The sequence below is a fragment of the Pseudomonas sp. UBA4194 genome (assembly GCF_002379585.1).
Taxonomy (GTDB): domain Bacteria; phylum Pseudomonadota; class Gammaproteobacteria; order Pseudomonadales; family Pseudomonadaceae; genus Aquipseudomonas.
In genome coordinates this window covers 18099-75769 of record NZ_DFUE01000068.1, presented here as the reverse complement: position 1 = coordinate 75769, position 57671 = coordinate 18099, and the positions used below count along the sequence as shown (strand labels likewise).

At 60.6% G+C, this 57671-nt stretch carries 50 protein-coding genes and 2 pseudogenes (1 of these 52 only partly in view); 24 read left to right on the top strand and 28 right to left on the bottom strand.

Annotated features, from left to right (window positions below; translation table 11 throughout):
* On the bottom strand, window positions 1–194 hold the beginning of the coding sequence (gene leuC, locus B3397_RS16640; RefSeq protein WP_296252090.1) for a 3-isopropylmalate dehydratase large subunit. It extends 1240 nt beyond the left edge of the window; the window shows 194 of its 1434 coding nt (coding positions 1–194); it begins with the start codon at window positions 192–194; its stop codon lies beyond the left edge, outside the window.
* A 135-nt stretch (window positions 195–329) separates the two neighbouring features.
* Here leuC and B3397_RS16635 point away from each other — a divergent pair, with 135 nt between their 5' ends.
* Window positions 330–1214 carry a LysR family transcriptional regulator gene (locus tag B3397_RS16635; RefSeq protein WP_296252089.1) on the top strand — a complete coding sequence of 295 codons (885 nt, stop codon included), beginning with the start codon at window positions 330–332 and terminating at the stop codon, window positions 1212–1214.
* Window positions 1215–1282: 68 nt separating this feature from the next.
* A complete protein-coding gene (locus tag B3397_RS16630; RefSeq protein ID WP_296252087.1) occupies window positions 1283–3472 on the top strand; it encodes a putative bifunctional diguanylate cyclase/phosphodiesterase in 2190 nt (729 codons plus the stop codon).
* Between the two features lie 170 nt (window positions 3473–3642).
* Here the strand turns inward: B3397_RS16630 and B3397_RS16625 are convergent, their stop codons facing one another.
* Together B3397_RS16625 and ybaK are read right to left on the bottom strand one after the other, a co-directional pair.
* A complete protein-coding gene (locus tag B3397_RS16625; RefSeq protein WP_296252086.1) occupies window positions 3643–4431 on the bottom strand; it encodes a PhzF family phenazine biosynthesis protein in 789 nt (262 codons plus the stop codon).
* A gap of 80 nt (window positions 4432–4511) precedes the next feature.
* A complete protein-coding gene (ybaK, locus tag B3397_RS16620; RefSeq protein ID WP_296252085.1) occupies window positions 4512–4982 on the bottom strand; it encodes a Cys-tRNA(Pro) deacylase in 471 nt (156 codons plus the stop codon).
* 292 nt (window positions 4983–5274) lie between these two features.
* Here ybaK and B3397_RS16615 point away from each other — a divergent pair, with 292 nt between their 5' ends.
* From B3397_RS16615 to glpD, 4 genes are all read left to right on the top strand, one after another.
* Entirely contained in the window at window positions 5275–6117 is an 843-nt protein-coding gene (locus B3397_RS16615) for an MIP/aquaporin family protein (protein ID WP_296252083.1), read from the top strand.
* Between the two features lie 54 nt (window positions 6118–6171).
* Entirely contained in the window at window positions 6172–7677 is a 1506-nt protein-coding gene (glpK, locus tag B3397_RS16610) for a glycerol kinase GlpK (RefSeq protein ID WP_296252081.1), read from the top strand.
* A 167-nt stretch (window positions 7678–7844) separates the two neighbouring features.
* Window positions 7845–8600 carry a DeoR/GlpR family transcriptional regulator gene (locus tag B3397_RS16605; RefSeq protein WP_296252080.1) on the top strand — a complete coding sequence of 252 codons (756 nt, stop codon included), beginning with the start codon at window positions 7845–7847 and terminating at the stop codon, window positions 8598–8600.
* A 299-nt stretch (window positions 8601–8899) separates the two neighbouring features.
* Window positions 8900–10438, top strand: a complete 1539-nt coding sequence (glpD, locus tag B3397_RS16600; protein ID WP_296252078.1) for a glycerol-3-phosphate dehydrogenase — start codon at window positions 8900–8902, stop codon at window positions 10436–10438.
* A 71-nt stretch (window positions 10439–10509) separates the two neighbouring features.
* Here glpD and B3397_RS16595 read toward each other — a convergent pair whose 3' ends face one another.
* The 4 genes from B3397_RS16595 to B3397_RS16580 all read right to left on the bottom strand — a co-directional run bounded on the left by B3397_RS16595 (window position 10510) and on the right by B3397_RS16580 (window position 13834).
* Entirely contained in the window at window positions 10510–10638 is a 129-nt protein-coding gene (locus tag B3397_RS16595; RefSeq protein WP_296252075.1) for a PA1414 family protein, read from the bottom strand.
* 144 nt (window positions 10639–10782) lie between these two features.
* A complete protein-coding gene (locus tag B3397_RS16590; protein ID WP_296252072.1) occupies window positions 10783–11712 on the bottom strand; it encodes a DMT family transporter in 930 nt (309 codons plus the stop codon).
* 154 nt (window positions 11713–11866) lie between these two features.
* Complete coding sequence (locus tag B3397_RS16585; protein WP_296252070.1) at window positions 11867–12271, bottom strand: transcriptional regulator; 405 nt, start codon at window positions 12269–12271, stop codon at window positions 11867–11869.
* Window positions 12272–12487: 216 nt separating this feature from the next.
* Window positions 12488–13834, bottom strand: coding sequence for a DEAD/DEAH box helicase (locus B3397_RS16580; protein WP_296252067.1), 1347 nt, complete (start codon window positions 13832–13834; stop codon window positions 12488–12490).
* Between the two features lie 183 nt (window positions 13835–14017).
* Between B3397_RS16580 and B3397_RS16575 the strand changes: the two genes are divergently transcribed.
* Window positions 14018–15292 (top strand): mechanosensitive ion channel family protein, encoded by a 1275-nt coding sequence (locus tag B3397_RS16575; RefSeq protein WP_296252065.1) that lies wholly within the window; start codon window positions 14018–14020, stop codon window positions 15290–15292.
* Between the two features lie 727 nt (window positions 15293–16019).
* Here the strand turns inward: B3397_RS16575 and B3397_RS16570 are convergent.
* Window positions 16020–16898, bottom strand: coding sequence for an alpha/beta fold hydrolase (locus B3397_RS16570; RefSeq protein ID WP_296252063.1), 879 nt, complete (start codon window positions 16896–16898; stop codon window positions 16020–16022).
* Between the two features lie 92 nt (window positions 16899–16990).
* Window positions 16991–17773, bottom strand: coding sequence for an SDR family NAD(P)-dependent oxidoreductase (locus B3397_RS16565; RefSeq protein WP_296252061.1), 783 nt, complete (start codon window positions 17771–17773; stop codon window positions 16991–16993).
* Window positions 17774–17934: 161 nt separating this feature from the next.
* Between B3397_RS16565 and B3397_RS16560 the strand changes: the two genes are divergently transcribed.
* Window positions 17935–18678, top strand: coding sequence for an SDR family oxidoreductase (locus tag B3397_RS16560; protein WP_296252059.1), 744 nt, complete (start codon window positions 17935–17937; stop codon window positions 18676–18678).
* A gap of 57 nt (window positions 18679–18735) precedes the next feature.
* Here B3397_RS16560 and B3397_RS16555 read toward each other — a convergent pair whose 3' ends face one another.
* From B3397_RS16555 to B3397_RS16545, 3 genes and pseudogenes are all read right to left on the bottom strand, one after another.
* Window positions 18736–19554: an SDR family NAD(P)-dependent oxidoreductase gene (locus B3397_RS16555; RefSeq protein WP_296252057.1), complete on the bottom strand. Its 819-nt coding sequence runs from the start codon at window positions 19552–19554 to the stop codon at window positions 18736–18738.
* Window positions 19555–19576: 22 nt separating this feature from the next.
* Window positions 19577–20299, bottom strand: a complete 723-nt coding sequence (locus B3397_RS16550; RefSeq protein WP_296252056.1) for a haloacid dehalogenase type II — start codon at window positions 20297–20299, stop codon at window positions 19577–19579.
* 105 nt (window positions 20300–20404) lie between these two features.
* Window positions 20405–20560: pseudogene (locus tag B3397_RS16545) on the bottom strand (NAD(P)-dependent oxidoreductase); the annotation flags it as partial.
* Between the two features lie 256 nt (window positions 20561–20816).
* Here B3397_RS16545 and B3397_RS16540 point away from each other — a divergent pair.
* On the top strand, window positions 20817–21812 hold the full coding sequence (locus B3397_RS16540) for an aldo/keto reductase (protein WP_296252053.1): 996 nt from the start codon (window positions 20817–20819) through the stop codon (window positions 21810–21812).
* A 165-nt stretch (window positions 21813–21977) separates the two neighbouring features.
* Here the strand turns inward: B3397_RS16540 and B3397_RS16535 are convergent, their stop codons facing one another.
* Both B3397_RS16535 and B3397_RS16530 read right to left on the bottom strand, forming a co-directional pair.
* On the bottom strand, window positions 21978–23138 hold the full coding sequence (locus tag B3397_RS16535; protein ID WP_296252108.1) for an MFS transporter: 1161 nt from the start codon (window positions 23136–23138) through the stop codon (window positions 21978–21980).
* A gap of 187 nt (window positions 23139–23325) precedes the next feature.
* Window positions 23326–24186, bottom strand: a complete 861-nt coding sequence (locus B3397_RS16530; RefSeq protein ID WP_296252051.1) for an SDR family NAD(P)-dependent oxidoreductase — start codon at window positions 24184–24186, stop codon at window positions 23326–23328.
* A 158-nt stretch (window positions 24187–24344) separates the two neighbouring features.
* On the opposite strand from B3397_RS16530, the gene B3397_RS16525 reads away from it, so the two are divergent.
* On the top strand, window positions 24345–25265 hold the full coding sequence (locus B3397_RS16525) for a LysR family transcriptional regulator (protein WP_296252049.1): 921 nt from the start codon (window positions 24345–24347) through the stop codon (window positions 25263–25265).
* Between the two features lie 458 nt (window positions 25266–25723).
* Here the strand turns inward: B3397_RS16525 and B3397_RS16520 are convergent, their stop codons facing one another.
* The 3 genes from B3397_RS16520 to B3397_RS16510 form a co-directional block, all read right to left on the bottom strand.
* On the bottom strand, window positions 25724–26917 hold the full coding sequence (locus B3397_RS16520) for a sugar transporter (RefSeq protein ID WP_296252047.1): 1194 nt from the start codon (window positions 26915–26917) through the stop codon (window positions 25724–25726).
* Between the two features lie 210 nt (window positions 26918–27127).
* On the bottom strand, window positions 27128–27985 hold the full coding sequence (locus B3397_RS16515; protein ID WP_296252045.1) for a carboxylate/amino acid/amine transporter: 858 nt from the start codon (window positions 27983–27985) through the stop codon (window positions 27128–27130).
* A gap of 280 nt (window positions 27986–28265) precedes the next feature.
* On the bottom strand, window positions 28266–28583 hold the full coding sequence (locus tag B3397_RS16510) for a 3-phosphoglycerate kinase (protein WP_296252043.1): 318 nt from the start codon (window positions 28581–28583) through the stop codon (window positions 28266–28268).
* A 49-nt stretch (window positions 28584–28632) separates the two neighbouring features.
* Here B3397_RS16510 and B3397_RS16505 point away from each other — a divergent pair, with 49 nt between their 5' ends.
* From B3397_RS16505 to B3397_RS16490, 4 genes are read left to right on the top strand one after another with little or no spacing between them, the layout of a single operon-like run.
* The gene (locus tag B3397_RS16505) at window positions 28633–29556 is read left to right on the top strand and encodes a LysR family transcriptional regulator (protein ID WP_296252041.1); all 924 of its coding nucleotides are present in this window, start codon (window positions 28633–28635) and stop codon (window positions 29554–29556) included.
* Window positions 29557–29568: 12 nt separating this feature from the next.
* Window positions 29569–29820, top strand: a complete 252-nt coding sequence (locus B3397_RS16500; protein ID WP_296252038.1) for an alpha/beta fold hydrolase — start codon at window positions 29569–29571, stop codon at window positions 29818–29820.
* A 3-nt stretch (window positions 29821–29823) separates the two neighbouring features.
* On the top strand, window positions 29824–30387 hold the full coding sequence (locus tag B3397_RS16495) for a peptidylprolyl isomerase (RefSeq protein ID WP_296252037.1): 564 nt from the start codon (window positions 29824–29826) through the stop codon (window positions 30385–30387).
* Window positions 30388–30436: 49 nt separating this feature from the next.
* The gene (locus tag B3397_RS16490; protein WP_296252106.1) at window positions 30437–32266 is read left to right on the top strand and encodes an ABC transporter ATP-binding protein; all 1830 of its coding nucleotides are present in this window, start codon (window positions 30437–30439) and stop codon (window positions 32264–32266) included.
* A gap of 82 nt (window positions 32267–32348) precedes the next feature.
* Here B3397_RS16490 and B3397_RS16485 read toward each other — a convergent pair whose 3' ends face one another.
* Complete coding sequence (locus B3397_RS16485; protein ID WP_296252035.1) at window positions 32349–33473, bottom strand: GNAT family N-acetyltransferase; 1125 nt, start codon at window positions 33471–33473, stop codon at window positions 32349–32351.
* 276 nt (window positions 33474–33749) lie between these two features.
* Between B3397_RS16485 and B3397_RS16480 the strand changes: the two genes are divergently transcribed.
* Window positions 33750–35039: a putative porin gene (locus B3397_RS16480; protein WP_296252033.1), complete on the top strand. Its 1290-nt coding sequence runs from the start codon at window positions 33750–33752 to the stop codon at window positions 35037–35039.
* 109 nt (window positions 35040–35148) lie between these two features.
* Here the strand turns inward: B3397_RS16480 and B3397_RS16475 are convergent, their stop codons facing one another.
* From B3397_RS16475 to fadD2, 5 genes are all read right to left on the bottom strand, one after another.
* A complete protein-coding gene (locus tag B3397_RS16475; RefSeq protein WP_296252031.1) occupies window positions 35149–36270 on the bottom strand; it encodes a beta-ketoacyl-ACP synthase III in 1122 nt (373 codons plus the stop codon).
* A 146-nt stretch (window positions 36271–36416) separates the two neighbouring features.
* Entirely contained in the window at window positions 36417–40328 is a 3912-nt protein-coding gene (gene hrpA, locus B3397_RS16470; protein ID WP_296252029.1) for an ATP-dependent RNA helicase HrpA, read from the bottom strand.
* A gap of 137 nt (window positions 40329–40465) precedes the next feature.
* Window positions 40466–41569, bottom strand: coding sequence for a P1 family peptidase (locus tag B3397_RS16465; RefSeq protein WP_296252026.1), 1104 nt, complete (start codon window positions 41567–41569; stop codon window positions 40466–40468).
* Between the two features lie 159 nt (window positions 41570–41728).
* Entirely contained in the window at window positions 41729–43426 is a 1698-nt protein-coding gene (gene fadD1 / locus B3397_RS16460) for a long-chain-fatty-acid--CoA ligase FadD1 (protein WP_296252024.1), read from the bottom strand.
* 234 nt (window positions 43427–43660) lie between these two features.
* A complete protein-coding gene (gene fadD2 / locus B3397_RS16455) occupies window positions 43661–45349 on the bottom strand; it encodes a long-chain-fatty-acid--CoA ligase FadD2 (protein ID WP_296252022.1) in 1689 nt (562 codons plus the stop codon).
* Between the two features lie 194 nt (window positions 45350–45543).
* Here fadD2 and B3397_RS16450 point away from each other — a divergent pair, with 194 nt between their 5' ends.
* Window positions 45544–46458 carry an alpha/beta hydrolase gene (locus tag B3397_RS16450; protein ID WP_296252020.1) on the top strand — a complete coding sequence of 305 codons (915 nt, stop codon included), beginning with the start codon at window positions 45544–45546 and terminating at the stop codon, window positions 46456–46458.
* 38 nt (window positions 46459–46496) lie between these two features.
* A complete protein-coding gene (locus B3397_RS16445) occupies window positions 46497–46967 on the top strand; it encodes a MaoC family dehydratase (protein WP_296252018.1) in 471 nt (156 codons plus the stop codon).
* Between the two features lie 7 nt (window positions 46968–46974).
* Here the strand turns inward: B3397_RS16445 and B3397_RS16440 are convergent, their stop codons facing one another.
* Complete coding sequence (locus B3397_RS16440) at window positions 46975–47133, bottom strand: hypothetical protein (RefSeq protein ID WP_296252017.1); 159 nt, start codon at window positions 47131–47133, stop codon at window positions 46975–46977.
* 59 nt (window positions 47134–47192) lie between these two features.
* Window positions 47193–47525: an aspartate-semialdehyde dehydrogenase gene (locus B3397_RS16435; RefSeq protein WP_296252016.1), complete on the bottom strand. Its 333-nt coding sequence runs from the start codon at window positions 47523–47525 to the stop codon at window positions 47193–47195.
* A gap of 170 nt (window positions 47526–47695) precedes the next feature.
* On the opposite strand from B3397_RS16435, the gene metG reads away from it, so the two are divergent.
* The 4 genes and pseudogenes from metG to B3397_RS16415 all read left to right on the top strand — a co-directional run bounded on the left by metG (window position 47696) and on the right by B3397_RS16415 (window position 51603).
* Entirely contained in the window at window positions 47696–49735 is a 2040-nt protein-coding gene (gene metG, locus B3397_RS16430) for a methionine--tRNA ligase (RefSeq protein ID WP_296252014.1), read from the top strand.
* Between the two features lie 105 nt (window positions 49736–49840).
* Window positions 49841–50659, top strand: a pseudogene (locus B3397_RS16425) (RnfABCDGE type electron transport complex subunit B); the annotation flags it as partial.
* 22 nt (window positions 50660–50681) lie between these two features.
* On the top strand, window positions 50682–51320 hold the full coding sequence (nth, locus tag B3397_RS16420; protein WP_296252013.1) for an endonuclease III: 639 nt from the start codon (window positions 50682–50684) through the stop codon (window positions 51318–51320).
* Window positions 51321–51423: 103 nt separating this feature from the next.
* Window positions 51424–51603, top strand: coding sequence for a PA3496 family putative envelope integrity protein (locus B3397_RS16415; protein ID WP_296252011.1), 180 nt, complete (start codon window positions 51424–51426; stop codon window positions 51601–51603).
* Window positions 51604–51646: 43 nt separating this feature from the next.
* Here the strand turns inward: B3397_RS16415 and B3397_RS16410 are convergent, their stop codons facing one another.
* On the bottom strand, window positions 51647–52273 hold the full coding sequence (locus B3397_RS16410) for a response regulator transcription factor (protein ID WP_296252010.1): 627 nt from the start codon (window positions 52271–52273) through the stop codon (window positions 51647–51649).
* 464 nt (window positions 52274–52737) lie between these two features.
* Between B3397_RS16410 and B3397_RS16405 the strand changes: the two genes are divergently transcribed.
* Window positions 52738–53286 carry a hypothetical protein gene (locus B3397_RS16405; RefSeq protein WP_296252007.1) on the top strand — a complete coding sequence of 183 codons (549 nt, stop codon included), beginning with the start codon at window positions 52738–52740 and terminating at the stop codon, window positions 53284–53286.
* A gap of 52 nt (window positions 53287–53338) precedes the next feature.
* On the opposite strand, the gene B3397_RS16400 is transcribed toward B3397_RS16405, so the two are convergent.
* Window positions 53339–54556 (bottom strand): argininosuccinate synthase, encoded by a 1218-nt coding sequence (locus tag B3397_RS16400; RefSeq protein ID WP_296252005.1) that lies wholly within the window; start codon window positions 54554–54556, stop codon window positions 53339–53341.
* A gap of 187 nt (window positions 54557–54743) precedes the next feature.
* Entirely contained in the window at window positions 54744–55655 is a 912-nt protein-coding gene (locus tag B3397_RS16395; protein ID WP_296252003.1) for a flagellar protein MotY, read from the bottom strand.
* Between the two features lie 130 nt (window positions 55656–55785).
* Between B3397_RS16395 and pyrC the strand changes: the two genes are divergently transcribed.
* Together pyrC and rnt are read left to right on the top strand one after the other, a co-directional pair.
* Window positions 55786–56832 carry a dihydroorotase gene (gene pyrC / locus B3397_RS16390; protein ID WP_296252001.1) on the top strand — a complete coding sequence of 349 codons (1047 nt, stop codon included), beginning with the start codon at window positions 55786–55788 and terminating at the stop codon, window positions 56830–56832.
* Window positions 56829–57503, top strand: coding sequence for a ribonuclease T (gene rnt / locus B3397_RS16385; RefSeq protein WP_296251998.1), 675 nt, complete (start codon window positions 56829–56831; stop codon window positions 57501–57503). The genes pyrC and rnt overlap by 4 nt, the downstream gene beginning before the upstream one ends.
* Window positions 57504–57671: the final 168 nt, after the last annotated feature.

Below are 57671 nucleotides of genomic sequence, written 5' to 3'. Positions count from 1 at the left end.
TTGTGATCGGGGGTCGCGATGTTTGCGTCGATGCGCCAAGGCTTGCGGCCGGCCAGACGCAGGCCTTCGAACGCTTGCGGCGAGGTCACTTCGTGAATGATGTGACGGTCGATGTAGATCAGCGCCGAGCCATCGTCGCGCTGCTTGACCAAATGTGCATCCCAGAGCTTGTCGTAGAGCGTTTTGCCGGCCATCAGACGGTTCCTCATCAGTCTTTCTATCTTTCTATGCCAATAACCGCTTGGCTTGTAGGGATGATGCTATGGGGTTATCTTGAATAACTCAAATTCATAATTTTCATGCTTTGGATAACCAACAGGAATCCATGAATGGATCTGGCCAACCTCAATGCTTTTATAGCCATCGCCGAGATCGGCAGCTTTTCCGGCGCAGGGGAACGGCTGCACCTGACCCAGCCGGCCATCAGCAAACGAATCGCCGGCCTGGAGCAGCAACTCGACGTACGCCTGTTCGATCGACTGGGTCGCGAGGTCAATCTGACCGAGGCCGGACGCGCCCTGCTGCCCCGTGCGTATCAGATACTCAATGTGCTGGACGATACCCGCCGGGCGCTGACCAATCTGTCGGGCGAGGTGACCGGCCGTCTGACATTGGCCACCAGTCACCACATTGGTCTGCATCGCCTGCCGCCCCTGCTGCGCACCTTCACCCGCCTATATCCTGCGGTGGCGCTGGACATCCAGTTCCTCGATTCGGAAGTGGCCTACGAGGAAATCCTCCACGGCAGGGCCGAGCTGGCCGTCATTACCCTGGCCCCCGAGCCTCATCATCTGGTGCGTTCGGTGCCGGTATGGGACGACCCGCTGGACTTCGTCGCCGCCCCGGAACACCCGCTGGCGCTGGAGCCGTCGGTGCAGCTGACCGACATTGCCCATCACCCGGCGGTGTTTCCGGGGGGCAATACCTTTACCCATCACATCGTCAGCCGCCTGTTCGAAGCACAAGGCCTGAGTCCCAACATCGCCATGAGCACCAACTACCTGGAGACCATAAAAATGATGGTGTCCATCGGCCTGGCCTGGAGCGTGTTGCCGCGCACCATGCTCGATGACCAGGTGGCCCGCTTCCAGTTGCCGGGCATACAACTCAGTCGCCAGCTAGGCTACATCCTGCACACGGAAAGAACCCTGTCGAACGCCGCGCGAGCCTTCATGGCATTGCTCGACGCCCAGGCTCAGGTCGAGGCGGTCTGAACGAACCATCGGCGCTGGGCGCAATCTCTACAACAAGGACGCTTCACTCACCAAAAGGTTTGGTACCGATGCTCAAGCCCGCCCCTGGTACCCCACGCCTGCCCCGCATCCGCGCCGCCGACCCGGCGCAATCGGAACAGAGCTGGGAAAGCGCGCCGCATTTGCTGGCGGCGCTCAATGCCGCTGACCTCGGTGCCTGGTTCTGGGACATCGACAGCGGCATCATCAGTTGGTCCCGGGGGACCCAGGCGCTGTTCGGCTTCGACCCCAGCCAGCCGCTCCCCCAGGATCTGGAATACCTGGACCTGCTGCCCCGGGAAGACCGCGCCCGCACCATCAAGGCTTTCCAGGCGGTGGTGCGCGGCGAGCCCAGCGAAAAAGCCATGCGTCACCGTATTCGCTGGCCCGACGGCAGCCTGCACTGGCTGGAAATCAACGGCAGCCTGATGCGTGACAAACACGGGCGCCCGCAGATGGTCGGCGTGGTCCGGGAGATCACCCGGCAGCGCGAGCGGGAAACCGCGCTGATCAACTCGGAAAAGCGCTTCGCCACCCTCTTCCACCTCAGCCCGCATGTGGTGCTGCTCACGCGGCGCGAAGACGGCCTGATCATCGAGGTCAACAAGGCCTTCGAAAAGATGTTTGGCTGGAGCGCCGAACAGATCATTGGCAAGACCACCCTGGAACTGGGCCTCTGGACAGACCCCGAGCAGCGCCAGCGAATCATGGCGGCGACCCATGCCAGCGGCGAGCCCTATTCCATCGAGCTGCAGATGCGCGTCAGCAACGGCCGCATCCATCAAGGCCTGCTGCGCACCCAGAACATCGAGATGCAGGGGGTGCTCTACCTGCTCAGCACCTTTACCGACGAGGGCGAACGCAAGGATGCCGAACAGGCGCTGGAGAAACGCGAGGTCGCCCTGAAGAACGCCGAAGCGCAGGTCCGACACCTGGCCTATCACGATGCGCTGACCAACCTGCCGAATCGTGCCTTGCTGATGGATCGGCTGAGCCAACAGATAGCCCTGCTCAAGCGCCACAACTTGCGCGGCGCCTTGTTGTTCCTGGATCTGGACCATTTCAAGCACATCAACGACTCCCTTGGGCATCCGGTGGGCGACGCCGTGCTCAAGGTCATGACGGCCCGCCTGGAAGCCAGTGTCCGCCTGGAAGACACCGTGGCACGCCTTGGCGGCGATGAGTTCGTGGTGCTGCTCAGCGGCCTGGAGGGCAGCCGCGCCCATGTGACCGAGAAGGTCCGGGAATTGGCCGACACCCTGCGCGAGTTGTTGGCCGAACCCATGTCGCTGGACGGCCATCGCCTGCAGGTGACGCCCAGCATTGGCGTGGCACTGATTCCTGACCATGGCTCGACCCCGGCCGACCTGCTCAAACGCGCCGACATCGCCCTCTATCGGGCCAAGGATTCGGGCCGCAACACCACCGAGTTGTTCCATACCACCATGCAGAAAGCCGCCAGCGAGCGGCTGCGTATGGAGAACGACCTGCGCATGGCCGTTGCGCGTGGGCAGTTGAGCCTGCATTACCAACCGCAGATCGATGCCCGCGGCGGGCTGATCGTCGGCGCCGAAGCGTTGCTGCGCTGGCACCACCCACTGCTGGGCCAGCAGTCCCCTGCACAGTTCATCCAGGTGCTGGAAGAGAGCGGCATGATCCTGGAGGTGGGCGGCTGGATCCTCGATCGTGCTTGTGCCGACTGCGCCAGCTTGCTGGCCGCAGGCTTGATCGATCCGGACCGCTTCAGCCTCTGCGTGAACATCAGCCCTCGACAGTTCCGCCAGGCCGACTTCGTCGAGCGCATCGCCCGCAGCCTGCAACGCCACGCGCTGCCTTGCCAACTGCTGAAGCTGGAGGTGACCGAAGGGATCGTCATCCAGAACCTGGAGGACACCATCAGCAAGATGCTGGCGCTGAAAAGCATGGGCGTAAGTTTCGCCATGGACGATTTCGGCACGGGGTATTCATCCCTGACGTACCTGAAGCGGCTACCCGTGGACACCCTGAAGATCGATCAGTCGTTCGTGCGAGATTCGACCACCGACCCCAACGACGCCGAAATCATCCGCGCCATCCTGGCCATGGCCCGCAGCCTGGGGCTGACGGTGATTGCCGAGGGGGTGGAGCTGTCGGAGCAACTGACGTTTCTGCAGGGGGTGGGGTGTCATTTGTATCAGGGCTATCTGTACAGCCGGGCGGTGGCGTTGGCCGAGTTTCGGGAGATGTTGGTGGAGGGGTAGGTTTGGGGATTTGTGGGGGATGGTCCCCTCACCCCAGCCCTCTCCCTGGGGGAGAGGGAGCTAAAAGCCGAGGATATCGGCAGCACCGCGCACGGCCCCCTCTCCCTCAGGGAGAGGGCTGGTGTGAGGGGACCATCCACCACACATCCCAAACCGAACTCAAACCAAACTCAAGCCCCCACCACCAACCGCCCACTGGCCACCAACGTTGCATACCCACCAATCTTCACCCGCTCCCCCTCCATCCGGCAGAACAGCTCCCCGCCCCGCGGGGAACACTGATATGCCGTCAGGCTGGCCTTTACCAGCCGCTGCGACCAGTAAGGAATCAGGCTGCAATGGGTCGAGCCAGTCACCGGGTCCTCATCAATCCCAATGGCCGGCGCGAAATAGCGCGAGACGAAATCCTGATGCTCACCTCGCGCCGTCACGATCACCCCCGGCCAGGGCAGTCGGGCCAGCGCGGCCATATCGGGTTTGCAGGCACGCACCGCACGCTCGGACTCCAGCAACACGAACAGCGACGCCGCACCCATGATGTCCACCGCCTCGCAGCCCAGGGCCCGTTCTACATCCAGCGTCAGACCCAACTGCTCCTGGGGCATCATGGCCGGGAAATCCAGCCACAGCCGCTCCCCTTCCCGAGTCACCGTCAGCGTTCCGGACTTGCTGGCAAAGGCCAGCGTCTCAGCCGTCTCGCCATACACCTGGAACAACACGAACGCGCTGGCCAGCGTGGCATGCCCGCACAGCGGCACTTCAGTCTTGGGGGTGAACCAGCGGATGTGCCAACCCTGGGCTTCATGCACCATGAACGCGGTTTCGGCCAGGTTGTGTTCGCCGGCGATTTTCTGCATCAGCTCGTCGCTGAGCCAAGTGTCCAGCCGATAGACGATGGCCGGATTGCCAGCGAACGGCTGCTGGGTAAACGCGTCAACCTGGTAGAAGTCCAATTGCATGGCAATCCTCGGATGGTGTGCGGCGCAGGTGGGTGATCAATTTTCGACTGTAGGCACGGGAAAATAATTTCTTCGGATTCTCAGGCGCGACCGATATCGGCGAAGCTGCCTTGGGTGTACTGCGCCAGCACCTGCGGTGCCAACTCCACCTCCAGGCCGCGGCGGCCGGCGCTGACGAAGATCGTTGCCAGCGGCTCGGCCGATTGGTCGATGAAGGTGCGCAAACGCTTTTTCTGCCCCAGCGGGCTGATACCGCCCAACAGATACCCCGTGGCCCTTTGCGCCGCCTGCGGATCGGCCATTTCGCATTTCTTGACGCCCGCAGCGTGGGCCAAGGCCTTGAGGTCCAAGGTGCCGGCCACCGGTACCACCGCCACCACCAGCTCATGTTTCTCACTGGCCGCCAGCAGGGTCTTGAACACCTGGGCGGCGGCAAGCCCGAGCTTTTCGGCAGCCTCCAGACCGTAGGAGGCGGCTTTCGGATCATGTTCGTAACTGTGCACCCGATGTTCGGCTCGGTTTTTTTTCAGCAGGTCCAAGGCGGGGGTCATCCAGACTCTCCAGGCGATCGGGATCAGAAACATATTAGGGCATACACCGGCGACGCCCGCTAGCCGGGCCTATCACCCCGCCTTTACTCCGCAACGGCCCATACAGAACCTGACCGTTCAGTTTCGACCTTTGACAGCAGCGTTTCTTGTCTATATTTTTTCGTTTGTGAAGATGTGCGTTTGGATGCAAGTGCGCATGCTGTACGCCGGACAGCGATGGGGATCGCCGGACGGTGCTCGTACCGAGCGCGGAAAATGCGCCAGACAAAAAAAACAATTGGGGTAACACACGATGACTGCACAGCAACAGCCGACTCTGTCGGGCCAGTGCACGGCCGAGTTTCTCGGCACTGCGCTGCTGATCTTCTTCGGCACCGGCTGCGTTGCCGCGCTCAAGGTCGGGGGCGCCAGCTTTGGGCAATGGGAAATCAGCATCATCTGGGGTATCGGCGTCAGCATGGCGATCTACCTCACCGCCGGCGTTTCCGGTGCCCACCTCAACCCTGCCGTGAGCATTGCCTTGTGCCTGTTCGGCGGCTTTGACAAGCGCAAGCTGCCCTTCTACATTCTGGCCCAGATCGCCGGCGCCTTCTGCTCGGCAGCCCTGGTATACACCCTCTACAGCAGCCTGTTTTTCGATTACGAACAAGCCCATCACCTGGTCCGTGGCAGCGCCGCCAGCCTGGAGCTGGCCTCGGTGTTCTCCACCTACCCTCACCCCTCGCTCTCCACTGGCCAGGCTTTCCTGGTCGAGATGGTGATCACCGCTATTCTGATGGGAGTGATCATGGCTCTGGGCGACGACCACAATGGCTTGCCGCGGGGTGCAATGGCGCCCTTGCTGGTGGGCCTGCTGATTGCGGTCATCGGCAGTTCCATGGGGCCGTTGACCGGCTTCGCCATGAGCCCGGCCCGCGACCTGGGGCCCAAGTTGATGACCTTTTTCGCTGGCTGGGGTGAAATAGCCCTCACCGGAGGACGCGCGATCCCCTACTTCATCGTTCCCGTGGTAGCGCCCATCGTCGGTGCCTGCCTGGGCGCCGGGGCCTACCGCCTGCTGATCGCTCGCCATTTACCCAGCCCGGCCACAGCGCCGGTCGATACGCCAGTGACGGGGAAAGCCCAGGCCAACTGAGCCGGGCACCGACCTTTTCCCCGACCCTTTTCAAACTTGTGCAAGGCCATCGACATGACTGATATCGACAACAAGAACTACATCATTGCCCTGGACCAAGGCACGACCAGCTCCCGGGCGATCATCTTCGACCGCGACGCCAACGTGGTCGGCACCTCCCAGCGCGAGTTCGCCCAGCACTACCCGCAGGCAGGCTGGGTCGAACACGACCCGATGGAAATCTTCGCCACCCAGAGCGCGACCATGGTCGAGGCCTTGGCACAGGCCGGCCTGAGCCATGCCCAGGTGGCCGCCATCGGCATCACCAACCAACGCGAAACCACAGTGGTCTGGGACAAGAACAGCGGGCGTCCCATCTACAATGCCGTGGTCTGGCAGTGCCGACGCAGCACCGAGATCTGCCAGCAGCTCAAGCGCGACGGCATGGAAGACTACATCAAGGAAACCACCGGGCTGGTCATCGACCCGTACTTCTCGGGCACCAAGCTCAAATGGATTCTGGACAATGTGGAAGGCAGCCGCGAACGTGCGCGCAACGGTGAACTGCTGTTCGGCACGGTGGATAGCTGGCTGATCTGGAAATTCACCGGCGGCAAGGTGCACGTCACCGATTACACCAATGCTTCGCGGACCATGCTGTTCAACATCCACAGCCTGGAATGGGACGCGAAGATGCTGGAAACCCTGGACATCCCGCGCGAGATGCTCCCGCAAGTGAAATCTTCCTCGGAGATCTACGGCCACACCAAGAGCGGCATCGCCATCGCCGGGATCGCCGGCGACCAGCAATCGGCGCTGTTCGGACAGATGTGCGTGGAGCCGGGCCAGGCGAAGAATACCTATGGCACCGGTTGCTTCCTGCTGATGAACACCGGCAAGAAAGCGGTGGCATCCAAGCACGGCATGCTGACGACCATCGGCTGCGGCCCTCGTGGTGAAGTGGCCTACGCCCTGGAAGGGGCGGTGTTCAATGGCGGCTCTACCGTGCAGTGGCTGCGCGACGAACTGAAGATCGTCAACGACGCCTACGACACCGAATATTTCGCCAGCAAGGTCAAGGACACCAACGGCGTCTACCTGGTACCGGCGTTTACCGGCCTGGGCGCACCCTATTGGGACCCCTATGCCCGTGGCGCACTGTTCGGCCTGACCCGAGGCGTGCGCGTGGACCACATCATTCGCGCCGCGCTGGAGTCGATTGCCTACCAGACCCGCGACGTGCTCGACGCCATGCAGCAGGATTCCGGTGAACGCCTCAGCGCCCTGCGCGTCGACGGCGGCGCGGTGGCCAACAACTTCCTGATGCAGTTCCAGGCCGATATCCTCGGCACCTCGGTAGAGCGCCCGCAGATGCGTGAAACCACCGCGCTCGGCGCTGCCTACCTCGCCGGTCTGGCATGCGGCTTCTGGAGCAGCCTGGATGAGCTGCGTGGCAAGGCGGTGATCGAACGCACCTTCGAGCCACAGCTCGACGAAGCCGCAAAGGAAAAACTCTACGCCGGCTGGCAGAAAGCCGTAGAGCGCACCCGCGACTGGGAACCCCACGAGGAAACCAACTGATCGCGCTCCACCAACCGTAGCAGCGGCGTAAGCCGCGTCCGACCCCACCGCGCAACGTCCGAAACCGCGCGCTGCCATGGACGCGCCCTACGCCGCTGCCACAGGTGGCGTCTGGTTGTTTCCTGCGGCATGATGCAGACCTTTGCACGGCAGCCCAAGGAAGCCCAATGAATCTGCCTCCACGCCAACAACAAATCCTCGAACTGGTGCGTGAACGCGGTTACGTCAGCATCGAGGAGATGGCCCAGCTCTTCGTCGTTACCCCGCAGACGATCCGCCGCGATATCAACCAACTGGCCGAGGACAACCTGCTGCGGCGCTATCACGGCGGCGCGGCCTACGACTCGAGCATCGAGAACACCGCCTACGCGATGCGTGCCGACCAGATGCGCGACGAGAAACAGCGCATCGCCGAAGCCATCGCCGCACAGATCCCCGACCATGCCTCGCTGTTCATCAATATCGGCACCACCACCGAATCGATTGCACGCGCCTTGCTCAACCATAACCACTTGAAGATCATCACCAACAACCTTCATGTGGCCTCGATTCTCAGCGGCAAGGATGACTTCGAGGTGCAACTGGCCGGCGGCAATGTACGCCGCGACGGCGGCGTGGTCGGCCAGGCCAGCGTGGACTTCATCAATCAGTTCAAGGTGGATTTCGCCTTGGTGGGCATCAGTGGCATCGACGAGGACGGCAGCCTGCTGGATTTCGACTATCAGGAAGTCCGGGTGAGCCAGGCGATCATTGCCAATGCCCGCCAGGTCATTCTGGCGGCGGACTCGAGCAAGTTCGGCCGAAACGCCATGGTGCGCCTGGGGTCCATCAGCCTGATCGATTGTCTGGTGACGGATCAGCCGCCGGTACCGGCGCTGGTGCAATTGCTGGGTCAACACAAGATCCGGTTGGAGGTGGTTTGATTCTTGGCTGAGGATCTAGACAGAGGGAGCTAAATACCCACCGCATCTATCCTCAACGCCACCGTCCGGCCCCCTCTCCCTCAGGGAGAGGGCTGGGGTGAAGGGACCAGCCCCCACAAACCTGACCCCATGCCCACCAATGTTCACTTTTGTTCCTTTCCCCCCCACCAATCAGTATTTTCAATCAAAGCCAACTGGCCCCCTCCCAACTCTTGCGCTACTATGTTCGAAACTGAACATCAATGTTCGAATTACAATCCGTCATCCGAACACTCGATTACAAAAGCAGGAGGCCCGCCATGCCCCATTCGACCATGCCCACTCCACCCCTCGCCGAAACCTACGACATTGCCGTGATCGGTGGTGGCATCAACGGCGTCGGCATCGCGGCCGACGCCGCTGGCCGGGGCCTGTCGGTGTTCCTGTGCGAAAAGGACGACCTGGCCAGCCACACCTCCTCGGCCAGCAGCAAATTGATACATGGCGGCCTGCGTTATCTGGAACACCACGAGTTTCGTCTGGTACGCGAGGCCCTGGCCGAGCGTGAAGTGCTCCTGGCCAAAGCGCCCCATATCGTCAAACCCATGCGCTTCGTGCTGCCCCACCGTCCACACCTGCGGCCTGCCTGGATGATTCGCGCCGGGCTGTTCCTCTACGACCACCTCGGCAAGCGGGAAAAATTGCCAGGCTCGCGCAGTTTGCGCTTCGGCCCCGAGAGCGCCCTGAAGCCGGAGATCACCCGCGGTTTCGAATACTCCGACTGCTGGGTAGACGACGCGCGTCTGGTGGTACTCAACGCCATGGCCGCCCGTGAACAGGGTGCCCACATTCACACCCGTACCCGCTGCGTGAACGCACGGCGGGTCAAGGGCCTGTGGCACGTGCATCTGGAGCGCGAAGACGGCACCCTGTTCTCCATTCACGCCAAGGCTTTGGTCAACGCCGCCGGCCCATGGGTCGCCAAGTTCATCCGTGACGACCTGAAACTCGAATCGCCGTATGGCATTCGTTTGATCCAGGGCAGCCACCTGATCGTGCCGCGCCTGTATGAAGGCGAGCAGGCGCATATCCTGCAGAACGAAGACCAGCGGATCGTTTTCACCATCCCTTACCTGGACCGTTTCACCATCCTGGGCACGACCGACCGCGAATACACCGGCGACCCGGCGAAGGTCGAGATTACCGACGGTGAAACCGACTACATCCTCAAGGTGGTCAACGCACACTTCAAGAAACAGGTCAGCCGTGCCGACATCGTGCGGACCTATTCCGGTGTGCGACCGCTGTGCAACGACGAGTCCGACAACCCCTCTGCCGTGACGCGCGACTACACCCTGTCACTGAGTGGCAGCCGTGAGGAAGGTCCGATGCTGTCGGTGTTCGGCGGCAAGCTGACCACCTATCGCAAACTGGCGGAATCGGCGATGGCGCAACTGCTGCCGTTCTTCACCCAGATGCGCGGCAGCTGGACAGCAACGGCCACGCTGCCGGGCGGCGAAGACATGAGCACACCCCAGGCCCTGGCTCAGGCCCTGCAGGCCAAGGCGCCATGGCTGCCAGCCGGCGTCGCGCAGCGTTGGGCGGTCAGCTACGGTAGCCGCAGCTGGGCGCTTATCGAAGGTGCCGATGGCTTGCAGGATCTGGGCGAGGACATCGGCGCTGGATTGTACGCCCGCGAGGTCGATTACCTGTGCGCTGAGGAATGGGCCACTCGCAGCGACGACATTCTATGGCGCCGCAGCAAACTGGGCTTGTTCATCGACGAGCCAGGCGTCCAGCGGCTTGAGCATTATTTGGCGAAATCCGCACAGGCACGCGGCAAGGTGCAGGCGGCGTAGCGAGTCAATAGCGTCACATACGACAAAACGCCCCGCTCAGGGGCGTTTTCATGTGCGCCACGCCATTTGATTCAGCGGCGTGGGCGCTGCCGGCGACGATTTTCTTCGTCGGTAGGGATAGGCACCGGCTGCATGGGCGGCGGGACGAGCCCGAGCGCTACAGCGAGGTCATGGAGCCAGTTGTGCAGATTACCGTTCATATTGCCCCCTTCAGGGAAAACCTGAACGACGGGTCATATTCCGTCGCTTCTGTCAGATCATAGCCCTTACTTGTGTAGGATGCATGCACCGACATGTGTCGAAAGATCGCAGTATTGATTCTGATCACATGCCGAGGCAGGAATTCACTGCCCTAGCCATATTCTCAAGCGACGTCGCACCCATTGCTCGGCGCTGACCAGGGTGATGCCCATCAGCACCAGCACCGCCCCGCCGATGAAGTTCAGGCTCAGAGGCTCGCCCAGCAGCACCACGCCAAACGTCACGCCGAACAACGGCGTCATGAACGAGAACACCGCCAGGTTGGAAGCCAGGTACCGGCGCAGCAGCCAGAACCAGGTCAGGTAGCTGGCGAATGACACCACCAGCCCCTGAAACAGCACGCTGGCCAGCGAAACCGGGGTCCAGCTGACGTGGCTGATCTGGCCACTGAACAAGGCAATGAGCAGCAAGCCTGCGAAGGCCACGATCAACTGGTAGAACAGCGTCAGGGTGGCAGGGGCTTCAGACAGCCGCGACGCCCGCACCACAACCGTGGTTGCCCCCCAGCAGATTCCGGCGGCCAGACCCATGGCATCGCCCAGCAGGGTGCGATAGTCCATATGCTCGAGCGAGATGCCACCGGCAAAAGCCACCGCAATCCCCCCGAATGCCAGGCCGATCCCCGCCCATTGCAAGGGGCGCAGGCGCTCGCTAGGCAGCAACCATTGCAGCCCCAGGGCGGTGAATACCGGCGCGGTATACAGGAACACCGACATATGTGCAGCCGAGGTGAGCTTCAGGCCCTCGGCGATGAACAGGAACTCCAGGCCGAACAATGACCCGGCCAACAGGCCGGCGCGCCACGTCTGAGCGGTGTGCTGCCAGCCCCCACGCCAGCACAGCAGCAACGCCACCAACGCTGCCGACAGGCCGGAGCGCATGGCCGCCTGCATCACCGGGGCGATATCGGCGGCCGCCCATTTGATGGTGACCTGCTGGACGCCCCAGATCACGCACAAGCCCAGCATGACCTTCAGTGCAAAGGCATCGGTTTGACGGCGCTCGGCACTCATGGCCGGCCCCCGCGAACGTACAACGGCATGGCAGCAATCTCGACGGCAATAAAAGCAAAAGCCCCGGAACCAGTCCGGGGCAAATCGTTATGCCGGGAATTCTAGCAATATCGAGATCGCGGCGTCTGGTTCCCTCACCGCAAACCAACGCGCATCACACACACCCATGGGCGATCTGCGGCTTCGCTGCCAACTCATCGAACGTCGCCGGGTCCAGCGCATCCTGCTGATCATTGAGCACCTTGATCGGATGATCATTCCCCGGAATGCCGCTGTCGAGCAGGCTCAGCAGGCTCGAACCCCGTAACGTCAGACGAAAGTTCTCTCCCGTCCCGCCCTCGTCCTGGGGACGCGGCTCAATGAAACCGCGGTCCAGCAGCAGCTTTTCATAATCACAGGCCAAGGCCTTCAGCTTGTCCAGATCGCCCGGAGCCTCGCCTTGGGCAGATTTGGCCGCAGCATGATCTTCGGCATAAGGACGCGGGGTGAAATTGTGGTCGGCACCGTTCTGCACTTCATGCAGCAGGCGCTCGATCAGTTCCCAGTTGTACGTGGTCATGGCAGGTCAACCTCCAGCACTTGAGTGGCAGGGCTTGCCTAGGGTGTGACCGGTGGTGCGGGAGGGAGTTGCAGAGGGGCGGATCCGGGACCGGAATTGGCAGTTCCGACGCCTTCTGTCTCCGATCGAGTGATGATCCCTGATCCCAGGAACCCCACTCAACCGGTGGCAGCGGGCGCTGCCCGGGAAAGGGCCAGCCCCGCTGGCGCGAGATTATTATTCGCTAGCCGCCGCCGGCTTGCGCCGCTTCAACGGCGCCAAGCCGTCCTGGCTCACCAGGGCCGGCGTCTCGGCCTTTGGGCGGTTCACGCTCTTGCGCTTGGTTGGCCCCTTGGCGACGGCTTTCTTGTCGCCCTTCTTATCCTTATCGGTCTTTTTCTTTTTCACGCCCACGGCCTTGCCGGAAGCCTTGACCTTCTTCGGTCCACCGTAGGTGCCTTTGACTTCCTTGATCACGCGGCGCTCGAAGCTCTGCTTCAGGTAGCGTTCGATACTGGACATCAGGTTCCAGTCACCGTGACAGATCAGCGAAATCGCCAGCCCTTCGTTACCGGCACGGCCTGTCCGACCGATACGGTGGACATAGTCGTCGCCACTGCGCGGCATGTCGAAGTTGACCACCAGATCCAGGCCGTCAACGTCCAGGCCCCGGGCCGCCACATCGGTAGCCACCAGGATCTTCACGCCGCCCTGCTTCAGGCGATCGATGGCCAGCTTGCGGTCCTTCTGGTCCTTGTCGCCATGCAGCACGAACGCTTTGTATTCCTGCGCCACCAGACGACCGTAGATACGGTCGGCCATGGCCCGGGTATTGGTGAAGATGATCGCCTTCTGATAGGTCTCGTTGGCCAGCAACCAGTTCAGAATCTGCTCTTTGTGCACGTTGTGGTCGGCAGTGACGATCTGCTGGCGAGTGCCCTCGGCCAACTGGCTGACGTTGTTGATCAGCAGATGCTCCGGGTCCTTGAGGACCTTGCTCATCATCTCGCGCAAGCCGGCACCGCCGGTTGTGGCCGAGAACAGCAGGGTCTGTTCGCGCTGGGCGCACTCATCGCTCAGGCGAGTGACGTCCTCGGAGAAGCCCATGTCGAGCATGCGGTCGGCTTCGTCGAGGACCATCACATCAACGTGCTTGAGGTCCAGGTTACCGGCGTTCAGGTGCTCGAGCAGACGTCCCGGAGTACCGATCAGAATATCGGGCACCTTGCGCAGCATGGCGGCCTGGACCTTGAAGTCCTCGCCGCCGGTGATCAGGCCGGCCTTGATGAAGGTGAACTGGGAAAACCGTTCCACTTCCTTCAAGGTCTGCTGGGCCAACTCGCGGGTCGGCAGCAGGATCAGCACGCGGATGTCGACGCGGACCTTGGCCGGGCCGATCAGGCGATTGAGGATCGGCAGTACGAATGCAGCGGTCTTGCCGCTGCCCGTCTGGGCAGTCACCCGCAGGTCACGCCCCTGCAACGCCAGCGGAATGGCCGCTAACTGCACCGGAGTCGGCTCGACAAATTTCAGCTCGGCCACGGCTTTGAGCAGGCGTTCATGCAGGGCGAATTGGGAAAACACGGGTGTTACCTCGACGGAGTACATAAATTCGACTGCATAGGGTACCGGTTTGCGGGGCATTAGCCGAATTTCTTTACCTGCCGACGATAAAAATTGCGTGCAGATCTTACAAAGCATGGCAACTGTCACACCCGATCGGCTTTAATCCCCGCCCCTTTTCAACTCGGGCACTCAGCGTTACCCATGAATATCGAATACTTCTGGCAACAGACCCTGGCCTTTCTCGGTGGTCTGGACGATCACCCCATGCTCCAGGCTGGCGCCTCACTGCTGGCGTTGCTGGCGATTGCCCTGATCCTTGGCCGCGTGGCGCGCTTTCTGGTGCTGCATGCCGTCAAGCTGCTCAGCCGGCAGCCCGCGCTGCACTGGCTCAGTGACTTCCTGCACAACAAGGTCTTCCATCGCCTGGCGCAGATGACGCCTTCGCTGGTGGTGCAATTCAGCCTGGGATTGATTCCGGTGCTGAGCGACAGCAGCAAGCACGTCATCGGCAACATTGCCCTGGCCTTCACCATCCTGTTCCAGGTGCTGGCCCTGGGCGCCCTGCTCAATGCCTTGCTGGACATCTACGCCCGCACCGAACACGCCCGCACCCGCTCCATCAAGGGTTACGTGCAATTGACGAAGATGATCCTCTATATCTTCGGCGCCATCATCATCGTTGCCACCCTGATCGACCGTTCGCCGCTGTTGCTGCTCTCCGGCCTGGGCGCCATGTCGGCGGTGATTCTATTGGTGTACAAGGACACCCTGCTGTCGTTCGTGGCCAGCGTGCAGCTGACCAGCAACGACATGCTGCGCGTCGGCGACTGGATCGAAATGCCGCAAGTGGGCGCCGATGGCGATGTGGTGGATATCACCCTGCATACGGTCAAGGTGCAGAACTTCGACAAGACCATCGTCTCCATCCCCACCTGGCGCCTGATGAGCGAGTCGTTCAAGAACTGGCGCGGCATGCAGCAGTCCGGTGGCCGGCGCATAAAGCGCAGCCTGCACATCGACGCCAGTGGTGTTCGGTTTCTCGATGAACAGGAGCAGCTGCGTTTGACCCAGGTGCGCCTGCTGACTGGTTACGTGAGCAGCAAGCAAGCGGAGTTGAAAGCCTGGAACGCCGCCCAGGGCGAAGTCGCCGAACTCTCGGCCAACCAACGGCGCATGACCAACCTCGGCACCTTCCGCGCCTACGCCCTGGCCTACCTCAAGGCCCACCCCGACATTCAGCCGGACATGACCTGCATGGTCCGCCAGATGGAAGCCACCGCCGAAGGCGTACCGCTGGAAATCTACTGTTTCACCCGCACTACCGCCTGGGCCGAGTACGAGCGGATTCAAGGCGATATCTTCGATTACCTGCTCGCCGTGCTGCCAGAGTTCGGCCTAAGCCTCTATCAAAAACCCAGCGGCACCGACCTGCGCGCCATGCTCCCCACCAACCCTCAGAACGCAGCGCCCCTGTAGCACCGGCGTAAGCCGGGTCACAAGCGCCGCAATCCTTCCAGATGTCCCCGCCGCGCCCGGACGCGGCTTACGCCGCTGCTACATCGCCCCGACGCACCTGTATCACCGGCGCAAGCCAGGTCAAAAACCCCGCCAACCCTCAGAACGCAGCGCCCCTGTATCACCGGCGCAAGCCGGGTCAAAAACCCCACGAACCCTCAGGATGCCCTCGCCGCGCCAGAACGCAGCGCCCCTGTAGCACCGGCGTAAGCCGGGTCACAAACCCCGCAATCCTTCCAGATGACCGCGTCGCGGCCGGACGCGGCTCACGCCGCTGCTACATCGCCCAAACGCACCTGTATCACCGGCGCAAGCCAGGTCAAAAACCCCGCCAACCCTCAGAACGCAGCGCCCCTGTATCACCGGCGCAAGCCGGGTCAAAAACCCCGCCAACCCTCAGGACGCAGCGCCCCTGTGTCACCGGCGTAAGCCGGGTCACAAACCCCGCCAACCCTCAGGACGCAGCGCCCCTGTAGCACCGGCGTAAGCCGGGTCACAAACCCCGCAATCCTTCCAGATGACCGCGTCGCGGCCGGACGCGGCTTACGCCGCTGCTACATGCCCGCGCGCATCCGCGAGCGGGGTCTGCCCGCGATGGCCGCACGCTGGTTTTAGCAACACTCCAGAACAGACCTGGTAACACCGTTGCCGGAGAAAAGCCAACGCAGTGCCTGGGATCAATTAATCGCTACATTGCATCAAAGTCGACCAACGCCTGCGCGACTGCCAAGGGATTTTCCTCGGCGAGCCAGTGGCCTGCCTTATCGATGATGGCAAAGCTGACCTTATCCGCCACCTCCTCCATCATCGGTTTCATGATGGCGCCGAACGCACTCGACTGGCCTGCCAAAGCCAGTACCGGGATTTGAATCTTCCCGTGCGCGGCTAATTGAGCACGATTGAATTCAGCGTCGGCGGCAAAGGATCGGTACAGCTCGAACCCCGCTCTCATTCCGCCAGGCCCGCTGAAACTCGCGATGTAGCTTGCTTTGGTTCCCCCATCGATGGCTCCTGCATCGTAGGCAAGGTCGTGCCAAAAGCGCTCGAGGTAATAAGCCTCCTTTCCGGCTGTAAGCGCCTCGGGAATATCCGGTGCCTGGTGAAAGTGGAAGTGCCAAACGCGTCGGTCATCCAGACTCACCTGATCAAACGCCGCAGTGCCAGGCAGTGGCGCGTCAAAGACAGCGAGCCCTCTGGTGGACTCAGGGTATTTGCGAGCGAAGGCGTAGGCGATCATCAGCCCAATGTCATGCCCGACGATGAGCGCAGGCTCCAAAACGCCGGCATCCCGCAGTACGACCGAGCAATCCTGTGCCATCGTACTTTTGTCATAGCCGTGCAGAGGCCGACTGGATCCGCCCGCTCCACGGACGTCAGGCGCGATGACCCTGTAACCCTGCTCAACCAGTGGGCCTACTATCCTTCGCCAGGCAATCGCGGTTTCTGGATAACCATGGATGAGCAGGACAGGTTTGTGACCGCTGCCAGCGACGCCGTAGCGAATTCTCACGCCGCCGCCTACATCCACTGACCGCCAGCTCATTTCGATATGTTCTGATTCGTTCATCAGGGGTGCTCCTCAAGCTTCTGCGAGGACAGATACCTAGCGAAGGCGTGGCCTACTCCAGAAGTGCCACGCCTTCGCAGCGCACGGATCGTTTATTTCAGACGGGCATTTTTCGCGTGTCGATGCGCTTTCACGACTTCCGGCGTTGTCCGGTTGTCGATGGCCTGTTGCTTGGTTTCTTCATCGCCACCCACGACATGATCGACATCGTTCATCAGCGCTTCGAAACCCTGACGCGCGACCTCAGTTTTGTCGTTTTTCTTCGCTTCGCCGATTGCGCTATTCCCCATGCCAGCGTTCTTGTGGAACTCACTGTCAGTAGCTCCAGGAAGCAAAGCGGTTACGGTAACGCCAGTTTCGCGGAGCTCTTCGCGTAGGGACTCGGCAAAAGAAAAGCCGAAGGCCTTCGACGGGCCGTAGACCGTTTCGTAGGGCGTTGGCTGGGTCGCGGAAATTGAGGACGTGATCAGAATACGACCCTTTCCATTCGCCACCATATGCTGGGCAACCCGCTTGGCCATGTGTACGGTGCCAGTGATGTTGATGGCGATCAGTTTGAAGTCATCTTCAAGCTTGTTATCAATGAACGCGCCGCCTTGGCCGATGCCGACGTTCAATGCTGCGGCTTCGAGCGGACGATTCAGCGATACGACAAAATCCCAGAGGCCTTGGACGCCTTCATATGTGGCAGCGTCTGCCTGGTGAGCAAAACATTGAGCACCTAACTTTTTGATCTCTTCGGCGGATTTCTCGACTTTGTCACTCGAACCAGAGATGACCAAATCGAAACCGTTCTGGGCGAAGTGCTTCGCCAGTTCAAAACCGATTCCTGAAGAACCTCCAGTCACTAGGGCGAGTGGGCGTGTAGCAGTCATGGGTTACTCCTCAAGTTTAAGTAGATGTCACTCACCATCGGAAACCTCCCGACCCTGAATGATCCATGAGCCCTACTCAACGAAGCGTTGCCCTGAATACAAGGTCATCGCCTTTCGGTGCAGGTCAGACGCTGTGACCTTAACCAAGAGAGAAACAGCAGATGTCTAATTTGGAAAACACTGTAACCATCATTACCGGCGCCTCTTCAGGTATCGGTGCCGCCACGGCGCTGCAACTTGCAGGGAAAGGCAGCAAAATAGTTCTGGCCGCTCGGAACGAAGAAAAACTTCAAAAGCTCGTGTCACAAATCAAGGACACCGGCGGGAAAGCGGCTTATCACCTGACCGACGTTTCCGAACGTTCCAGCCTGGAGGATCTTGTCCAATTCGCAATATCCAAATATGGAAAGGTAGATAGCCTAGTGAACAACGCAGGTCTGATGCTGTTTTCTGACTGGAAGGATGTTGCAGTCGATGACTGGGATAAAATGATCGACACCAATATCCGTGGATATCTGCACGCCATCGCGGCAGTGCTGCCAGGCATGATTGCTCAAGGCCATGGCAAGATCCTCAACATGTCCTCCGTAGCCGGGCTTCATGTCGGTGGTTCAAGCGGTGTCTACAGCGCGACGAAATTTTTCATCAGAGGCATCACCGAAAGCCTGCGCAAGGAAGTAGGTGTTGAGCATGGCATCCAGGTATCGATGATCAGCCCTGGTGTGATCAATACCGGCTGGGCGGAAAAGGTTAATAACAGCGAAGGCAAAAAAGCAGCTCAGGAACTTAACAAGATCGCCATTACCCCTGAGCAGGTTGCCGACGCCGTGGCCTACGCCCTAGACCAGCCCAACAACCTTACGATCAACGACATCGTCATTCACCCGACCAAACAGGACTGGTAAAGCAAAGCCGGCGGCCAATCAAATTGGCCGCCGGATCGTTGTGCAGATGATATTGAGTCAGCCGTCCTTATCCTCTAATCCTGAGCCCGGCTTGGCGCCTTTGGCATGTAAATCCGCAGTCATCGTGTCAGGTAGAAACTTGTTCACGACATTGCCGATGAACTTGCTGTCAGGCTTACCGGCGACGACTCGATCCTTTCCTGCCTTCATGGCTTCATAGCCCTCCTCCGCCACTTTGGTAGGCGCAGCTTTTGGGCCCAGCCCAAGCTTGCTTGTATCCATCCCGGCTCGATGCCAGAAGTTTGTATCTACCTCCCCAGGTAGCAACAGCGTCAGGCTGACACCGCTGTCCTTGATCTCTGATTTGACGGCCTCAACAAAGGAGATCAAAAACGCTTTCGTCGCGCCATACACCGCCTCGTAAGGCGTAGGCATGGTTCCAGAAATTGATGCGGTGTAAAGCAAACGTCCCTGGCCACGCGCGACCATGTCCGGGAGGAGCAATTTGGTGAGGTGCACTTGGGAGGCTGTGTTCAGCTGAATCAGCTTCATTTCATCTTCAATTGAGGTGCCCCCAAGGAAAAAACCACCTAGCCCCAACCCTGCGTTTAACGCTGCTGCGTCCAGTGGGCGTGCAGCTGAGCGTACTGCCTCTACAACTCGCTCGACTCCTTCAGACCCAGTCAGATCCGCCTTGACGATGGTCACATTGGCGCCGGTGGCACGAACGGCATCAGCAGTACGCTCCAGGCCATCGTTTTCGCCGGTTGCCGTAATGATGAGGTCATAGCCGTCAGCCGCGAATAGACGCGCGAGTTCATAGCCAATGCCGCTGGATGCCCCGGTAACCAGGGCAAGCGGGCGTAAGTCAGTCATGGTAATGCTCCAAAAAATAGATTCAGCAGTCGAGGGCGTCGGCTGCTTCAGTGAGGGAGTCGACGATCACATCCCAGTCTTGCTCAGCGACCAAGTCGGACGTCTGGCCAGGCCCATGCTCGGACGGGCGACGAATGAAAACGGACTTGAGCCCGTTGGCGCGCGCTGCAGCCAAGTCAGAATTGTGAGCGGCAACCATGGCGACCGCCTCGGGCGCCAAGCCGACCGCTTTTGCAGACTTCAAGTAGGTCTGCGGCTGGGGCTTGTATGATCCAGCGACTTCAGCACCTACGATCACGTCCCATGGCAGCCCACCAAATTTGGCGAGATTGAGCATCCCGGCAATATGCCCGTTGGACAGAGGGCCAATAGAGAATCTGCGCTTCAGACGCGTGAGACCGGCGACCGAGTCAGGCCATGGATCTAACCGTTCCCACGCTTTGTTCAGCTCAATCAGTTCGGCATCAGTGATCTGCGCGAAATCTGCGTTGTGGCTGGAAAGTACCGTCTCTAGATTCTCCCGATTCAACACATCCAGGGTTACAAAGGGACGCTCACCAGATCGCACACGTTGCATCGACGGTTGGTACAGCCCACGCCATTGATCTGCGAACTCGAGGGGGTCTACATTCAATCCGTGTCGGTTTAGAAAAGGAGCAGCCGCTCGCGCGACGCCGCTTCGCCAATCGACAACAGTGCCAAATACGTCGAACCCCAGAAAACCTACCTCTTGTAGCTTCGTCATCTCATCGCTCCCAACGTATGCGTCGTGATTTCCAGTCTTATTGAAAGAACATTGCCCCAATGAATGGAGCAATGAGCGCTATCCGCTGGTGACTACCCGCTGCAGAAGGGATGGGTCGTTCAAACAAAACTGGCGGGCCATTTCCTCGCCTAGCACCTTAGTCAGGGAGTAGACGTTGTAACCACGCATCGGGTAGGCCTCGTCCACCTGTACATAAGGAGCATCCGTTTTGTCATACGGCACACCGGTGCCTACTTCGTTGCCGTGACCACCCGTTACTGCTACCCGTTTAATTGATGCAGACATTTCTTCCTCCGGAGCTAATTGGCGATTAACTTCGCCTTACCCCTGTACTGACTCCCATGTCATGCGAACAACCCTTCGATTTCAATCAACGCGTGATTGAAATCAGTTCAACATTGGTTAAGGACATGGAGCCTGTGATTGCGGTAGCGTAGAGGGAGTGCCATTCGGCTAGGTCGGGTGACAAACCAATCAACGCTCTAATGGAGGATCTATGAAGTACGTGAAACTTGGGAGTACAGGCTTGGACGTTTCGAGACTGTGCCTTGGATGCATGACCTTCGGCGAGCCTGATGCTGGCACACATCCATGGACATTAGGCGAGGGGGAAAGCCGGCCCATCATCCAGCACGCAATCGAGCAAGGGATCAACTTCTTCGACACGGCGAATAGCTACTCCGCTGGAACGTCGGAAATCATCGTCGGCAAGCTGCTCAAGGAGTTCACGCGTCGAGAAGAAACCGTGATCGCCACGAAGGTATTTTTCCCCGCGAACATGTGGGAAGGCTCAACAAAGCCGAACGAGAAAGGTCTTTCTCGTAAGGCAATCATGGCCAGCATTGATGCGAGCTTGACCCGATTGGGCACCGATTACATCGACCTGTATCAGATCCACCGCTGGGACTACGACACCCCTATCGAAGAAACGATGGAAGCCCTGCATGACATCGTTAAGGCAGGTAAAGCCAGATACATCGGCGCATCCTCCATGTACGCGTGGCAGTTCGCTAAGGCTCAGCAGGTTGCCGCGGCAAACGGATGGAGCAAGTTCGTATCCATGCAGAACTACCTGAACCTGGTGTATCGAGAGGAGGAACGAGAAATGATCCCGCTCTGTCTCGATCAGGGTGTTGGGTTGATGCCATGGAGCCCAATGGCACGTGGCAGGTTGACCAGGCCCCATGGCCAACAAACCGAGCGCACCAAAACTGATGTTAGCGGCCAGTCGTTTTACCAAGCCACGGAAGTTGAAGACGGTCGAGTGATTGACGTCGTTGAGCAGGTTGCCAATGAGCGAGGCGTACCTATGGCGCAAATTGCGTTGGCCTGGGTGCTGGCCAAGCGCGGAGTTTCAGCCCCCATCGTTGGCGCCTCCAAGGCACCTCAACTAGACGACGCGATTGCAGCGCTGGAACTGTTGCTAACTGACGATGAAATCAAACGCCTCGAAGCCCCATACGTGCCTCATGCGGTGACAGGCTTTTCCTGACCTACATAGAACGATACCGGCAGTATTAAGCTCTGCCGGTATCAATCTACCCGTATACGAGATCGCTTAGGTAAATGCGCTTGGGTCAGGGCCCAGACGCTTTCCACTGTCCAGGGCGGCGATTACGGCTATCGGAGCTCGACGGGTATTGTCTCGCTCTCGTGATTACGACGTGGCGAGTCTGGTCGACATGGAGCGCTTTTCAACACCGAGGGAGATAGCGAAAAATATAATGCCGAGAACCGCCAGACCTGCGCCAACCCAACCCGTCGATGCCCAGCCAAGTCCACCAGCAATAGCAAGTCCGCCAAGCGATGCACCGACAGCGTTGGATATGTTGCAAGCACTGTGATTTAGGGCCGCTGCTAGGGTTTGAGCTTCACCAGCAACATTCATCAGGCGCACCTGAAGTGCAGGTACCAGTGCGAAGCCGCAGCCAATCAGAAACAGTACGGCCAATGTGCCAACACCAGACGAAGCAAAGAGTGAGAAAGCGGCAAGGAACACCGCATTCCAAATCATGATGTAGAAGATTGCAGGCACCAGAGCGCGGTCTGCTAACCACCCGCCTATCAGGTTGCCAACGATCATCCCGATCCCCCAGAGCGCCAGAACCATAGGTACCTGACCGGATGAGAAACCTGTCACCTCGGTAAGCGTCGGGGTGATGTAGCTGTACACCGAAAACATCCCGCCGAAGCCAATTGAGGCGGTGGCTAGCGTCAGCCAAAGCTGAGGTTTTTTAAGTCCACCGAGTTCAGATTTCGGACTCGCAGACTCATCGCGGGGGATGGTCGGGATGAATATCCAAAACAGAATGATGGCGATGGCTCCACCCGCTGCGAGCGCCGCAAACGCGCCCCGCCATCCGAAGAGCTGGCCGATCCACGTGGCAGCCGGTACACCGACAACATTGGCCGCTGCCAACCCCGCCATGACATAGCCGGCAGCTTGGGCTTTTCGGTTTTCAGCCACCATGGTGGCGGCCACCAGGCAGGCGACACCGTAGTAAGCGCCATGCGGCAGACCCGCCAGGAAACGTGCACCCAGCAAAGTCGCGTGATTCCAGGCGACGGCACTTGCTCCGTATCCAACAGCAAACAACGCAAGCAAAGCAATCAATAGCGCCTTGCGGGGCCAGCGTGCGGCGAGGATCGCAATGAGCGGCGCACCGACCACGACACCCAGTGCGTAGGCCGTGATGTAACTGCCCGCAACCGGTATGGAGACGTCCGTGCTCGACGCCAAACCTGGAAGCAGACTCATGGAGGCAAACTCACCGGTTCCGATAAATAGACCGCCCAGGCCAAGCATGGTGATCGCCATACCTGTGCCGTGCGGGACGTCAATGGCCGGCTGGGTTTGCGCGGAACTTGTATCAACACTGGTGTGACTCGTCATCAACGATGCCTCCGACGAAGCGGTACCGAGGGCACGCTTTAGAAATTGAAAAGGAATGGCACCTACCTAAATGAGGTGCCAAGAATGTACTTATTGAGCCGGCGTCCCCAGCTTACTTTTCGGCGATATCCGCGATGTAATGAGCGAACTTGTTCGCGTAGTCTTTGTGCCAGCGAGAGAGTGCAGGACGGTTCTGAATCATGTCGTCTGCCGCCCACTGCATGCGGCGCTGATCCAGCTCCCAGCTGGTTTCGTTGTCTTCACAGAAAATATAAAAGTCGCCCGCTTCCATTTGCGCGACCAGACGATCCGCAACTTGATCTGCAGTCCAGGGGCTGTCTGGCTTCTGAGAGTCGCGGGTTATTCCTGGGAAATTCATCGGGGTAAACGTGTAGCCTGGTATCAATAGGTGCGCCGAAATTCGATCCCCTGCTTTTTCCCGAAGCTCATGAGCCAATTGCTCGGTAAGGACTTTGATTGCAGCTTTAGACAATGAATAGGCAGCGTTGCCTGGGCGCGTGGTGATACCTTCCTTTGAACCCAGGTTCACGATTGCTGCGGCGCCGCCTTGGGAGAACATCGTCTCCACGAACAGTTGCTGAAGCTTCAGTACGCTCCAGAAGTTGATTTCCATAAGCGTTCGCCACTTGGAAATACCCTCCCAGGGGCCAGCGCCCTTTGTAATCGCCGCGTTGTTCACCAGTAGTGAAACTTCACCGAATTCACATGCGTTTTCGTAAAGCTCGTGAAGATCGTTTTCCGACGTGACGTCGCCCTCAATCGCCAGCAGCTTCACGGCAGGAGACTCGTTGAGTAATTTCTTGACGGCTTCGTCCAGTGCAGTCGCATCGCGATCAAAAAGAACGACGTTCATACCCTCGCTGGCAACGCGGCGCGCAATGGCGTAACCAATACCAACAGCTGCCCCAGTAATGACCGCGACGGCGCCTTTACGAATGGCTGGATGATTCATGGGGATGTCTTCCTGGCTGAACACGCGTGTGAAAAATAACGCCAACGTGCAGTTGACGTAGCAATCGTTGAGTGGAATTAATAGTACATGAGATAAATCACGCTATTGATTAGCGAGATTGGACTCTCCATTGAATTGAACTCAACCATGGATGCGTCATGCCTGTACTGCCTACCACGCGGCTTTCTCGAGCAGACCTGGCCGATCTGAACTCTTTTCTCGCGGTCGAGAGGATGCGAAGCTTTACCCATGCGGCTGTGGAACTGGGTATCACGACCTCTGCATTGAGTCATGCCATCCGTAACCTGGAGAGCCGGCTCGGGGTTCGGCTACTGAATCGGACGAGCAGAACGGTGTCCCCCACCGACGCTGGAGCAGCCCTCGCCAAGCGACTGGCCGTGGGCTTTTCCGAGATAAGTGGCGCTCTGACGGCGCTGGATCGACACAGAGATAGACCTTCCGGCAGACTCCGTCTCAACGTGCTGGCCGATGGCGCAAGGTTACTGTTCACCAAGTTTCTCCCTCCATTTCTGGAGGCCTACCCTGAGGTCTCTGTAGAGGTCGCTGTCGACGACAAGATGGTCGATATCGTGGCGGCAGGCTTCGATGCCGGTATCCGTTTCGGCAACACCATTCCTGAGGACTATATTGCCGTTCGACTCAGCGAAGATCTGCGCTGGGTCGCGGTGGCTTCCCCTCGATACCTCAACGCGAATGCTCGCATCCTGATTCCCGAGGACTTGAAGAACCATAACTGCATTCAGATTCGAACAGGAAACGGCGTCATCTACCGCTGGGATTTTGAAAAGGACGGCGACCACCAAGCCATTGATGTCCCGGGCCAGCTGTGTGTGAACGAGACTGCCTTCGGGGTTGAGATGGCTCTGGCAGATCGAGGAATCACCTACTGCCTGGAAGAACGCGTTAGCAGTCACCTGGCTCGCGGGGAGCTACAGATTGTGCTTCCGGATTGGGCCCCCATCGAACCGGCGTTTTATATGTACTACCCCGGACGACGGCAGATGCCACCTGGTCTTCGAGAGTTGGTGGATATGTTTCGAGCAGGATTACACTCGTGATCCAGAGGTGCGCACACTTGCGCAGCGCTTATTGAAATGAAGATAGAAGTTCTCCGACTGGCTCAGTAGCACCGGCGTAAGCCGGGTCCCAAGCGCCGCAATACCTCCAGATGACCGCGCCGCGGCCGGACGCGGCTTACGCCGCTGCTACATCGCCCGAACGCACCCGTATCACCGATGCAAACCGGGTCAAAAACCCCGCCAACCCTCAGAACGCAGCGCCCCTGTAGCACCGGCGTAAGCCGGGTCCCAAGCACCGCAATCCTTCCAGATGCCCCTGTCGCGCCCGGACGCGGCTTACGCCGCTGCTACATCGCCCGAACGCACCCGTATCACCGATGCAAACCGGGTCAAAAACCCCGCCAACCCTCAGAACGCAGCGCCCCTGTAGCACCGGCGTAAGCCGGGTCTCAAACACCGCAATCCTTCCAGACGACCCGGTCGCCACCGGACGCGGCTTACGCCGCTGCTACGGGGCGGGTTGCGTTTGTTACGCGGCGGGTGGTGAGGCAGCACAGCAGCAGGCCGGCCGCGGCCATCAGGCCGCCGACAATGCCGATGTCGGACACGCCCAGGTTGGTGATCACGACGCTGCCCAGCAGCGCGCCACCGCCAATCCCGATGTTGTAGATACCCGAATGCAGCGACATCGCCACGTCGGTGGCGTCGGGCGCCAGCTCCAGCACCTTGGCCTGCATCGCCAGGCTGAAGCACATGATCGAGATTCCCCAGATCACACTCAGCGCGCCCAGGTATGAGGCATAGCGTGCCAGCGGCAACAGCAGCATCAGGCACAAGCCCAGCACGGCAATCGAGGCGATCAGGAAGCCGCGCGGGTAGCGACCGCTGTAGCGACTGAACACCACCGAGCCGATCACACCAGCACCACCGAACAGCAGCAGCAAGGTGGTGGTCATCTCCCCGCTCATACGAGCCGCTGCGGCCACAAAGGGCTCGATGTAGCTGTAAGCGGTGTACTGGGCCGTGATCACCAACGCAGTCATCACGTACAGCGACACCAGCGCCGGGCGCTTGAGCAGCATTGGCAAACTACGCAGCGAGCCCGAGTTCTGGCTCGGCAGCAAAGGCAGGCTGCGGGCCAGCCACAGCACGGTCAACGTAGCGACGCCGCCGATGCCCATGAAGGTAGTGCGCCAGCCCAATGCCTCGCCGACGACCCGACCCAATGGCACCCCCAGCACCATCGCCAGGCACGTACCGGTGGCCAGCAGGCCCAACGCCTGAGTTTGTTTCCCTGCAGGCGCCAGACGCACCGCCAGTGAGGCTGTAATCGACCAGAACAGCGCATGGGCAAAGGCAATACCGATGCGACTCACCAGCAGCACGCTGTAGCTCCACGCCACGCTCGACAACACATGGCTGACGATGAACAGCACGAACACCCCGATCAGCAATTTGCGTCGCTCGATGTTGCGCGTGATCAGCATCATCGGCAGCGACATCAACGACACCACCCAGGCATAGACCGTCAGCATCAGGCCCACCTGGGAAGTGGGCATGGAAAAGCTGGCGCCAATCGAACTCAGCAGCCCGACGGGGGCGAATTCGGTGGTGTTGAAGATGAAGGCGGCCAGCGCCAAGGCGATGACGCTCAACCAGCTGCCTGCAGAGGTGTTCACGGGTGTGTTCATTGGATGGCTTCAGGTGCTCTCGGTAGTTGGGGAAGCCGACCCGCCCCACAAAAAAACCACGCACGAATGCCCCGCCAATGCTTGAAGCCAGGCGGAGCATAGGGTGAGCGGTTGTTATGAGTATGAGGGGCGATGCCAGATGCGGCGGATTCTACGCCCGGCGTCGGCCCACACACAACCTATGAGATGACCAGTGATCGGTTCCTCAACTCAAGCTGCCCGGCGCACGCCCAACCGGCTCAGCCACACCGAGAACAGAATCACCGCCCCACCCACAAACAGCCGCCCCAGCGGCTCGTGCTGGTTCCAGATCAGCAGGTTGAGCAGCAGGCCCACCGGTACATGAAGATTGTTCATTACCGCCAGCGTGGGGCCGGGCACCAAGCTGGCACCCTTGTTCCACCAGTACATGCCCAGTGCCGTGGACACCAGCCCCAGGAACGCCAGTACAGCCCATTGCAATGGCGCCTGGGGCAGGTTGTGCGGGTTGCCGAAGATCAGGAATGCTGGCAGCACTACCAACAAGGCACCGACGTAGAAATAGCCGAAGCGGCGATATTGCGGCTGATCGCTGGGGTGGCGAGCGACCAGATGCTTGTACAGCACTTGACCGGCAGCGTAGGTGAAGTTCGCCAGTTGCAGCAGCAGGAAGCCGATGAAAAAGTCCGGACTGATACGGTCGAAACGAATCACCGCAGCGCCGGCGACGGCGACCAGAGCCGCGACCAATGCCCAGCGGTTGAAACGGCGGTTGAGCGCGTCTTCGATGAGCGTGACGTGTACCGGAGTGAGGATGGTGAACAACAGCACTTCCGGCACGCTGAGCACGCGAAAGCTCAGGTACAGACAGACGTAGGTGACGCCGAACTGCAGGGCGCCGATCAACAGCATCGCGCGCAGGAACCTGGGTTCAACCTGGCGCCAACGGGTCAGGGGCAAAAAGACCAGGCCAGCGAGCAGCACGCGCGCAAGCACGGCGAAGTAGCTGTCGACGTGGCCGGCAAGGTATTCGCCGATCAGGCTGAAGGAGAACGCCTGGATCAGGGTAACAATCAGAAGGTACTGCATGGTGTGCCTCGAATTTGCGAGGCGCGGACCTTAGCGCATCCGCTGGGGATGGGCCAGATGTGTGTAGGGCCCTGTCACGGGCAGAGCCGATTTCCATAGGGATCTCCAGCAAGATCACCGCACCCTGTGGGAGCAGGTCCTACCCGCGATGAAGCCCCCAAAGCCCGCCCCTGCTCGATGAAAAACGTCGCATACCCAGCAAAACCTATCAATTAAGTTGTCTTGTTGGCGTATTCCTCTACTCTGTGAAGCATGCAACCCCGCAGTCACCCATAGCGCATCATTCGCTCGGTTCGCAGTGCACCTGAACCCGCAACTTGATGATGCTGCGTTTGAAATTCACCGACACATTGGCGGATTTCCCGGCGGCGACGGTCACTTTGCGCGTGCGCACGGGCTCCGGCCCGTTGCGAAAACGCACGTTGCACTGGGCTGCCTGGGTCCCGTAGTTCTGCAGCGTCACGGCGCCCAGGTCGTAGTCGGTGTCATGGGCGGTCACCAGGATATCGGTGTCGTTGAGCGTCTTCTCCACATCGATGGGGTAGGCAACGGCTACAGCGGGCAGCAACGCAAGCACCACAGCGCAGCATCTGATCATCAGGCAGTCTCCAAGGCAGGCTGTCAGCTTAGGACAACAGGAGTAGTAGATGAAAGCGCCCCGGGTCACCCTCGATCAATGGCGAACGCTGCAGGCGGTGGTCGATCACGGCGGCTTCGCCCAAGCCGCCGAAGCCCTGCACCGTTCGCAATCGTCGGTCAGCTATACCGTAGCGCGCATGCAGGACCAGCTCGGCGTGCCACTGCTGCGCATCGACGGGCGCAAGGCGGTGCTCACCGAAGCAGGCGGTGTGCTGCTGCGGCGCTCCCGGCAACTGGTCAAGCAGGCCAGCCAGCTCGAAGACCTCGCCCACCACATGGAGCAAGGCTGGGAAGCCGAAGTGCGCCTGGTGGTGGACGCCGCCTACCCCAGCGCTCGTCTGGTCCGCGCCTTGACCGCCTTCATGCCGCAGAGTCGCGGCTGCCGGGTGCGCCTGCGTGAAGAGGTGCTGTCCGGGGTCGAAGAGGTGCTGCACGAAGGCGTCGCCGACCTGGCCATCAGTGGCTACAGCATTCCGGGCCATCTGGGCACGGAGATGAGCGCGGTGGAGTTCGTCGCCGTGGCCCACCCCGACCATCCGCTGCTGAAGATGGGCCGCGAGCTGAGCTTTCACGATCTGGAAAACCAGATGCAGGTGGTGATCCGCGACTCCGGCCGCCAACAGCCCCGGGACGTCGGTTGGCTGGGCGCCGAACAACGCTGGACGGTGGGCAGCCTGGCCACGGCGTCGACCTTCGTCGGCAGCGGCCTGGGTTTTGCCTGGCTGCCGCGGCACATGATCGAACGGGAGCTGCGCGAGGGCGTGCTCAAGGCGCTGCCGCTGGAACAGGGCGGCAGTCGCCATCCCACGTTCTACCTCTACTCGAACAAGGACAAACCCCTGGGTCCGGCCACGCAGATCCTCGTCGAACTGCTGCGCACGTTCGACACCGCGCCACTGGATGTCCCCCATGCCGCTGAACAGCTCGTCTGACCGGTAGCCGACGTGGACGCCATCGTCAGCTGGGGTATGCAGGAACGTCTCGGGCGCATCACCTGTCCTACCCTGACCATCAGCGCCGATGAAGGCGACCCACCTGTGGCGCTGAAAGAACATTACGTAACATTGATTCCCGGTGCACGCCTCGCCGTCATCGAAAATTCCCGGCAGGCTATGCCGCTGGACCCAGCCAAGCGTTTCAACCAGCCGCGACCGGCATTCCTGCAGACAGTCGCCACCTCAACCAAGGACCACTGATCCATGCTGAAAAAAATCTTCCTCGCCGCCTGCACCCTGTCCCTGGCAGGCCAACTGATGGCCGCCGACGCCAAGCTGCCCCACGTGCTGCTCGACACCAGCATGGGCCAGATCGAAGTGGAGCTGGATGCAGTCAAGGCGCCCGTCAGCACCAAGAACTTCCTGACCTATGTCGACCAGGGCTATTACAACAACACCATCTTCCATCGGGTGATTCCGGGCTTCATGGTGCAAGGTGGCGGCTTCACCCGTGACATGCGCGAGAAAGAAGCCGCGGCACCGATCAAAAACGAAGCCGACAATGGTTTGCACAATGTTCGGGGAACCCTCGCGATGGCTCGGACTCAAGTAAAGGACTCGGCCACCAGTCAGTTCTTCATCAACCAGAAGGACAACGACTTCCTTGACCACGGTGGCCGTGACTTCGGTTACGCAGTATTTGGCAAGGTGGTCAAGGGCATGGACGTGGTGGACACCATCGCCAACGCCCCGACCACTACATCCCGCGGCATGCAGAACGTGCCGTCCGATCCGATCATGATCAAGTCGGCAAAGCGCCTGGATTGAGCTACCCACGCCAGGACCGTCACACACGCACAGGAGAGCACGTTTGAGTATCTATCGCCGCTTCGAACAATGGATCGATATCTTTCGTGAAGCTCCCACCGAAACGCCGCCGAACAAGGTCCTGGCGTTCTACATCTACTACCTGAAACAGGTCTGGCCCAGCTTTGCCACGTTGCTGGTGGTGGGGCTGATCGGTGCCTTGATCGAGGTGGCGCTGTTCCGCTACCTCAGCCGCATCATCGACATGGCGCAAGGCACGCCGAACGTCCATTTTTTCAGCGACAACGCCCTTGAGCTGACCTGGATGGTGGTGGTTGCCCTGGTGCTGCGGCCGATTTTCATTGGCCTGCACGACCTGCTGGTGCACCAGGCGATCAGCCCCGGCATGACCAGCCTGATTCGCTGGCAGAACCATAACTACGTGCTCAAGCAGAGCATGAACTTCTTCCACAGCGACTTCGCCGGGCGCATCGCCCAGCGCATCATGCAGACCGGCAACTCGCTGCGCGACTCCGCAGTGGCCGCCGTGGATGCACTGTGGCACGTGCTCATCTACGCAATCAGCGCCCTGGTGCTTTTCGCCGAAGCGGACTGGCGCCTGATGATTCCGCTGATCATGTGGATCATCGCCTACGTCGTTTCGCTGTATTACTTCGTGCCGCGGGTGAAGGAGCGCTCGGTGATCTCGTCCGACGCCCGCTCCAAGCTCATGGGGCGCATCGTCGACGGCTACTCCAATATCGCCACGCTGAAACTGTTCGCCCACACCAGCATGGAACAGCAGTACGCCCGCGACGCCATCACCGAACAAACGGAAAAGACCCAGCTGGCCAGCCGGGTAATCACCAGCATGGATTTCGCCATCACCACCATTAACGGTCTGTTGATCGTCGGCACCACGGGCCTGGCCCTGTGGCTATGGACCCAGTCGCTGATCTCCGTGGGCGCCATCGCCTTGGCCACTGGCCTGGTGATTCGGATCGTCAACATGTCCGGATGGATCATGTGGGTGGTCAATGGCATCTTCGAGAATATCGGCATGGTGCAGGATGGTCTGCAGACCATCGCTCAACCGGTCAGCGTCACCGACAAGAAAGGCGCACCGCGCCTGAAGGTCACGCGGGGCAACGTGCGCTTCGAAGACGTCGACTTCCACTACCCCAAGGGCGACAACATCATCGAGGGCCTGACCCTGGATATCCGCCCCGGCGAGAAGATTGGCCTGATCGGCCCTTCCGGCGCTGGCAAGTCGACCTTGGTCAACCTGTTGCTGCGCCTCTATGACCTGCCCGGCGGGCGCATCCTCATCGACGGCCAGAACATCGCCGAAGTGACCCAGGAGAGCTTGCGCGAGCAGATCGGCCTGATTACCCAGGACACGTCACTGCTGCACCGCTCGATCCTGGAAAACCTGCGCTATGGCAAGCCCAACGCCAGCGAGGAGCAGGTCTGGGAAGCGGTCCGCAAGGCCCGCGCCGATGAGTTCCTGCCCTTGCTGTCGGACAGCGAGGGCCGCAAGGGCTTCGATGCCCATGTCGGCGAGCGTGGTGTGAAACTGTCCGGCGGTCAGCGCCAGCGCATCGCCATCGCCCGGGTACTGCTGAAGAATGCTCCGATCCTGATCATGGACGAAGCCACTTCGGCGCTGGACTCCGAAGTGGAGGCCGCGATTCAGGAGAGCCTGGAAACCTTGATGCAGGGCAAAACGGTGATCGCCATCGCTCACCGCCTGTCCACCATCATCAAGATGGACCGGCTGGTGGTCATGCAGAAAGGCAAGGTGGTGGAGATCGGCAGCCACAGCGAACTGCTGGCGCAGCAGGGTCTGTATGCGCGGTTGTGGCATCACCAGACCGGGGGCTTTGTGGGGATGGATTGACTGTGATGGTGTCAGTACGGCGCCATCACCCCCCGCATAGGGTTGTGCGCCGCGGCCCCAGGGAGGGCCGCGCTGCCCTCCGTCAGGCTTGCCGATAAGGCAACGCCGCCCGCGCCTCCTCTGCGTAGCCCAACACCCCTACCCTTTCCGCTTCCAGAAACTCCTGAACCGCCGAGCGTAGCCCAGGGTGGCGCAGGTAGTGCCATGACCGGGTGATCACCGGCTCGAAGCCACGAATCAGCTTGTGCTCGCCCTGCGCGCCGGCATCGAAACGCTGCAGCCCATGGCTGATCGCATAGTCCATGCCCTGATAGAAGCACGTCTCGAAATGCAGGCGGTCGTACTCCGCCAGACATCCCCAGTACCGCCCGTAGAAACTGTCGCCGCCCAGCAAACTGAACGCCATGGCCACCGGCCGTCCAGACTGGCACGCCAGCACCACCCGAATCGACTCGGGCATACGCTCGGCCAGCAGGCTGAAGAACGCGCGATTCAGGTAGGGCGACTGCCTGCGCACTGCATAGGTATTGGCATAGCAGGCGTAGACGAAGTCCCACTCGGCTTCACTGAGTTGATGCCCCTCACGCCACTCGAACTCGATCCCTTGAGCCAGCACCTGCTCGCGCTCCTTGCGCATTTGCTTGCGCTTGCGCGAGCTCAGCGCATCGAGAAAGTCCTGAAAATCCCGGTATCCGCGGTTGTGCCAGTGGTACTGGCAGCCGAGCCGCTCCAACCACCCCTCCTCCTGCCCCAACAAGGCGTCCAGGTCCGGGTCGGTGAAATTGACATGGGCACTGGTCAACGCTTCGATCTCCAGATAACCCGGCACGCTGCGCAACAGTTCCAGACCCTCCCCGGGCTTGCGCGCCAGCAAGCGCGGGCCGCTGACGGGACTGAACGGCACGGCGCTGAGCAATTTGGGGTAGTAGTCGATCCCGGCGCGGCGACAGGCGTCGGCCCAGCCATGATCGAACACGTACTCACCGTAGGAATGCCACTTGCGATAACTGGGCAGCGCCGCGATCAGGCGGCCGTCTTCAACCTGCAGCAGGTGCTCGGGCTCCCAGCCCGAGCCCTTGCCCAGGCTGCCACTGTCTTCCAGCGCGGTAAGAAAAGCGTGGCGCAGAAACGGCTGCGGCTGGGGCAGCAGGGCATCCCACTGGGCGGCGTCCACAGCGGACAGGCTTGCAGCAACTTGCAACGGCATCGGGACATCTCCGGTAAATCGCGGGCTGAAGTCAGTATCGCGTATCCCTGAGGTAGCGGCCATCACCGAAAATGTGCCATCACGCGCGCGAGGCTCTAGCACGGGCTAAAGGCCGTTCAACTGTAATAACCAAGCCATTGTTCTGACATCGTTTTGTCATCACCCATCGCAATACTTGCGCCAGTTTTTCGGAGTCGTCACGCCCGCTGCCAGGTGTGTCCGAAAGCACTTTTAGGGTCCGGCGTTTGCCTGCCCATTTTCGATAGGGAGAACGTTATGCGTCTTGTTTCAACACTCACCAAGGCTAGCCTGAGCGCCGCAGTTCTGATGGCCATCAGCAGCCAGGCCAGTGCCGCTGTCGACGCCAAGTTGCTGGACATGCTGCGGGCCAACGGCTCGATCAATGCCGCACAGTATGCCGAGCTGAAAACCGAACTCGAAGGCGAGAAACAAGCCCAGCAAGTGGCTGCCGCCGAACAATCGAAGAAAATGAGTGCCTTCGACCAAAAAGTCGCCTGGGCTGCCAAAACCCAGATCAAGGGTGACATCCGCCTGCGTCACGAAAGCGTGGATGCTTCCACCGACACGCCGCGCAACATCACCGGCGACCAGGACCGTCAGCGCATCCGTGCTCGCCTGGGCGTCTACAGCGAAATCAACCCACAGGTAGACGGCGGTATCCGTGTCGCCACCGGTAGCAGTGCCGATGCTCGCTCCACCAACCAGAGCCTGGATGGCCAGTTCAACAAGAAATCCATCTGGCTGGACCAGGCCTACCTCGACTACCACCCGACCGCCGTGCCGAACCTGCACGTGATTGGCGGCAAGATCGCCCAGCCATGGGTGAGCATGGGTGACGTGATCTGGGACGGCGACATCAACCCGGAAGGCTTGGCAGTCACCTACAAAATGCCTCTGGGCGGCAAGACCGAGCTGTTCGGCAGCACCGGTTACTACGTGCTGACCGACAACGTCGACGGCGACGGCTATCAGTTCCAGCACGACCTGCGCATGTACACCGGTCAGGCTGGCGTTCGTTTCGCCCCGGCCGACACCGTCAAGGTGACCCTGGGCGGTAGCCTCTACGCATTCGACAACGACAACGACACCACCGGCCTGGCCATCAACGGCAACGCTCCAGGCAGCAACGAGTTCCAGCTGTACGAAGGTTTTGGTCAGCTTGACCTGACCGGCCTGCCACTGCCGCTGTCGTTCTACGGTCAGTACGTGGTCAACGGCGATGCCCAGAGCACCGCCACTTCCGACAAGGAAGATACCGCCTACCTGTTCGGCGTGAAGACCAAGTTCTACGGTATCGGCCTGGACTACAACTACCGCGACGTAGAGCGTAACGCAGTGGTTGGCGCGTTCACCGACTCGGACTTCGGCAACGGCTTCACCGGCGGCAAGGGCCACAAGGTCAAGGTCAGCTACGACATCGACAAGAACTTCGCTGTCGCAGCCAGCTACTTGAAGGCCAAGGACTCCTACATTGCCTCCAGCGTCACCAACAACAGCCGCCAGGACGTCGATACCCTGCAGCTGGACGTAGAAGCCAAGTTCTAAGGTTCTACACCGCAAAAAGAAAGGCGAAGTGTGCTGACCCCATCCAGCGCACTTCGCCTTTTCTGTTTGCCTGAGCGGTAACTTGGGAGTGACCCGGCTGACGCCGGTGCTACAGTTTTCGCAGGATCACGCTACCGATCGAATAGCCGGCGCCGAAAGAGCTGAGCACGCCCAGGGAACCGGGCTGCAGATCATCCTGATAGCGGTGGAACGCGATCACCGAGCCAGCCGAACTGGTATTGGCATAGGTGTCCAGAATCACTGGCGCTTCTTCTACGCTGGCATCGCGGCCCAGCAGTTTCTTCACGATCAAATGGTTCATGCTCAGGTTGGCCTGATGCAGCCAGAACCGCTTGACGCTATCTACAGCAATGTTGTTTTCGGCCAGGTGGGCGGCGATCAATTCGGCCACCATCGGGCACACCTCGCGGAACACCTTGCGCCCTTCCTGCACGAACAGCTTGTCGTCGGCGCCCGGCCCTTCGGCCTCTGCACGGTTGAGAAAGCCGAAATTGTTGCGGATGTTGTTGGAGAATTGCGTCAGCAGACGGGTGCTGACGATCTCGAACCGGTTCGCGGACGTGGCCAGGTCGGCGCGTTCGACGATGACCGCGGTGGCCGCATCGCCGAAGATGAAATGGCTGTCACGGTCGCGAAAGTTGAGGTGCCCGGTGCAGATCTCCGGATCGACCACCAGCACGGCACGGGCCTGGCCCAACTGCACGCTGTTGCAGGCTTGCTGGATGCCGAAAGTGGCCGAGGAGCAGGCCACGTTCATGTCAAAGCCGAAGCCTTGAATGCCCAACGCCTGTTGTACTTCGATGGCCACGGCCGGATACGGACGCTGCAGGTTGGAACAGGCGACGATCACTGCATCGATATCGGCAGCGGTCTTGCCGGCACGCTCCAGGGCTTGCTCCGCGGCGGCCACGGCCATCTGGCAAAGAATCGACTGCTCGTCGTTGCTACGCTCCGGCAGATTGGGCTTCATGCGTTGCGGATCGAGAATGCCGGCCTTGTCCATGACGAAGCGGCTCTTGATACCGCTGGCCTTCTCGATGAACGCCGCACTGGATTCAGCCAGCGCCTGCACTTCACCGCGATCTATAGCGGCGGCATTGTCGGCGTTGAACTGTTGTACATAGGCATTGAAAGACTCGACCAGCTCTTCGTTGGAGATGCTCTGGTCCGGGGTATACAGCCCGGTTCCGCTGATGACGACGTTGTGCACGGTCGTTCCTCTATTGTTAGGGGCAACTCATTCAGATACGGGCAAAGTGTGCCATATTTGCCGATGTTTGGGGGTCTTGGGATCTGCAGTGGAGGGAGGCCTGGGGCAAGGGGAATCACTTCCCGCAAACCCGGGTTGGATACCCGCTAGCCCTCCACACTCCCCCACTGCTTGCTCAGCCGCTTGTCCGACACCGGCACCTTGGTGCCCAACTGCTGGCCGAACAACGACACGCGATACTCCTCCAGCAACCACCGGTACAGCTCCAGCTCGGGATCACGCTTGCCCTCCTGGCCATGCTTGGCCAGGCGCGTCTGATACTGAGCCCACATATTGGCCAGCTCGCCACTCCACACGCGATCCTTCTGCACCTGGCCAGGCAGTTTCTCCAGACGCAACTCCACCGCCTTGAGAAAGCGTGGCAGTTCCCTGAGCCATGCTGCGGGGGTATTACGGACGAATCCTGGATACACCAGATTGCCCAGCTGCTGCCTGATATCGTTGAGCGCGACCGCCTGGTTCAGATCGATCTTGCCTTTGAAGCGCTTCTGCAAACCATGCCAGAGCTTGAGAATCTCCAGGGTCAGGCGTGCTATCCGGTCGGCATGTTCTGCCCAGCCCCCGCGCTTGCGCTCGGCCAGCGAGGCCAGCCCAGCGCCATCACGGGGCAGGTTGTCTTCGCCTTCCAGAATGCAGGCATCGAGGCTGGCCAGCAAAATGTCCTCCACCAAGGCCTCGACTCGACCCAGCTCGCGGTACAGCAGACCCAACTCGGTTTGCCCCGGCAGCTTGCCGCGCAGGAACTTGGCCGGCTCGGCCAACTGCTGCAGCAGCAGTCGCTGCAACGCACGCCGGTGCTGGAACTGGGCTTCGGCCGCAGTGGAGAATCGTCCTTCCTTCACCGTGCCATTTTCTTCCACCAGCGCCGGATACACCGTCATCGACAGCCCGGCGATGTTCTGCTGGGTGGTCTGCGCGACGCTGGCAAAGGCCTTGGCCTGGACGGGTTGCTGGCTTTTCGCCGTTGCCGGAGCCGCCAACGCGGCCTGACTGGCTTCGGCGTAGCGGGCCGTCAACTCGGCCAGATCGCGGCCTTCACCGAGGAATTTGCCGCTGCCATCGAGCACCTCGATGTTCATGCGCAAATGGCTATCGACTTGCTGCTCGGCTTCGGCCCAGGCCTCATCGCTGACCCTGGCACCGGTCATGCGCAGCAGCTCGCGACCCAGCGCCTGCGGCAACGAGCCTTCGGCAAAGCTGATACGGCCCAGCGCGGCCCGGACGAAATCCGGCACGGGCACGAAATTCTTGCGCAAGGCCTTGGGCAGGTTGCGCACCAAGGCAATGCATTTGGCCTCCAGCAGGCCCGGCACCAACCATTCCAGACGCGCCCCCGGCAGCGCCGGCAGCAATGGCGCTGGCACCCGTAGCGTTACACCGTCACGCGGGTGATTGGGCTCGAAGTGGTAACTCAGGGCCAGGGTCAGATCCCCCAGGCGCAAGGTATCGGGGTACTGCGCGGCAGTGACCTCGCTGGCCTCCCTGGCCAGCACGTCTTCTTCGCGCATGATCAACAGACCAGGATTGTTCTGGCTATTGACCTTGTACCAGCTGTCGAACGTAGCCGTCTGATGGATCTCGGCGGGCAGGCGTGCTTCGTAGAAACCGTACAGCGTTTCTTCGTCGGCCAGAATGTCCCGCCGGCGCGCCTTGGCTTCCAGCTCATCGAGTTGCTCGAGCAACTGCCGGTTGGCCGTGAGGCACTTGGCCCGTGACTGGATCTCGCCACGTACCAAACCCTCACGAATGAACAACTCGCGGGACGCCTGCGGATCGATGGGCCCGAAATGCACCGGCCTGCGGCCGACCACGATCAGGCCATAAAGGGTGATCTGCTCGAACGCCACCACCTGGCCGCGCTTCTTCTCCCAGTGCGGCTCGAAATGGTTTTTCTTGACCAGATGGCCGGCCAGAGGCTCGATCCAGTCCGGCTCGATCTTGGCGACCATACGGGCATACAGCTTGGTGGTTTCGACCAGTTCGGCGGCCATCAGCCACTGCGGCTTCTTACGCCCCATGCCCGACGACGGATGCACCCAGAAACGCCGCTGGCGTGCCCCCAGATAGTCGCCGTCTTCGCTCTTCTGACCGATCTGGCTGAGCAGGCCCGACAGGATCGCTTTATGAAAGCGTGGGTAGTCGGCCGGGTCCTTGTTGACCGCCAGTTGCAGGTCGCGACAGATCAGGCCCAACTGACGATGAGCGTCACGCCACTCCCGCAGTCGCAGGTAGTTGAGGAAGTTCTTGCGGCACCAGTTGCGCAGCGCGCTGGAGCCCAATGCCTGGCGCTGCTCCTCGAAGCCGCGCCATAGGCTCACCAGGGCGGCAAAGTCCGAATCGGCGTCTTTCCATTGGGCGTGGGCCTGATCGGCAGCCTGTTGCCGCTCGGGTGGCCGCTCGCGAGGATCCTGCACGGAAAGCACACTGGTGATGATCAGCACTTCCTGCAGGCTGCCCTGTTTGGCGCCTTCGAGGAGCATGCGCCCCAGTCGGGGATCGATCGGCAGGCGTGCCAACTGCTTGCCCATGAGCGTGAGCTGGTTCTCGCGGTTGACCGCCGAGAGCTCCTGCAACAGGTTGAAGCCATCGCTGATGGCCTTGCCATCAGGCGGCTCGATGAAGGGGAACTGATCGATCTCGCCCAGGCGCAAGTGCAGCATCTGCAGGATCACCGCCGCCAGGTTGGTGCGCAGAATTTCGGGATCGGTGAATTCCGGCCGCCCGAGGAAATCCTCTTCGCTGTACAGGCGAATGCAGATCCCAGGCTCCACGCGCCCACAGCGGCCCTTGCGCTGGTTGGCGCTGGCTTGCGACACGGCTTCGATGGGCAGGCGCTGAACCTTGGCGCGGTAGCTGTAGCGGCTGATGCGCGCGGTGCCGCTGTCAATCACATAGCGAATGCCCGGCACGGTCAGCGAGGTTTCGGCGACGTTGGTGGCCAGCACGACTCGCCGCCCGGGGTGGGACTGGAAGATCCGCTGCTGTTCGGCCGGCGAGAGGCGCGCGTACAGCGGCAGAATCTCGGTGTGCTTGAGCTGGGCCTTGCGCAGCATGTCGGCGGCATCCCGGATCTCCCGCTCGCCGGGCAGGAACACCAGCACGTCGCCGGGGGTCTTGCGCTCACTGCGTTCGAAGGCGGCGATTTCATCCAGAGTGGCCAGAATCGCCTGATCCACCGTCAGGTCGTTTTCGACCTGATTGCCCTCTTCATCCTGCTCGGCAGCGAGTGGTCGGTACCAGGTATCGACGGGAAACGTGCGGCCCGACACCTCGATGATGGGCGCACCGTCGAAGTGCTGGGAGAAACGCTCCAGGTCGATGGTTGCAGAAGTGATGATGACCTTCAGATCCGGGCGCCGCGGCAGCAGTGTCTTCAGATAGCCCAAGAGAAAGTCGATATTGAGGCTGCGCTCGTGCGCCTCGTCGACGATGATGGTGTCGTAGCGTTCCAGGAACCGATCGTGCTGAGTCTCGGCCAGCAGAATGCCGTCGGTCATCAGCTTGACCAAGGTATTGGCCTCGCTCTGGTCTTCGAAACGAACCTGATAACCCACCAGGCCGCCCAGTGGCGTGGCGAGCTCTTCGGCCACTCGGCTGGCGACGCTGCGCGCGGCAATTCGACGGGGCTGGGTGTGGGCGATCAGGCCATGCTGGCCGCGGCCCAACTCCAGGCAGATCTTCGGTAACTGAGTGGTTTTGCCCGAACCGGTCTCGCCGGCAATGATCAGCACCTGGTGTTCGGCCAGCAACTTCTTGATTTCGTCACGCTTGGCAGCGATGGGCAGGCGATCGTCGTAGCGAACCACCGGCACGCTGGCACGCCGCGCCGCGACCTTGTCGAACGAAGCCTGCACTTTCTGCACCCACTGGCTCAGCTTCGCCTCGTCGGGCTTTTTGCGCAGCTCATGCAACTGACGCCGGAAACGGTGGCGGTCGCTGATCATGGCTTGATCGAGGTTTTTCAGAAGCTGGTCAATGGAAGCGGCTTGGTCGGTCATCGGGTACGCAGAGATCTTCTTTGGCTACGGCGGGGATATTGCCGGAGATTGTCGCAGATTTGCGCGCGCAGCGCCTTGTGTCAGAACCGGCGTGACGCGCAGGGACTGGCTGGCCAGTTCCTGCGCGTCGATCTGGCTTACTCGGCAGGGTTCCAGCCCACGGCCTGCAGAGCATCGATCAGGGTATTGCCGTCCAGGCCGTGGACGGTCACGCCGTCTTCGGTATCCATATCTTCGCCAGCAAGCAAGGCATTGATGATTGCTTCCTCGACCGCTTCGCCGGCGGCCTCGAACAGGGCAGAAATATGGTCGTTGTTGACCATGCTCAGAGGCACGGTCAGAGCCCCGTCTTCCCGTGCATAGTCAGCGACGGGCAGGTCTCTGTTGGCCGTGGAGAACGCCAGGAAGATGTCGCCGCTGGAATCTTCCGTTCCACCGCCCGTCCGGGCGATCCCCAGCGATGCCCGCTGAGCCAACCGCTGGCATTGATGTGGCAGGAGCGGCGCATCGGTAGCCAGGATGACCACGATAGACCCCATGCCAGGCGTGCCGCCAGCTGCGAATGGCGATCCAATATGCATCAGCTCGCGACCCACAGGATAGCCATCCACCCGCAGATTCTGTCGCTTGCCATGATTGGCCTGGACCAGCGCCCCCACGGTCCAGCCACCGCTTGTTTCGGCGACCACTCGCGACGACGTACCGATCCCGCCTTTGAATTCATGGCAGATCATGCCCGTTCCGCCACCCACTGCACCTTCGGCCACTTCGCCGGATCTGGCGTCTTCTACCGCGTCGCGCACCATTTGTGCATTGACATACTGGCCCCAGATGTCATTGAGTCTGCCGTCGAAGGTTTCCATGACGACCGGCATGCACCAGTACGGCGCGTCAGTTGCCAATTGCTCTCGCTCCAAAGCAATCAATGTGTCTCGCACTACCCCCACGCTGTGCGTGTTAGTGATGCCAATCGGGGTCGTCAGCATGCCGTTCTCTCGAATCCACTCGAGGCCGGTGGCATCGCCATTGCCGTTGAGTACGTGACAGCCGGCAAAACAGGGCTGCAAGCGGGCGTGCTCATCGCGAGGCTGGACGATGCTGACTCCGGTTCTGATCTGACCGGATTCGCCTTCGGCGATCAAGGTGGCGTGTCCGACGCGAACGCCGTCCACATCGGTAATTGCATTCAATGGGCCCGGAGTGCCAAGCCCCAAAGTAATGCCAAGTTCACGTGCGCGCATAAAAAAATCCTTGTTCGAAGTGCGTGATCGTTAAACGGCGTGTGCCGCGTTGATCACATGCTAAGAACAAGGACGGCGAGTCACAAACGGCACCCCGTGTAGGCGTGCTTCCAACAACCGGCGGCCTCGCGCCAGCGGGTGAGCGAGCACCGCGAACACTCAAGCGGTCTTTTTCAAACCCAGTTTCTTGAGTTCCTCGTCACGCAATTCCCGCCGCAGGATCTTGCCCACATTGGTGGTAGGCAACGCGTCGCGAAACTCCACCGTGCGTGGGACCTTGTAGGCGGTGACGTTGGCGCGCATGTGCTCCATGACCTGCTCCTTGGTCAGCGTCACACCCGGCTTGGCAACGATGAAGATCTTGATGGACTCACCGGATTTATCGTCGGGAATACCGATGGCGGCGCATTGCAGCACCCCGGGCAACGTGGCCAGTACGTCTTCAAGCTCGTTGGGGTACACGTTGAAACCGGACACCAGGATCATGTCTTTCTTGCGGTCGACGATGCGCATGTAGCCGTCGGGCTGAATCAGGGCGATGTCGCCTGTCTTCAACCAGCCCTCGGCATCGAGGATTTCCGCGGTAGCGTCCTGGCGCTGCCAGTAGCCCTTCATCACTTGCGGGCCTTTGATGCACAGCTCGCCGATCTCACCCAGCGGCAATTCCTCTCCAGCGTCGTTGGTGATCTTGGCCACTGTCGACGGCACGGGAATGCCGATGGTACCGATCTGGATGTTCTGGTTCGGATTGACCGACGCTACCGGGCTGGTTTCGGTCATGCCATAGCCTTCGCAGATGGCGCAGCCGGTAATCGCTTTCCAGCGTTCGGCGGCCGCCAACTGCAGGGCCATACCGCCGGACAGGGTCACTTTCAACGCCGAGAAATCCAGCTTGCGGAAGCCTTCGTTGTTGCACAGCGCCACGAATAGCGTATTGAGGCCGACGAAGCCGCTGAATTTCCATTTCGACAACTCTTTGACCATCGCCGGCAGGTCGCGGGGGTTGCTGATGAGGATGTTGTGGTTGCCGATCAGCATCATTGCCATGCAATGAAAGGTGAAGGCATAGATGTGGTACAGCGGCAGCGGCGTGATGAGGATCTCGCAACCCTCGTTGAGGTTGGACCCCATCAGCGCCTTGCACTGCAGCATGTTGGCCACCAGGTTGCGGTGGGTCAGCATCGCGCCCTTGGCCACCCCGGTGGTGCCGCCGGTGTATTGCAGCACGGCCACTTCGGAACTGGCCGGGTTGGCCTCGCGCACCGGCTTGCCCTGCCCCTGGGCCAGCACATCGTTGAACCTGATGGCGCGGGGCAAATGGTAGGCCGGGACCATTTTCTTCACGTACTTGATGACGCTGTTGACCAGCAGCCGCTTGAGCGGTGGCAGCAGATCCGCCACCTCGGTGACGATGACATGCTTGACGCTGGTCTTGGGCACCACCTTCTCGGCCAGGTGCGCCATGTTGGCCAGGCACACCAGGGCCTTGGCCCCGGAGTCCTTGAACTGGTGCTCCATCTCCCGCGCGGTGTACAGCGGGTTGGTGTTGACCACGATGAAGCCGGCGCGAATGGCGCCGAAAACTGCGACGGGGTATTGCAGCACGTTGGGCAGCTGGACAGCGATACGATCGCCTGGCACCAGATCGGTGTGCTGCTGAAGATACGCGGCGAAGGCGCCGGACAACTCGTACAGCTCACCGTAGGTGAGGGTCTTGCCCAGGTTGGTGAACGCCGGCTTGTCGGCGAATCGCTGGCACGACTGCTTCAGTACGGCCTGGATATTCGGATATTCATCTGGATCGATATCCGCCGCTACGCCAGCTGGATACTTATCCTTCCAGAAATTTTCGATCATGGAAGCCCACTCCTCCAGCGCCAGCGAAATCTTCACCGCATTGGAATGCGATTATTATTGATATGTCATCGCGGCGGGTATTGCGCGCCGAAATGTTGAAAAGCGCGCCGAGAGTAGCAGCTTTGGAAAGGGGCGACTAGAGGCTCCGAGAGGGGTCTTGGTAACGATTATGACTGGGCCGCCCCACCCAGTCATAATAGAGTGTTTGCACTAAAAGGCTCTGTACAGCGCTTCTCAAGCCGTATCTCGCAGCTCCCGGCGAAGTATCTTGCCCACTGGGGTCATGGGCAGAGACTCGCGCAGCACGATCTCGCGCGGCACCTTGTAGCCGGTGAAATTCGCCCGGCAATAGGCCTGCAACTCACCCACCGTCAGGCTCGGATCGCGGGGCACCACGAACAGCTTCACCGCTTCGCCGGCGCGTTCGTCTGCCACACCGATGGCTGCGCAGTTGGCGACCTTGGCATGAGCCATGACGACGTCTTCGATTTCGTTGGGATAGACATTGAAACCGGAAACGATGATCAGGTCTTTCTTGCGATCGACGATCCGCACGAAGCCGTCCGGATCGATGACCGCAATGTCGCCGGTTTTCAACCAGCCTTGGGAATCCAGTGCCTCTGCGGTCGCCTCGGGAGCGTTCCAGTAGCCTTTCATGACTTGCGGGCCCTTGATGCACAGCTCGCCGCGCTCGCCCAGCTCAAGTTCCTGCCCCTGCTCGTCGATCACCTTCAGGGCCGTACCCACCACCGGAATGCCCACCGTGCCCAGGCGCGCCTGGCTGCCGTACGGGTTGGTGCAGGCTACCGGAGAGGTTTCGGTCAGGCCGTAGCCCTCGACGATGCGGCAGCCGGTCATCTGCTCCCAACGCTCGGCAGTAGCGGTCACCAACGCCGTCCCGCCGGAGTTGGTGACCTTGAGATGGGAGAAATCCAGCGAGCGGAATTCGGGGTGTTCCATCAGTGCCACGAACAGGGTATTGAGGCCCAGCAGCGCGGAAAATGGCCATTTCTTCAGCTCCTTGATGAAGCCGGCGATGTCCCTCGGGTTGGTGATCAGCACGTTGTGGTTGCCGGTCACCATCATGCACATGCAATTGGCGGTGAACGCGTACACGTGGTAGAGCGGCAGCGGCGCGATCATGACCTCGCGGCCCTCGTTGAGCATCACCGCACCGGTGTCGTCCAGCTGGCAAAAGCACGCCTGCACCTGCTGCATGTTGGCCACCAGATTGCCGTGAGTGAGCATCGCTCCCTTGGCCAGCCCGGTGGTACCGCCGGTGTACTGCAGCACGGCGATATCCTCCAGGCCCAGCGCCACCGGCGTGCGCCGTACCTGAGCACCCTCGCGCAACACAGCCTTGAACGACACGGCCTGAGGCAAGCGATAGTCGGGCACCATCTTCTTTACCTTGCTGACCATCGTGTTGACCAGCCAGCCCTTGGCGCTGGGCATCAGATCGCCCATCTTCGCTTCGATGAGGTACTCAAGGCCGGTGTCGGGCAGCACCTCTTCGACTTTCTTGCCGAACAGGTTGAGGTACACCAGGGCCCGCGCTCCGCAATCCTTGAACTGGTGACGCATCTCCCGCGTGGTGTACAGCGGGTTGGTATTGACCACCACCAGGCCTGCACGCAAGGCACCGAACACAGCGATCGGATACTGCAGAACGTTGGGCATCTGCACGGCGATACGGTCACCGGGCACCAGGGTGGTGTGCGTCTGCAGCCAACTGGCGAATGCCGAGCAGTACTGGTCGAGCTGGGCGTAGGTAAGCGTCACCCCCATATTGCTGTAGGCCGGGCGGTCGGCGAATCGCAGGCAGGAGCGATCGAACACGTCGACCACCGAAGCGAACTCGTCCGCGGGCAGTTGTGCCGGGACGCCAACGGGGCGTTTGTCATTCCAGAAATCAGGTTCCATTATTGTTATTCCTCTGATTGCAGACGCGCGCCGAATCGAGCCCGGGCGGTAGGCTACAGACGTTAGCAGTTGCTGCAGCGGGGGAAAATGCGCAAGAGGGTTCCATTAACATCATGAATCTATTTGCTGATGCTCCCGCGATCAGCGTCTGCGCTCTACACTGAGCCAGCCCACCGGCACCGACAGGAATCGCCATGCCGCACGACGTCTTGCCCCTGCACCGAGAACCTGACTGTACCCTCCAGGTGCATCGCTGGCTGCCCGACGCGCCACCCCGAGCGGTGATTCTGCTCAGCCACGGGATGGCCGACCATGCCGGCCGCTACGGGCATCTGGGCGAGGCACTGACAGCGGCAGGCATGGCCTTGTATGGACATGACCAGCGCGGTCATGGCCTCAGCGCCGGCCCCGACGACCTGGGGCTGTTCGCGGCTCACGACGGCTGGGCCAAGGTGGTGGGCGACATCGATGCACTGGCGGTTCTCGCCCTGCACGCGCATCCGGATACGCCGCTGTTCCTGCTGGGCCACAGCATGGGCAGTTACATTGCCCAGGCCTACCTGACGACCGTGGGCGTACCGCTCAGGGGTGCCATCCTCAGCGGCTCCAACTACCAACCACCAGGGTTGTACCGCGCGGCCGCCCTGATTGCCGCCGCTGAACGCCTGCGTCAGGGCCCGCGGGGCAGAAGCCGATTGATCGAATGGCTGTCCTTCGGCACGTTCAACAACGCGTTCAAGCCCACACGCACGAACTTCGACTGGCTGAGCCGCGACGAGCACCAGGTTGACCGCTATATCGCCGACCCACTGTGTGGTTTTCGCTGCACCAATCAGCTATGGCTGGACCTGCTCGGCGGTTTGCAGCACATTAGCCAGCCACGTAACCTGGCGCGCATCGATGCCGACCTGCCCCTGCTGATCATCGGCGGGCAATGTGATCCGGTGAGTGCGGGAAAGCGTCTCAAGCACCTGGCCGATGCCCTGCGCGGCAGCGGCAAGCGCAACGTGCAACTGAATCTCTACACCGCCGCGCGCCACGAACTGTTCAACGAAATCAACCGGGACCAGGTAATCGCCGACCTGATTGCCTGGCTGGACACGCAATAGCCAGGCGGACCACCGCCCAGCCAAGGACACCTAGAAAAATGACCGAAGTCACCAACACCCCCTATGAAGCCCTGGAGATCGGCCAGACCGCCAGTTTCAGCAAGACCGTGGAAGAGCGCGACATTCAGTTGTTCGCGGCCATGTCGGGCGATCACAACCCGGTGCACCTGGATGCCGAGTTCGCTGCCAGCAGCATGTTCAAGGAGCGTATTGCCCACGGCATGTTCAGTGGTGCGCTGATCAGCGCCGCCGTGGCCTGCGAACTGCCCGGCCCTGGCACTATCTATCTGGGCCAGCAGATGAGCTTCCAGAAACCCGTCAAATTGGGCGATACCCTGACCGTACGCCTGGAGATTCTGGAAAAGCTGCCGAAGTTTCGCGTGCGCATCGCCACGCGCGTATTCAACCAGCGCGACGAACTGGTCGTGGACGGTGAGGCGGAAATTCTGGCGCCGCGCAAGCAACAGACCGTGACCCTGGTAAGCCCACCGCCCATCACCATCGGCTGAAGCAACGTCAGCGCTTCTTCGGCTTGCGGGCTTTCTTCTTGGCCTTGGCCAATGGCATTGCCTGCTCGAACGCCTGGCGCATGTCGTTAAGGCGCTTGTCGTTGATGTCATGGATTCGCTTGCCGCGCTCGCTGGCGAAGTCGATCAGGTTATCGTCTCGGCTCATGATGATGTTCGGGCCTGGCCACAAAGAGCCTCAATGATGCAACGGGACGTCACGCCTGGCTAGACCTGGATATCGACCCACAGCCCCTGGCGAGGCTCATCTTCGATCAGGGGCGCCACCGGAACGGTGTTGTCGGCATTGAGCTCATCGCCCGGCACGGGCAGGTGCTCGTCCGCAGCGGCATGCCCATCGCGACGCTGACGTTGCCGGCGCTGCTGCTCTTCGCGCAACAGCAATGCCGCTTCGTCCGGGTCGCGCTGGCGCAGATCGATGGAGCTGTCGCTGCCGGTCGGCTGGGCCGGCACCACCGGTGCGATGGCCGGGGCCTGCTTGACCGGGTCGAACTGCGAGGTCACGGGCACCACGCTGAGCGGGATCAGTGGCGGAATCATGGGTTCGGTTCTCCTGTAGCCGGGGTTTCGGCCAACAATGCCGGGACTTGAGACATTTCGTCGCTTTTGTAGCCCAACGCGCGGCAGTGGGCAGGCCCGCAACAGGTGAAATATTCCCCTCGCCCCTTTATAGTGTGCGGTCTTCGTTTCACTTCCAGTAGCCGAGCCCCATGTCCGAGCCACGCAAGATTCTCGTCACCAGCGCCCTGCCCTATGCCAACGGTTCCATTCACCTTGGCCATATGCTGGAGTATATCCAGACCGATATGTGGGTGCGCTTTCAGAAGCATCGCGGCAACCAGTGCGTCTATGTCTGTGCAGACGACGCCCATGGCTCGGCGATCATGCTGCGCGCCGAAAAGGAAGGGATCACGCCCGAGCATCTGATCGCCAACGTCAAGGCCGAACACAGCGCCGACTTCGCCGACTTCCTGGTGGATTTCGATAATTTCCACTCCACCCACAGTGAAGAAAACCGCGAGCTGTCCAGTGAGATCTACCTGAAGCTGCGCGATGCGGGGCATATTGCCCAACGCTCGGTGACCCAGTATTTCGATCCGGAAAAACAGATGTTCCTGGCCGATCGGTTCATCAAGGGCACCTGCCCCAAGTGTGCCTCGCCCGATCAGTACGGTGACAACTGCGAAAAGTGCGGGGCAACCTATGCACCTACCGAACTGAAAGACCCGAAGTCGGCGATTTCCGGCGCCACGCCGGTGCTGAAGGACTCCCAGCACTTCTTCTTCAAGCTGCCGGATTTCCAGCAGATGCTGGAAGCCTGGACCCGCAGCGGCACCCTGCAGGACGCCGTGGCGAACAAGATCGCCGAATGGCTGGACGCCGGCCTGCAGGAGTGGGACATCTCCCGCGACGCACCGTACTTCGGCTTCGAGATTCCCGGTGAGCCCGGCAAGTACTTCTATGTCTGGCTGGATGCACCCATTGGCTACATGGCCAGTTTCCGAAACCTGTGCGCACGTCGTCCGGAGCTGGATTTCGACGCCTACTGGGCCAAGGATTCCACCGCTGAGCTGTACCACTTCATCGGCAAGGACATCATCAACTTCCACGCCCTGTTCTGGCCTGCCATGCTCGAAGGCGCTGGCTACCGCAAGCCGACTGCCCTCAACGTGCACGGCTTCCTGACGGTCAACGGCGAGAAGATGTCCAAGTCCCGCGGCACCTTCATCAAGGCCCGCACGTACCTGGACCACCTGGCGCCGGAGTACCTGCGTTACTACTTCGCCTCGAAACTGGGGCGCGGCGTGGACGACCTCGACGTCAACCTCGAAGACTTCGTGCAAAAGGTCAACTCCGACCTGGTGGGCAAGGTGGTCAACATCGCCAGCCGCTGTGCCGGCTTCGTACACAAGGGCAATGCCGGCGTGCTGGTGGCCGAAAACGCTGCGCCGGAACTCGCCGAGGCCTTCCTCAGCGCAGCACCGAGCATCGCCGAAGCTTATGAGATGCGCGACTTCGCCCGTGCCATGCGCGAGATCATGGCCCTGGCCGACCGCGCCAATGCCTGGATTGCCGACAAGGCGCCATGGGCACTGGCCAAGCAGGAAGGCAAGGCGGACGAAGTGCAGGCTGTCTGTGCCGCCGGTATCAATCTGTTCCGCCAGCTGGTGATATTCCTCAAGCCGGTGTTGCCGCTGCTGGCCGCCGATGCCGAGAAATTCCTCAATGTCGAGCCGTTGAGCTGGAACGACCACAGCACCTGGCTGGCCGATCACCAGCTCAACCCTTTCCAGGCGTTGATGACGCGCATCGACCCGGTCAAGGTCCAGGCCATGACCGACGCTTCGAAGGAAGACCTTGCCGCTGCACAGGCTCCGGCTGCCGTGGGCAACGGCGAGCTGGTCAAGGAGCCGCTGGCGCCCGAGATCGAATTCGATGCGTTTGCGGCAGTGGACTTGCGTGTCGCCCTGATCCTCAAGGCCGAAGCCGTCGAGGGTGCCGACAAGCTGCTGCGCCTGACCCTGGACATCGGTGACGAACAACGCAACGTGTTCTCCGGCATCAAGAGTGCCTATCCGGAGCCAGCAGCCCTGGAAGGTCGCCTGACCATGATGATCGCCAACCTCAAGCCTCGCAAGATGCGCTTCGGGGTGTCGGAAGGCATGGTCATGGCAGCGGGCCCTGGCGGTGATGAAATCTACCTGCTGAGCCCCGACAGCGGCGCCAAGCCGGGTCAGCGAATCAAGTAGACCGCTCACCGGCACACCCTCTCATGCCCATGAAGGGTGTGCCGGTTTTCCTGCCCACGCTACGCTCTTGTCTATCCCCTGCCCTCACCTGTATCCCGGCCCGTCATGAATCTGATTCAACGCATCGACGCCTTGTTGCCGCAAACTCAATGCGGCAAGTGCGGCCATGCCGGCTGCATGCCCTACGCGCAAGGCATCGCAAGCGGTGAACCGATCAACCGTTGCCCTCCAGGCGGCCGTGAAACCATCGCCGCGTTGGCCGAACTGTTGCACCTGCCGCTGATCGCGCTGGACGCTACGCGCGGCGCAGCGCCGGCCCAGGTAGCCTACATCCGGGAAGCTGAATGCATCGGCTGCACCAAGTGCATCCAGGCGTGTCCGGTGGACGCCATTCTCGGTGCAACCAAGCTCATGCACAGCGTGCTGCTGAACGAATGTACCGGCTGCGAACTGTGCGTGGCGCCCTGCCCGGTGGACTGCATCGATCTGCGCCCGCTGCCCGATACCGCGGGGGTGGCGATGATCGGCGACAACGCACTCACCCATGAACAACTATTGGCGCGCACCCTGAAACGCGATCGCGCACGTCGGCGTTACGAGCAGCGCAATGCCCGCCTGCAAGCGGCTGCCTTGCGTCGCCAGAGCGAACGCCTGGCTCGCCAGGCACCGCCCGCCCGTAGCCAGACACCAGCACCCGCAACGCTATCGCCCATAGAACGGCTTAGGGCACAGAAAGCCGCAGCAGCCGACGGCGGGTTGAAACAGGCAAAGATTGCTGTAGCCATGAGTCGCGCTCAGCTGAACAAGACCTTGAAAGCTTTTGTCACGCCACCCACCCGCGAGCAGTGTTCGAAGCTGGCCGAATTGCAACAGGAACTGGATCGCGCCGAGCGACACCTGGCGAGCCAGCAAGCCACCCCTTCTTGCCAAGGAACTGTTTGATCCGATGAACGCTGTGAAACGCCGTGAAATCTTCCGTCGGTTGCACGAAGACAATCCAGAGCCCAAGACCGAACTGGCCTATTCCTCGCCTTTCGAGCTGCTGATTGCGGTGATTCTGTCCGCACAGTCCACCGATGTCGGCGTGAACAAGGCCACCGCGAAACTGTTCCCGGTCGCCAACACACCGGCTGCCATTTTGGCGCTGGGCGTCGAAGGGCTCTCGACGTACATCAAGACAATCGGGTTGTTCAACAGCAAGGCCAGGAACGTCATCGAGGCCTGTCGAATGCTGGTGGAGCTGCATGACGGCCAGGTGCCGGAAACCCGTGAGGCGCTCGAAGCGCTACCGGGTGTAGGCCGCAAGACGGCTAACGTGGTGCTCAACACAGCCTTCCGCCAGTTCACCATGGCGGTGGACACTCACATCTTCCGGGTCAGCAACCGGACTGGCCTGGCCCCAGGCAAGAATGTCGTCGAGGTCGAGCACAAGCTGATGAAGTTCGTGCCCAGGGAATACCTGCTGGACTCACACCACTGGTTGATCCTGCATGGCCGGTATGTGTGTCAGGCGCGCAAGCCCCGCTGCGGGAGTTGCCGCATCGAAGACCTTTGTGAGTACAAGCACAAGACCTCCGATGATTGATCTGCTCTGCGGAATCGTGCCGGTCGATTGAAAAAATCTTTTTTACGACGTTCAGGAATATCGCTATAAGGTCGGCCAATGGCCTGTGCCTGGAGGTGATGCTATGAGTGACGATAAAGAAGAACTGGATGTGGACGACGATTTCGTCGCGGTCGAAAACGACGAAGCAGAGCCTGTGGTAGAAACCGCCAAGACCAATCTAAGCAAGCGCCGCACCATCGACAACCTGCTCGAAGAGCGCCGTCTGCAGAAACAGCTGGCCGACTACGACTTCGACGTATAGCCAGCCACGGGTTGGCACCCTTGCAGCCGTGGCGGCATGCCCTTCACGCAAGCCCATTGCGTTGCGCCAGCTCGATCAGATCGACAAGGGATCGAGCGTTGAGCTTCTGCAGCAAGCGGGTCTTGTAGGTCGACACTGTTTTGTTACTCAGAAACATTCCGTCGGCGATTTCCTTGTTCGACTTGCCCTTGGCCAACTGCTGCAGCACCATCATTTCGCGGCCGGAAAGGCGCTGCACCATCTCGGCCTCCGACGCATTGCCCAGACTGCTGCGCACCGAATGCAGGGCTTGGTTGGGGAAGTAGCTGTACCCGGACAACACCGCCTTGATCGCGCTCAGCAGCTCGGTAAGGTCCTGCTGCTTGCACACATACCCCGCCGCACCGGCCTGCATGCAGCGCATCGAAAAGTGCCCCGGTGCCTGAGAGGTCAGCACCAGCACGGTAAGACCGGGGAACGTGGCAGTCAGGCGTCCGATCACTTCCAGACCGTCCAGCTTGGGAATTCCGATGTCGAGAATGATGATATCCGGCGCGTGTTCTCGAGTGAGCTGCAAGGCATCCACGCCATTGTCGGTCTCAGCCACTACTTCATAGCCATGGCGCTCCATCAGCAGCCGGACGGCAAGCCGAATGACGGGATGATCATCCACGATCAGCACTTTATTCATGGGAAAATCCAATTTTCGCTGTTCGAATTCTAGAGCCCGCACAATAGCCTAACCGGCTGCGCCTTTGTATCTCTCAGACGTAGGCTACAGCTCCACCAAGACACTTCCTACAAGGATGAAAGAAACTTCCTACAAAAAACCTGCGTGAAAATGTTTTTACAAACTGTCAGCCATCGCGAGCTCTGCGTATGACACTCAGGACAGCAGCATTGCATACTTGCTCTGCTGCTTCAATTGAGCGTTCGCGCCCGGGCCAGCCAAGCTGTTACAGCATAAATATGCGCCATTATGCATCCACAGAAGTGTAGAAGTTGGTGCCAGAACCCGCCACCGAAGCCGGCATCGATGCAGGCGGCCACACCGCCGGAATCGACAGGATATTTATGCATTCCGCAGCCCGACCTCTTATTCCCTACCATCGCAGGCCAAGCAACTACTGGCCGAGGTCGGCCGGGGAGGTTTACATGGCTCACAAGAAAAGAAACCGGTCCAACCCACTCAGCGTCATTGCCTTGTTCACAGCCATGGTCGAAGCCTCTGCGCTGGCGTCCTTACCCTTTCTGGACGATAACAGTCAGACGATTTACATCTGGTTCCTGGTGGGGTTCCCAACTTTTCTGGCGGCGTTGTTCTTCGCCACACTCAACTTCAATTACAAGGCTCTTTATTCACCTTCCGACTTTGAAACTTCTGCAGACTTCCTCAAGGGCATGGAGTCCGACGCCGAAGCGCATGAGCTGATCGACAGCCAATTATTGAAGTTCAAAGGCTACGAACTGCATATCATCAATGTTGCAACCACTGCGCCTCTTTTGATGATAAGTAACCAAGTAGAACAATTGGTTGCCACTCGCGCCAGACGCCCTTCCAGCGTCCCTGTCCTTGTTCTGTTGGTCGGGTCGAGAACGCCGCCCCATTTCGACGAAGCGCTGATCAAGCGTTTGGCCGAACAGGGTTGCCGAGTCGCCACCGCACGAGTCGACGCCGAAAACTGGCACCTCAGCGTTATCTGACGCATAAAAAAAACCCCGGCCGGAGCCGGGGTTTCGTTTGCAAAGGCTGCAATCAGAACAACTTGCGGCCTTTGTTCGCCGCAATCCGCATACGCAGGGCGTTGAGCTTGATGAAGCCCGCCGCGTCAGCCTGATTGTAGGCGCCGCCATCTTCTTCGAAGGTGGCAATGTTGGCGTCGAACAGGGAATCATCCGACTTGCGGCCGGTGACGATCACGTTGCCCTTGTACAACTTGAGGCGAACCACACCGTTCACGTGAGCCTGGGACGCGTCGATCATCTGTTGCAGCATCAGACGCTCCGGGCTCCACCAGTAGCCGGTGTAGATCAGGCTAGCGTATTTGGCCATCAGCTCATCCTTGAGGTGAGCCACTTCGCGATCCAGCGTGATCGACTCGATGGCGCGGTGAGCCCGCAGCATGATGGTACCGCCTGGGGTCTCGTAGCAGCCACGGGACTTCATGCCCACATAGCGGTTTTCGACGATGTCCAGACGGCCGATACCATGCTCGCCGCCGATCTTGTTCAGCGTGGCCAGTACCGTGGCTGGGGTCATTTCGACGCCGTCCAGCGCAACGATGTCGCCGTTGCGGTAGGTCAGCTCGAGGTACTGGGCGGTGTCGGGCGCGTTCTCCGGGGAGACGGTCCAACGCCACATGTCTTCTTCGTGCTCGGTCCAGGTGTCTTCCAGCACGCCGCCTTCATAGGAGATGTGCAGCAGGTTGGCGTCCATCGAGTACGGCGACTTCTTCTTGCCGTGACGCTCGATCGGAATGCCGTGCTTCTCGGCATAGTCCATCAGCTTCTCGCGGGACAGCAGATCCCACTCACGCCATGGGGCGATCACTTTCACGCCTGGCTTGAGGGCATAGGCGCCGAGTTCGAAGCGAACCTGATCGTTGCCCTTGCCGGTGGCGCCATGGGAAATGGCGTCTGCGCCGGTTTCGTTGGCGATTTCGATCAGACGTTTGGCGATCAACGGACGCGCGATGGAGGTACCCAGCAGGTACTCGCCTTCGTAGACGGTGTTGGCGCGGAACATCGGGAAGACGAAATCACGCACGAACTCTTCGCGCAGATCATCGATGTAGATTTCCTTCACGCCCATGGCTTGCGCCTTGGCACGCGCCGGCTCGACTTCCTCGCCTTGTCCCAGGTCAGCGGTGAAGGTCACCACTTCGCAGTTGTATGTATCCTGCAGCCACTTGAGGATCACCGAAGTGTCCAGGCCGCCGGAATACGCCAGAACGACCTTGTTTACGTCCGCCATGCCATCACTCCACGGGGTTCTACGGAAAGCCGTCGATTCTACCGCCCAAGGCGGCGAATTTACAGGGGCGCGACAGCTTTGGTTGACGAAGCGACAGTGACGGGGAGAGTTGCGCCGGCAAAACATAAGAAATGTAGCACCGGCGTAAGCCGGGTCACCAGCAACGCAAAACCCGAGACGCTCGCAATCACAATGGCTTGGGCGCTTCGCCAGGCGTAGGTGCAGACGTGGATGCCGGTGCTGCCACGGGCGCTACGCGCTCCAATTCGATACTGACGCGGCGATTGCGGGCGCGGTTGGCAGGGGTGGTATTGGCGACCACAGGATAACTTTCACCATGAAAGCGCAAAGTGATCTGGTCTTCGCCGATCCCGTGAGCCTTGAGGTAATCCTGCACCGCCACGGCGCGGCGGCGCGACAGATCGCGGTTGGTCAAACGATTGCCGCTGTTATCCGAATGGCCATCGAGTTGAACGTGGTTGACCGTAGGATCGGCTTTCATGAATGCCAGGATCTTGTCGAGTTGCGCCTTGCCCGCCGCATCCAGTTCGATGCCCTTGGGAAAGCCCACCTGGCTGATACGAATCTGGTCATAGTTCATCGGCAACAGCTTCGCCGCGCAGGCCTGGTATTCCCCGTAGGCCTTATTGAACTTGACCGGCAGCAGGCGCACTTCGACTGCCCTGCCCCCTTCACCCGATGCGCTGCGCACGACACTGCTGCGGCCTTCCAGCAAGCCGCTGATCAAACCGCTGGCCTGGCCCTGGCTGCTGATGAGCACGGCTTCACCGCTGCCCAGACGTACCGCGCCCAGGTTGATGTCGCCACGGCCCGGCTGCCAGGGCGCAGCGGCGGCAAGCAATACGGCCGAGCCGGTGCCCAGCAGCGAACTGGAGGAGGTGAGCCGAAACACCGCCTTCTCCCCCGCGCGACGCTGAAACTCCCCAGCGCCGAACTCCGCGACCGGCTGGCTCAACCGACACTCGAACTGATCGCCTTCCACCTTCCACTCGACGTTCTCCAGACGGGTCTGGAAAGTCATCGCCATGGCCGGCAGGCTGGCAAACATACTGAGCAAGGCAAGATAACGCTGGCGCACGACAGGCTCCACTGGTTCGAACAGGACACATTAGGGGTATCGGTTCCGGTGCCGAAAACTTGATAGCGGATGCTGAGCACGGCGTTTTCCGGTAGCATTCCCGGCGAGTTCGAACCGCCTGGAATCCCCAATGTCCGACCGCCTGACCCTACTGCGCCCCGACGACTGGCACATCCATCTTCGTGATGGCGCCGTGCTTCCCCATACTGTGGCCGATGTTTCGCGGATATTCGCCCGCGCCATCGTCATGCCCAACCTGGTTCCACCGGTGCGCACTGCCGGCGAGGCCGACGCCTACCGCCAGCGCATTCTCGCCGCGCGGCCCGCGGGCAGCGCCTTCGAACCGCTGATGACGCTGTACCTGACCGATCGCACCAGCGCCGATGACATCCGTGCGGCCAAGGCCACAGGCTTCGTCAAGGCAGCCAAGATGTACCCGGCCGGTGCCACTACCAACTCGGACTCCGGTGTTACCAGCCTGGACAACATCACCCCGGCTCTCGAGGCCTTGGCCGAGGTGGGCATGCCGCTGCTGGTGCATGGTGAGGTGACCCGCGGCGAGGTCGACGTCTTTGACCGTGAGAAGCTGTTCATCGACGAACACATGCGTCGCTTGGTCGAGCGTTTCCCCACCTTGAAAGTGGTGTTCGAACACATCACCACTGCCGATGCAGCCCAGTTCGTACAGGACGCGCCGGCCAACGTCGCCGCGACCATCACCCCCCAGCATTTGTTGTACAACCGCAACCACATGCTGGTGGGCGGCATTCGCCCGCACTTCTATTGCTTGCCGATCCTCAAGCGCAACACGCACCAGGTGGCCCTGCTGGATGCCGCCACCAGCGGCAGCAGCAAATTCTTCCTCGGCACCGACTCCGCGCCCCATGCCCAGCATGCCAAGGAAGCCGCGTGCGGCTGCGCAGGCTGCTACAGCGCCTATGCCGGGATCGAGTTGTACGCCGAGGCGTTCGAGCAACGCAACGCGCTGGACAAGCTGGAAGGCTTTGCCAGCCTGCATGGCCCGGACTTCTATGGCCTGCCGCGCAACACCGACACCATTACTCTGGTCCGCGAAGAGTGGACCGCCCCGACCAGCCTGCCCTTCGGCGAGCATGTCGTTATCCCGCTGCGCGCCGGTGAAAAACTGCGCTGGCGTCTGCTGGAGCACACTGCGTGAGTGAAGACAATTACGACGACGAAGACACCGGCGGCGGTGGGACCGGTTCGCGCCACCCCATGGCGGCGCGCTTCCGCGGCTATCTGCCCGTAGTCGTCGATGTGGAAACCGGCGGCTTCAATAGCGCCACCGATGCCTTGCTGGAAATTGCCGCGACTACCATCGGCATGGACGAAAAAGGTTTCGTGTTTCCCGATCACACCTATTTCTTCCGCGTCGAACCGTTCGAAGGCGCCAATATCGAAGCGGCGGCTCTGGAGTTCACCGGCATCAAGCTGGATCACCCGTTGCGCATGGCGGTCAGCGAGGAAAGTGCCCTGACCGATATCTTCCGCGGCATCCGCAAGGCACTGAAGGCCAACGGCTGCAAGCGGGCGATTCTCGTGGGGCATAACAGCAGCTTCGATCTGGGTTTTCTCAACGCGGCGGTTGCGCGTACAGACATGAAGCGCAACCCGTTCCATCCGTTTTCCAGCTTTGACACGGCGACGCTTGCTGGCTTGGCGTACGGACAGACCGTGCTGGCCAAGGCGTGCCAGGCTGCCGACATCGATTTCGATGGCCGAGAAGCACATTCGGCCCGATACGACACCGAGAAAACCGCCGAGCTGTTCTGCGGCATCGTCAACCGCTGGAAGGACATGGGCGGTTGGCAGGATTTCGGTGATTGATCGACCGGGTTCGGCCTGAGAGGGAAACTGCCGCCTGGTAGGACGCCTTCGCGGCTTCACGCCGCTCCTACAGGGGGGGCGGGCTGAGGAAATCGGTGGTTGGGCTGGCGTCTTCGCGGCTGGACGCCGCTCCTACAGGGGGGGAGCTTTTGTAGGAGCGGCGTACAG

Bases quoted from the DNA above. Each gene is read 5' to 3' on its own strand.
- B3397_RS16535 (WP_296252108.1), bottom strand. From the start codon at position 23,138: ATGGCGATCACCATGCTTGGCCTGGGCGGTCTATTTATCGGAACCGGT.
- B3397_RS16625 (WP_296252086.1), bottom strand. From the start codon at position 4,431: ATGCAATTGGACTTCTACCAGGTTGACGCGTTTACCCAGCAGCCGTTC.
- B3397_RS16635 (WP_296252089.1), top strand. From the start codon at position 330: ATGGATCTGGCCAACCTCAATGCTTTTATAGCCATCGCCGAGATCGGC.
- B3397_RS16570 (WP_296252063.1), bottom strand. From the start codon at position 16,898: ATGAACGAATCAGAACATATCGAAATGAGCTGGCGGTCAGTGGATGTA.
- B3397_RS16485 (WP_296252035.1), bottom strand. From the start codon at position 33,473: ATGCCGTTGCAAGTTGCTGCAAGCCTGTCCGCTGTGGACGCCGCCCAG.
- B3397_RS16400 (WP_296252005.1), bottom strand. From the start codon at position 54,556: ATGGCGGACGTAAACAAGGTCGTTCTGGCGTATTCCGGCGGCCTGGAC.
- B3397_RS16560 (WP_296252059.1), top strand. From the start codon at position 17,935: ATGTCTAATTTGGAAAACACTGTAACCATCATTACCGGCGCCTCTTCA.
- B3397_RS16520 (WP_296252047.1), bottom strand. From the start codon at position 26,917: ATGAACACACCCGTGAACACCTCTGCAGGCAGCTGGTTGAGCGTCATC.
- B3397_RS16530 (WP_296252051.1), bottom strand. From the start codon at position 24,186: ATGAATCATCCAGCCATTCGTAAAGGCGCCGTCGCGGTCATTACTGGG.
- pyrC (WP_296252001.1), top strand. From the start codon at position 55,786: ATGTCCGACCGCCTGACCCTACTGCGCCCCGACGACTGGCACATCCAT.
- B3397_RS16630 (WP_296252087.1), top strand. From the start codon at position 1,283: ATGCTCAAGCCCGCCCCTGGTACCCCACGCCTGCCCCGCATCCGCGCC.
- B3397_RS16525 (WP_296252049.1), top strand. From the start codon at position 24,345: ATGCCTGTACTGCCTACCACGCGGCTTTCTCGAGCAGACCTGGCCGAT.
- B3397_RS16515 (WP_296252045.1), bottom strand. From the start codon at position 27,985: ATGCAGTACCTTCTGATTGTTACCCTGATCCAGGCGTTCTCCTTCAGC.
- B3397_RS16585 (WP_296252070.1), bottom strand. From the start codon at position 12,271: ATGACCACGTACAACTGGGAACTGATCGAGCGCCTGCTGCATGAAGTG.
- B3397_RS16510 (WP_296252043.1), bottom strand. From the start codon at position 28,583: ATGATCAGATGCTGCGCTGTGGTGCTTGCGTTGCTGCCCGCTGTAGCC.
- B3397_RS16590 (WP_296252072.1), bottom strand. From the start codon at position 11,712: ATGAGTGCCGAGCGCCGTCAAACCGATGCCTTTGCACTGAAGGTCATG.
- nth (WP_296252013.1), top strand. From the start codon at position 50,682: ATGAACGCTGTGAAACGCCGTGAAATCTTCCGTCGGTTGCACGAAGAC.
- B3397_RS16615 (WP_296252083.1), top strand. From the start codon at position 5,275: ATGACTGCACAGCAACAGCCGACTCTGTCGGGCCAGTGCACGGCCGAG.
- B3397_RS16555 (WP_296252057.1), bottom strand. From the start codon at position 19,554: ATGACTGACTTACGCCCGCTTGCCCTGGTTACCGGGGCATCCAGCGGC.
- B3397_RS16505 (WP_296252041.1), top strand. From the start codon at position 28,633: ATGAAAGCGCCCCGGGTCACCCTCGATCAATGGCGAACGCTGCAGGCG.
- B3397_RS16405 (WP_296252007.1), top strand. From the start codon at position 52,738: ATGGCTCACAAGAAAAGAAACCGGTCCAACCCACTCAGCGTCATTGCC.
- B3397_RS16410 (WP_296252010.1), bottom strand. From the start codon at position 52,273: ATGAATAAAGTGCTGATCGTGGATGATCATCCCGTCATTCGGCTTGCC.
- B3397_RS16480 (WP_296252033.1), top strand. From the start codon at position 33,750: ATGCGTCTTGTTTCAACACTCACCAAGGCTAGCCTGAGCGCCGCAGTT.
- ybaK (WP_296252085.1), bottom strand. From the start codon at position 4,982: ATGACCCCCGCCTTGGACCTGCTGAAAAAAAACCGAGCCGAACATCGG.
- metG (WP_296252014.1), top strand. From the start codon at position 47,696: ATGTCCGAGCCACGCAAGATTCTCGTCACCAGCGCCCTGCCCTATGCC.
- B3397_RS16565 (WP_296252061.1), bottom strand. From the start codon at position 17,773: ATGACTGCTACACGCCCACTCGCCCTAGTGACTGGAGGTTCTTCAGGA.
- B3397_RS16575 (WP_296252065.1), top strand. From the start codon at position 14,018: ATGAATATCGAATACTTCTGGCAACAGACCCTGGCCTTTCTCGGTGGT.
- glpD (WP_296252078.1), top strand. From the start codon at position 8,900: ATGCCCCATTCGACCATGCCCACTCCACCCCTCGCCGAAACCTACGAC.
- B3397_RS16595 (WP_296252075.1), bottom strand. From the start codon at position 10,638: ATGAACGGTAATCTGCACAACTGGCTCCATGACCTCGCTGTAGCGCTC.
- B3397_RS16440 (WP_296252017.1), bottom strand. From the start codon at position 47,133: ATGAGCCGAGACGATAACCTGATCGACTTCGCCAGCGAGCGCGGCAAG.
- B3397_RS16495 (WP_296252037.1), top strand. From the start codon at position 29,824: ATGCTGAAAAAAATCTTCCTCGCCGCCTGCACCCTGTCCCTGGCAGGC.
- B3397_RS16550 (WP_296252056.1), bottom strand. From the start codon at position 20,299: ATGACGAAGCTACAAGAGGTAGGTTTTCTGGGGTTCGACGTATTTGGC.
- hrpA (WP_296252029.1), bottom strand. From the start codon at position 40,328: ATGACCGACCAAGCCGCTTCCATTGACCAGCTTCTGAAAAACCTCGAT.
- B3397_RS16465 (WP_296252026.1), bottom strand. From the start codon at position 41,569: ATGCGCGCACGTGAACTTGGCATTACTTTGGGGCTTGGCACTCCGGGC.
- fadD2 (WP_296252022.1), bottom strand. From the start codon at position 45,349: ATGGAACCTGATTTCTGGAATGACAAACGCCCCGTTGGCGTCCCGGCA.
- B3397_RS16445 (WP_296252018.1), top strand. From the start codon at position 46,497: ATGACCGAAGTCACCAACACCCCCTATGAAGCCCTGGAGATCGGCCAG.
- B3397_RS16540 (WP_296252053.1), top strand. From the start codon at position 20,817: ATGAAGTACGTGAAACTTGGGAGTACAGGCTTGGACGTTTCGAGACTG.
- fadD1 (WP_296252024.1), bottom strand. From the start codon at position 43,426: ATGATCGAAAATTTCTGGAAGGATAAGTATCCAGCTGGCGTAGCGGCG.
- B3397_RS16415 (WP_296252011.1), top strand. From the start codon at position 51,424: ATGAGTGACGATAAAGAAGAACTGGATGTGGACGACGATTTCGTCGCG.
- B3397_RS16605 (WP_296252080.1), top strand. From the start codon at position 7,845: ATGAATCTGCCTCCACGCCAACAACAAATCCTCGAACTGGTGCGTGAA.
- glpK (WP_296252081.1), top strand. From the start codon at position 6,172: ATGACTGATATCGACAACAAGAACTACATCATTGCCCTGGACCAAGGC.
- B3397_RS16450 (WP_296252020.1), top strand. From the start codon at position 45,544: ATGCCGCACGACGTCTTGCCCCTGCACCGAGAACCTGACTGTACCCTC.
- B3397_RS16435 (WP_296252016.1), bottom strand. From the start codon at position 47,525: ATGATTCCGCCACTGATCCCGCTCAGCGTGGTGCCCGTGACCTCGCAG.